Consider the following 44,170-nt stretch of genomic DNA (forward strand, 5'->3'; position numbering starts at 1 on the left):
GAGCTCCACATAATCCTCCTTGCGGTGTTCCCACAATAGAATCCTCGTATTCATCATCAATCATGATTCCGCTAACAAGGTATTTTCTGACGATAGAGATTACATCTCCATCCTTAATGGTTCTACCTATGATAGTCATAAGCTTGTCTTGATTTACTGTGTCAAAGAACTTTTCCAAGTCGATGTCTACAATCCAATCATTTCCGTCATTCATCATATCTAATGCCGTTAGGATTGCTTGCTGTGCACATCTGTTTGGTCTAAATCCATAACTATGGTCATGGAATTGTTCCTCATAGATTGGTGTTAATACCTGTGCTATAGCTTGTTGTATAAATCTGTCCGTTACTGTTGGTACTCCCAGGTTTCTGACACCACCATCCGGCTTGGGAATCTCCACTCTCCGTACTGGCTGAGGTTTATATTTTCTTGACCTCAACTGTTCCTTGATGTTTTCGCCGTTCTTTTCAAGATGTTCTTTCAGTTCTGTGTACTTCATTCCGTCCACTCCCTCTGCACCTTTGTTTCGTACGACTTGCAGATATGCTCTGTTGAGGTTATCGCTAGATAGTATCTGCTCCATTAGACTACTTGTGTCCATGCGTTCTTTCCTTTCCGTCTCGCTTGATTTGACCACCCTTTTCCCGATTGGTTACGGCAGATGTTGTCATCTCTGCAATACGAGCCATACTCATACTTATTGATTGTTCGCCCCTTTGCTCCATTTCCATTACAGAAACTTCTTCACTACTATGGGCTCTGCTGACTTCTCACAGTTCGTTGTTACTAGGCTAATGGAACCTCTGTGAGACCTCCACGCTTAAGGTGCACGCTCTTTCTCTCCATATATCCGCCACATTTACTCTGCTGTTACAAAAGTGATAGTTATCAGACTTCGTTGCTTTTAGCCAACTTATCTCTCACAGCCTAGCCTTATATGTGATTTCTGTCCGTCGGACCAGAGATTTGCTTACAGCTTCCTTCAGATTCCACCTCACGATGAACACCCTTGCTGTTCGGCTATACACTTCCCACTATCTGGGCGTGTTCGGGACTTGCACCCGTTAGAGCGCGCCCATGGCGCGCAAACTAAAAAGGGGCTTACAACCTGCAAGCCCCTTTTCCGAAAACCGCCTCTGTTCCGGCAATCGGTATTCCTTATTTTTTCAGCTTTGCTGATTTGCAGCGTCCCATGCAATTACTGCTTCTCTACAACTTCCCCCTGTTTTTTGTAGATGCTTCCTGCCCCTACATAGCCGCGCACCATGGAAAGAGGATAAATATTAGTGTCTCTTCCTACAACGGTTCCCGGATTCAGAACACTTCCACAGCCCACTTCCACATAGTCTCCGAGCATGGCACCGAATTTTTTCAGTCCGGTTTCCATCTTTCCTTCTGGTGTATTTACCGTGGCAAGCGTCTTATCTGATTTCACATTGGACGTAATCGATCCCGCTCCCATATGGGACTTATATCCAAGAATCGAGTCCCCCACATAATTGTAATGGGGTACCTGAACCTTGTTAAACAAAATGACGTTTTTCAATTCTGTAGAGTTGCCCACTACAGCGCCCTCTCCTACCAGGGCATTCCCTCTGATAAAAGCACAGTGCCGGATTTCCGCATCTTTTCCAATGATAGTCGGTCCGTTGATACATGCCGTCGACGCCACTTTGGCAGATCTGGCAATCCAAATATTTTCTCCTGCCTTTTCATACTCGTCCTCTGGCAGAGTGTTTCCCAGATTCACGATAAACTCCCCGATCTTCGGCAGGACCTCCCAAGGGTAGGTAATCCCTTCAAAGATTGCGCCTGCAATCGTCTCATTGAGATCAAAAAGCTCCGTTACTGTCAGTTCTTTCATACTGCTCCTCCTTTTCCTTATGACTTTTTAGATGTTTGATATGTTGTTTTATAATAAGGGGACACCTTATCGTAGCAGGCCTTCAGTTGGTACTGATTGTTCAGTCCGATAACACCGTTTGTCCTGCCGGCGATAAACTGTTCCAGTTTTTGCATGTACTCTTCCGAAGTAATCTCCCCGTTTGCCACTAACGTAAGCCCCTTCTCCCAGCTCGCCGTCAGCTCCGGGTTTAACAGAGAGCGGATCGAATGATTCACCGCATCATAGATCAGCTCCCCCATCAAAGTCGGGGTGATTACCTGAGTCTTTTTATTCAATGTCAGATACTTGATGTGAATCAGTTTTTTCAAAATCTCTGCCCGCGTGGCGCTGGTCCCGATCCCACTTCCCTTAATCTGTGCCCGGAGTTCCTCGTCCTCGATGAGCTGTCCGGCATTTTCCATGGCAAGAATCATGGATCCGGAGTTATACCGCTTTGGCGGCGACGTCTCCCCCTCCCGAATCTCAAAGTCCTCCGCCAAAACCAAATCGCCCTTTTTCAGCTTCTGAAGCCGATCAAAAAGCTCAGAGTCGGGAACGCTCTCCTCTTCTTCGTCTGTTTTTCCCTTTTTCGTACCGGGAATCCCTGTTACCTTGTAAAAACCTTCCTCCGCCAGAATCTTAAAATTGGAGAAGAAATGTTCTCTTCCCACTTCCAACTCAAGCATCATTTTCTGGTAAACCGCCGGCGGATAAAAAATGGAAAGAAACCGCCGCACAATCAGGTCGTACACCTGCCTTGCTGTACCGGATACTGCCTGCAGGGCTAAAAGTCCCTGTCCCGTAGGAATGATGGCGTAGTGATCTGTGATCTGACTGTCATTGACATAGCGGGTTTTTTCCAGCCCCTTGTGGGTCCTCTCTTTAGCAATGTAACCAAGAAGCGCCGCCGTAGGCTCATATTTGGAAAGTCCGTTTAAATTTTTATGGATCTCCTTTGCCACGGCTGTGGAAAGCACCCTTGCGTCAGTACGAGGATAAGTAACCAGTTTCTTTTCGTACAGATCCTGAACAATCCGCAAGGTCTCATCCGGACTGATCTTAAATCTCCTGGAGCACTCATTTTGCAGCTCCGCCAGATTAAAAAGCAGAGGCGGATTTTTCTTTTCTTTCTTTTTCTCAACAGAAACAAGCTTTGCTGTCCCACCACTTCCTTTGAGATCATTCACCAGCTCCTGTGCCGCTTCCCTCGTTTTGAATCCATTTTCCCGGTAGAGCTTTGGCGAGAATTCATAGCGTGACCCCTTCACTGCCTTCCATTCACCCTCAAACCTTGTCTGGTCCGCGGCAAACTTTCCGATCACCCGGTAAAATGGCGTTTTTACAAACTCCCGGATTTCCCGTTCCCGTCTGACTACCATTCCAAGAACGCAGGTCATCACCCGTCCCGCCGACAGCACCACATAATTTTTATGCAGAAATCCAGCGATGGTGTTTCCATATTTCAGTGTCAGAATACGGGAAAAATTAATTCCCATCAGATAATCTTCCTTGGCTCGCAGATAAGCGGAATCGGAAAGATGGTCATACGCCGAGAGATCCTTGGCCTCCCGGATTCCTCTTAAGATCTCCTCCTCCGTCTGAGAGTCGATCCAGACCCGCTTCCTCTTCTTACCTTTTACATGAGCCATCTGTTCGACCAGACGGTAAATATACTCTCCTTCCCGTCCGGAATCAGTACACACATAGATGGTATCCACATCTTTCCGATTCAAAAGTCCGCTTACGATATCAAACTGTTTCTTCACATTGGGAATGACCTCATAGAGAAACGTCTCCGGCAGAAAAGGCAGCGTACTTAGACTCCACTTCTTATATTTCGGATCATAGACCTCCGGATAACTCATCGTCACCAGATGACCCACACACCAGGTCACAACGCTCTCGTCGGATTCCAGCCATCCCTCTCGTCGCTTCATGTTCTGTTTTAATGCTTTTGCAAATTCCTGCGCCACACTCGGCTTCTCTGCTATGTAGAGCGATTTCCCCATTGCCTTGTTCTCCTTCTTTTATCTGCGAAAGATGCCAAAGAGGACCTCCCGAATCGAGCGTTTCGCCGGCTTTTTAACCGCCGCGGCCTGAACTGCCTCCTGCATAAACACCTCCTGGGCGTCCACAAACGGCTCCCCCTGCCCCATTTTTAAATACGTTCCGGCAGCATCCAGAACCCTTGCTTTTACATTATCCTCCAGCATCACCTGTAACATGTGGTTCAGTCTTGCCCGGAGGTCCTCATCATAGACCGGGCATACCACCTCCACACGCTTTTCTGTATTTCTCGTCATCATATCGGCTGAACCGATATACAACTTCTGGGCGCTTCCCCTTCCGAATGAAAAAATTCTCGGATGCTCCAGAAACCGTCCCACAATACTTGTCACACGCACGTGATCCGTATACCCTTCCACACCAGGACGGATACAACAGATGCCGCGTACAAGCAAATCTACCTCCACACCCGCACGGCTGGCCCTTGAAATCTGTTCAATAAAATCTACATCCGTAACGGAATTCATTTTCATAATGATCCGCCCGTTTTCCCCTTTCCTGGTCTCCTCCTCAATCAGTTCCAGCACCTTTTTCTTGAGTGAATACGGAGAGACAAGCAAATGACGGTAACTACCGCCAAGATTTCCCATGCACATGTTCTGGAAAAATGTGGCCCCATCCTGTCCGATTTCCCGATCCGCCGTCATCAAACAAACGTCGGTATACATGGCAGCCGTTTTTTCATTGTAATTTCCCGTCCCAATCTGGGTAATATACTGATACCCGTTTCTGGTCTTACAGGTAATCAGGCATATCTTCGAGTGAACCTTGTAGTTTTCGAATCCATAAATCACCCGGCATCCGGCATCCTCCAGACGCTCCGACCAGTCAATATTATTTTGCTCGTCAAACCGGGCGCGAAGTTCGATCAGAACCGTGACTTCCTTGCCGTTTTCCGCAGCCGCACACAGATATTCTACAAGTCTTGCTTTCTTTGACAAACGATAAATCGTAATTTTGATCGTCACCACGGAAGGATCCGTACTCGCTTCTTTTAAGAGCTTTAAAAACGGCTCCATAGACTCATATGGGTAGGAAAGAAGAATGTCTTTCTTTCGGATCTGGCGGATCATCGATGTCTCTTCATCCACCATAGCGGACTTCTGCGGTACAAACGGCTCATATACCAGCGTCCGTCTCATGTGCTCCGGTACTTTCTCCGCCACAGAGAAAATGTACGATAACTTCATAGGCATCTTTGTACGGAAAATCTGCTTTGGCGTGATGCAAAACCGATCGCAAAAATAACGCTCCATATTTTCTGTCAGGGGATTCGCCGTCTCCAGACGCACCACTGCCATCTTCCTCCGTTTACTCAGCGTCTTTTTCATCAGGTTACGGAAATCCTCATTGATATCAAGAACTTCGTCGTCCGGTGAGACGTCCCCGTTTCTCGTCACACAGATATAATTTTTGTCTGACACTTCATATTTATCAAAAATGATTTCCAGATATTCCATTAGAATCTTCTCCATCCGGATATAACGGATATCATGTCCCGGAAGAAGAAGGATTTCGGAGAGGTAGGTCGGAACCGGGACCAGTCCGAAGAGCTTTTGATTGCCCCGTTTCAGACTCGCAATGACATAGATTTCCTTGTTCAGGAGATGGGGAAACGGATGATTCCGGTCCACAATCTGTGGCGAGAGCACCGGAAGAATCTGTTCTTTGAAGTATTTTTTAACATATTTTTTCTCTGGATCCTGAAGCTCCTTGAAAGAAAGACCACAGATACCGTATGGACTGAGCCGTTTTTTAATCTCCGAGTAGGTCTTATCCCGCTCCTTATAAAGAGGCTCCACCGCCTCGTAAATCCGTTCTAGCTGCTCTTTTGGCGTCATTTTGGAGCGTCTGTCCAATTCCATCTCTTTCAAGGACGCCATGTCGTACAGACTGCCGACCCGAATCATAAAAAACTCATCCAGGTTGCTCGTAAAAATCGCCACAAATTTCATCCGCTCCAACAGGGGCACATCCGGATCTTGTGCCTCCTCCAGTACCCGCTGATTAAATTTCAGCCATGAAAGCTCTCGGTTCTGTGTATACTTGAGAAGTTCCCCGTCCATTTGTGATTCCTCCATTTTCCTTTTCTCCATTTGATCTGTAGTAACAGTTCAGCCATGCACAAAGTCACAAAAATCTGAGTTCACCCTTGTTTGAAAACGAAAATTTATTGTATACTTTGTATATGGCGTTCTGACTGAACTGTTAAGATCTGTAAGCCTGTTGTCCCTACTATTTTACATGGTTCTGTCCAAACGTGCAATCAGGGACGGGTAAAATTTCCCATCCCTGACGTAAATCCTCTTTCTGAGGCCACTATTCTTTTGACTGGATATAATTCTTCGCGACAAGTGTCTCGGCACAGAGAATCGCTCCTCCGGCCGCCCCTCTTACAGTATTATGGGAAAGACCTACAAATTTGAAATCATAAAGACTGTCCTCTCTAAGGCGTCCTACGGAAATTCCCATGCCGTTTTCATAGTCCACATCTAATGTTACCTGAGGACGGTTATCTTCCTCCAAGTACTGAATGAACTGCTTTGGTGCGCTCGGAAGAGAAAGCTCTTGCGGAAGTCCCCGGTAATCTCTCAACTTTTCAATGAGCTGTTCTTTCTTCGGCTTTTTCTTAAAGTTGACAAAAACAGCCGCCGTATGTCCGTCCAGTACCGGGACACGGATACACTGTGTCGTAATCACCGGTGAAGATGCTTTCTCAATCTTTCCGTCACACACCTTACCCCAGATCCGAAGCGGCTCCTGCTCACTCTTCTCCTCCTCGCCGCCGATATAAGGGATAATATTTTCCACCATCTCCGGCCAGTCCTGAAACGTCTTGCCTGCTCCGGAGATCGCCTGATACGTCGTCGCCACAACTTCTGTCGGCTCGAACTCCATCCACGCCGTCAGGACCGGTGCATAACTCTGGATCGAACAATTCGGCTTGACTGCTACAAAACCACGGGTCGTATGAAGTCTCTTCTTCTGCGCTTCAATCACTTCAAAATGCTCCGGATTGACTTCCGGAATCACCATCGGTACGTCCGGTGTCCAGCGGTGAGCACTATTATTTGAAACAACTGGCGTCTCCGTCTTTGCATAGGCATCCTCAATCAAACGGATCTCCTCTTTCGTCATATCAACCGCACTGAATACAAAGTCCACGGTGGAAGCCACTTCTTCTACTTCGTTGACATTATGTATAATCAGCTTTTTCACACCTTCCGGCATCGGTTTTTTCATTTTCCAGCGATCCCCTACCGCCTCCTCGTATGTCTTTCCGGCGGATCGCGGCGATGCTGCCACTGTCACGACCTCAAACCATGGATGATCTTCCAGCAGAGAAATAAATCTCTGTCCCACCATCCCGGTCGCTCCTAAAATTCCAACACGCAATTTCTTTTCCATGCTCTGTCCTCCTACTCACATCCCAGTTCCTTTTTGTATATCGCGATTGCCTCCAGCATGGCGCCTTTTCCCGGCGCTCCTTTCGTCAGACGCTTTTCCACACAGGTCTTCATGCTGATTGCTTCATAAATATCCTCTTCAAACACCGGACTGATCGCCTGATATTCGTCCAGTGTCAGATCATCCAGGGCACATTCTTTCTCAATACAGGTCAATACCAGACGGCCGACAATTCCATGTGCGTCCCGGAACGGTACGCCATGATTCACCAGATAATCTGCCGCATCCGTCGCATTCGTAAAACCGCGCTTTGCGCTTCGCTCCATCACGGATATTTGAAACTTCATCGTCCCCAGCATCCCTGTAAAAAGCGGCAGACACGCATTGACAGTATCCATAGCGTCAAATGCCATCTCCTTGTCCTCCTGCATGTCTTTATTATACGCCAACGGAATTCCTTTCATCGTTGTCAGCATGGACATCAGCGCCCCGTAGACACGCCCGGTCTTTCCTCTGACAAGCTCCGCAATATCCGGATTTTTCTTCTGCGGCATAATACTGCTGCCAGTACTGTACGCATCGTCAATCTCCACAAACTGGTATTCATTGGAATTCCAGATGATAATTTCCTCCGAAAACCGGCTTAAATGCATCATAATCGTGGAAAGTGCGGACAGATATTCAATCACATAATCCCGGTCGGATACAGAATCCATACTGTTGAGCGTTGCTCCTGAAAATCCAAGAAGCTCCGCCGTATAGTCTCGATCCAACGGGTATGTCGTCCCAGCAAGTGCGCCGCTTCCAAGTGGGCACACATTCATTCTTTCATAGATATCAGCCAGACGGCTTCGATCTCTTCGGAACATCTCATAGTACGCACCCATGTGATGTGCCAGTGTGATCGGCTGTGCTTTCTGAAGATGAGTGAATCCTGGCATGATCGTATCCAGGTTTTCCTCCATAATATGCAGAATCACTTTTAGAAGATCCGTCAAAAGCCCCTCCGTCTTCTGGACCTCCTCTCTGACATAAAGCTTCATATCCAGTGCAACCTGGTCGTTTCGACTGCGTCCTGTGTGCAGCTTCTTCCCCGCATCCCCGATTCTGTCAATGAGATTTGCCTCCACAAAGCTGTGTATATCCTCATATTCCTTCGTAATCGGCAAGGAGCCATCCTCCACATCCGCCAGAATTCCAGAAAGTCCCTGGAGAATCCGGTCCCGCTCCTCCTCCGTCAATATCTTTTGCTTGGCGAGCATCTTTACATGCGCCATACTTCCTTCTATATCCTGTCTGTACAGACGCCTGTCAAATCCGATGGAGGCATTAAAATCATATACCATCTGATCGGTCTTTTTTGTGAAGCGTCCTCCCCATAACTGTGCCATCTGTCTTCCCCGTTTCTTTTTGATTTTAATGAATTAAACTATTAAAACATAATTTACCAAATTTTATTCTGTTTGTAAAGCAGTATTTCTGTCTCTTTTTAAAAAACCAGATGGACCTGATTAAATTCCTAACTTTATTATATCAGTCGGATCATCATTGCTTTATGCGATATTCATTGAATAAATTCCCCAAATCAACAACTTAAAAGCTATCGCACCCTTTCTATCTTTTGAATACTAAACCCTACTTTCTCATACAAACTTATCGCCTTTTTATTACACGCTGCAACATGTAAAACTATATCCTCATATCCATTTTGTTTTATGTGATGCATCGCCCAAATCAATAACTCTTTTCCTATTCCTTTTCCCTGAAATGACTGTCTTACAATTAAGTCATCTATTTCATTCCTGTAACATGAGACAGCTCCAATAATCTCACTATTTTCAACATACAAAAAAGTGTTTTCCCCTTTCTCTCTCATTTGAGAAAAATCCGAATAAAAATTTACTGGCTCTATTTTTAAATTTTTTCTCATTTTATAAAAACATTCATTATATATCTGCATATAATCTTTCCAATAATCTTTATGAAATAAAACACATTCGATATTTATCTCCTCGACAGGAGCTTTATTACATATCATTTCATAGGCAATAATTTTTTGCATCACAACCTCCAATCAGAACCTTATGTCCCTGTAGGTGCAGCACCGAACGTATCCGCCCGTAACACTCTATACTTTGCCATTTTTGATTCCCCTTCAGTATGTTTCTCAGTTCATCAAATGTATTTTGAAGCGTTGCAACCCTGCCGTTTGCAACGTCCTCTTTCTTTTCTCGGTACAGCTTGGAAATTTTGGCGTAATAGTTTCGTAAATCCGTAGATGGACGAATACTTTCCTGTAATGACTTAATCATAGCACCTTCTTTGATATAGTCACATCATATTATAATTTACATATGTCATAAATATCTGAGTTTTATATTCTATCTTTTTTAGAAAACACACAGCCACAGTAATCCTGCCGGTAAAGTCCGTATTCTTTGGAAAGCTCTATGGAGCGCTTGTATCCGTTCTTCTTTTTAAAGTCCGAAAACAGATAGGAAACTCCGTACGTTTCCTGCATACTGCCTCCAATCTCATTGAGCTTCTGGGCGTTTTTCATCGGACTGATGGAAAGCGTCGTTGTAAAATAATCCATTCCTCTCTTCTTTGCCTCTGCTGCCGTGCGTTCCAGCCGCATGGCATAACAGTGAAAACACCGTTCTCCTCCTTCCGGCAGGTGCTCCATTCCCTTTGCCATCTCAAAAAATGTATGGGCGTCGTACTCACCCTCTAAAACGGAAACTGGGTATTTCAGCTTTTCATTCATCCGTTCAATGAGACGGCGCTGCTCTTCGGCACGCTTCCGGTATTCTTCCTTATCCGTAATATTCGGGTTAAAATAAAAGACAGTAATCCGGAAAAAATCCGCCAGATACTCCATCACATAACTGCTGCACGGACCACAGCAGCTATGAAGCAAAAGTGTCGGAACCCGCTCCTCTCTCCGGATCGCTTCCAGTGTTTTCTCCAGTTCTTTTTGATAATTGATTTTCTGCTGTCTCATTCGTTCTCCTTCTTCGCCTAAAATCTACTAATAGTTATAATTCACATCTTTTTCTCTGTCAACATACATTATGGTATACATGGAAGGAGGTCAGCAACATGGACACAATACTGAATATCCACCAGATCAGCCATTCCTATCATACCCTGAAAGGAGAAACTCCTGCTCTATGTGATATTTCTTTTTCGGTAAATCAAGGAGAATTCCTCGCCATCGTCGGTCCCTCCGGCTGTGGCAAGTCCACCCTTTTGTCTCTGATTTCCGGCCTCTTAAAACCGGAACAAGGAGAAATTCTTCTTCATGAAAAACCTGTAGAAGAACAGAAGGACAAAATTGGATATATGCTACAGCGCGACGAGCTGCTTGAATGGCGGAACATCTATCGGAATGTGCTGATTGGTCCTGAAATACAGCGGTCTCTCACTCCTGAGGTCCGCAAAAGAGCCCACGAACTCCTGGACGCCTATGGTCTTGGTCAATTTAAGGATTCCCGCCCGTCTGAATTATCCGGGGGAATGCGCCAAAGGGCTGCTCTTGTCCGCACCCTGATTTTAAATCCGGAAGTACTCCTGCTTGACGAACCATTCTCTGCCTTGGATTATCAGACCAGGCTAAATGTCAGCGACGATATTGGCCAGATTATCCGCCGGGAAGGAAAAACCGCCATTTTAGTGACCCATGACCTATCCGAGGCCATCAGTCTCGCAGATCGTATTCTCGTTCTCTCCGGGCGCCCCGCACACTTGAAAAAGACAGTCTATCTGCATTTTGCATATCCAGACGGTACAAAGGATACCCCGTTGCTCCGGAGAAACGCTCCGGAATTCAAAACCTATTTCAATCTGATCTGGAAGGAGCTGAACCAACATGAACATCAAATATCCTGATCTTTCCACTTCCCAGTCCGCCTACCTTGTAACAATCAGGAGGGAACATCAGCTTATTCTGTTTCTGCGGGCCGCTGTCCTTATTCTCTTTCTCGTTCTCTGGGAGTGGACTGCAAACACTGGAATCATTGACTCTTTCATTTTCAGCAGTCCTTCTAAAATCGGCACCTGTTTCTTGACGATGGCGAAAGACGGAACCATCTTTCCTCACATGTCCGCCACGCTGTATGAAACCATCCTAAGCTTTCTTCTGGTGACCGGAATCAGTATTCTGGCCGCCGTTTTTCTCTGGTTCTCCAGGAATCTCTCAGCGGTGCTGGAGCCTTACCTTGTTGTTTTGAACAGTCTCCCAAAATCCGCACTGGCGCCGCTGCTCATTGTTTGGCTGGGCGCCAACCGCACAACCATCATTGTAGCCGGAATGTCTGTGGCGATCTTTGGCAGTATTATGACGCTCTACACCTGTTTTATCGGCACCGATAAAAACAAAATCAAACTGATCTATACCCTTCACGGCACCTCTGTTCATGTCCTCACAAAAGTGGTACTGCCTTCCGCCGTTCCTACAATCATCAGTACCATGAAAGTCAACATTGGTCTCTGCCTTGTAGGTGTTATCATCGGGGAATTTCTGGCCGCCAGGGAAGGGCTCGGCTATCTGATCATCTACTCCAGCCAGGTGTTTAAGATGGATTGGCTTTTGATGTCCATCGTATTGCTTTGTATCATGGCAATGGCGTTGTACGCAGTGATCGGAGTAGTGGAGAAAGTATATCAGAAACACTTTTGAGGTATGTGAAACGATTTTGAAATTTGACGCAAAACAAACATACCCTCATACAGTTCTGAAATAGAAAACTGTGTGAGGGTATGTGTATTCTTATTTCGTCCGAAAAGCTGTCTGTCCGCTGGATGGTCCCGGTTTTCCTTTTTCTACAAGCTGAATCTGAATACCTTCCATCCGTTTGCTCATCCCTTCGGTTCCGGCCTTGGCTCCATTTTTCGTCCAGCCAAGCCATCCATACGTCTGGACATGAGCACGGTAATAAATATCATATTTTTCCGCCATCTTTCCAGTCAATTTAATCTGAACTGCCTCCATACGGCGGTACTGCCCGGTTGTCCCGGCCATTTCTCCATTGCTTTTCCAACCCTGCCATCCGGTAGTCTGAAGATGCGCGCGGTACTGTACTCCGCCTGAATATTTCGGATTTTGAATCTTGATTTTCAAAGCTTCCATCCGTTTATATTGGCCGGTCACTCCTCCGGTTGCACCATTCATTACTTCACCCAGCCAGCAATACGTTTGCATATGCGCCTGGTATACAATATTCTGAGGTTTCTCTTTCTCTTTAAATGAGCCGGATGTGCTTCCTGGCGCCGCCCCACCTTTTTCTACAAGCTGAATCTGAATACCTTCCATCCGTTTACTCAGGCCTTCCGTTCCGGCCTTAGCACCATTTTTTGTCCAGCCAAGCCAACCGTATGTTTGAACATGAGCACGGTAATAGATATCATATTTTTCCGCCATCTTTCCGGTCAATTTGATCTGGATAGCTTCCATTTGACGGCTTTGTCCGGTTGTCCCGGCCATTTCCCCATTGCTTTTCCAACCCTGCCATCCGGTAGTCTGAAGATGCGCGCGGTACTGTATTCCGCCTGAATATTTTTTGTTTTCAAGACTGATTTTTAAAGCTTCCATTCGTTTATATTGACCGGTCACTCCTCCGGTTGCACCATTCATTACTTCATCCAGCCAGCAATATGTCTGCATATGGGCCTGATATACAACATTGGTAGTCTTGGATCTGTCTTTATAGGCGCCAGATGTACTTCCAGGCGCTGCCCCGCCCTTTGCTACAAGACGGATCTGAATTCCCTCAATTCTTTTATTATATCCATTTGTGCCCGCACTTGCTCCATTTTTCGTCCATCCAAGCCAACCGTACGTTTGCGTATGAACACGATAATAAATGTCATACTTTTCAGCCATCTTTCCGGTCAGTTTAATCTGAACCGCTTCCATTTGAAGATTTTTTCCGGTAGTACCGGCAGTAGCACCATTTTTCACCCAGCCCTGCCATCCTGTATTCTGAACATAAGCACGATAAGAAACATCGCCACTATACTGCGGATATTTCAGGTTAATTTGCAATGCCTCCATCCGTTTGGACTGACCTGTGATACCTCCGGTCGCTCCGTTTGCTACTTCACCCAGCCAACAATATGTCTGCATATGGGCTTCATAGCCAATTCCTTTCGTCAATGCTTTTTCCTTATATGCATTTGATAAGGCCCCCGGAGCTGCCGCTCCTTTTGGAAGAATCATAACTTGCAGTGCTTCCATTCTTTTTTCATAACCTGTCGTCCCTGCTGCTGCTCCGTTTTTTGTCCAACCAAGCCAGCCGTACGTCTGAACATGGGCACGATAATAAACATCATAATTTGATGCTTTTGAACCAGTCAGTTGAATTTTGACTGCCTGAACCGCCTTGCTCTCTCCGGTCGTCCCGGACGTTTTTCCACTCGTCACATAAGCTTGCCATCCTTGATCTTCCACAAAAGAAGCGTATCGGATCCCCAGATCTCCATAACCGTTTCCAATCTTAATCTGGAACGCTTCGAGTCGCTTAGATTGTCCTGTTACACCAATCTGATCACCGTTCTGTACGGACGCGGTCCAACCGTCAGCCTGCACATGCCCTGTACTTGAAATGATATTTCTGTCTATAGAAGTACTTGTATTAGAATTTTGCGGATCTCCCATCCAGAAATTTAGATCGACCGCTCCATTGATTCCCGCGACACTTCCTGTAGAAGTACACTGCCAGATATCGTAACTTCCTTCATAAGTACAGGATGTGTTATACTGAGCTACCCATTTAGACCATTTTTCATTCTTAAATACAGAGGAGGTTAGTCTTTCTGTCCACCAATATTTGCTGGCATAAATACCAACTTTGTAGCCTGCTGACGATAACTGATCGCAAAACGTTTTGGCAATGGTACCGATAGTTGTATTGCTCACTCTTCCTGTCGTATTTTCATCTTCCAGATCATAGTAAATTCCATACGCCGGTTTATGCCCCTTTAAAAGCCGCAGCGCATGAGCCGCTTCACTTTTGGCATCTTCTATATTTTCAGAATAAGAATAGAGATACACTCCATATGGAATTCCAAGTCGTTCACATTCTGTCACATTTCTTACCCAGTACCTATCATCATAGGACTGATAATCCCCGCCATAACCACAGCGGATGATTGCAAAGTCAATCCCATCTTTTTTCACTTTTTCCCAGTCAATAACGCCCTGGTGATGGCTGACATCGATTCCTTTCTTCGTCGCCCCTTCAATTACCTGACCGATGCTGTTCATATACTTCCCATTCACTTTCTGCCACGCATATGGATAGGATGCTCTTGAAAGTGCCTGCGGCTCGGAAATCAGTTCTCCGTTCTGATAACGGAAACTGTTCTCCTTTAACTCCTCCGGCTCGGTCTCTTCTTCCGAAGCCTTAGTAATATCTTCGTCTTCTACTGTCTCATTATCATCGGTTTCTCCCTCATTGACAACAGGATCGTCTTTTGTCTCAGTCTCCGGTGTAGTCTTTCCGTCCTTCGGGGTCGATTCCGCCTCCTCTTGTCCGGTCAGCCCCCCTGTTTTGTCCCCGGTTTCCTCAGATAAAAGATCTGTCTCTGAAGCAGGCTCCAAATCATTCCTTGAAACCTTCTCATTCCGAGTTGCAGTCGTTTCCTCTGCCACATTACCTGAAAGCTTGTCCGCTGCATCTCCTGTCAGCGCCGGAGTGATGCAGGCTCCAAGCAACAGGCAAGCGCTGAGTGCAATACCACAAAACCTATGTATCTTTCTTCTCATCTTTATGTCCATTCCTTTCCTTTATACTCTCGGTTCCTTTCACGCCCTATCTTATCATACAGGCCTACTACTGTCAAAATGACTTTTCATCTATCCAGATTTTTCCTTGTCAGACTCTACATCCGGCTTTATTCGTCAAACTCCATTGTAACATAAAATCCCCGGTCTGTTTCTTTAATTTCTTTTATGATGCCTTTTCTGGATTTTAAACGATCCCAGCTTTTGTAAAGCCCACTCATTGCCACAGATGGCTCAATCAGATAACTATATCCTCCAAGTGCCTGAAGTTCTGCTACTTCTGCTTCCTGCCCCTCTTCAATCAATCCGGACCTTTCCATTTTAAATTCCATTTCTCTCATATACTGCCTCCTCTTTTTTCAAAAAAACATTCCAGAAAAATTGTAGTTAAAAACCTGTTTTTTTGTCAATAGGATTTTCCTGTTTTTCCCAGAGTAATTTATACAAATGTTCATATACTATGACTGTAACAAAAAGTTACACAAAACCACACGACGATAAAGGAGGACATTATCATGACAAATCGTTCATCTAATAAAGCAGCCGTACCAGAAGCAAAAGGTGCTTTAGACAAATTCAAATATGAGGTAGCAAGTGAGCTTGGTGTTCCGTTAACAGACGGATACAATGGAGACCTGACTTCCAGACAGAACGGATCTGTCGGCGGTTATATGGTCAAGAAGATGATCGAAGAACAGGAAAGACAGATGGCTGGTAAATAACTCTTTCTGAACAAAAGAATGTGAAACGCCAAAAAGGGCATCCCCGTTTTCATAAAAGGAAATAGGGATGCTCTTTTTCATCGTTATCTTCGTCTTTAATGAAACCGTGTAAACGAAAGCGCTAAAATGATAAAGATTCAGCCATACGACTTAAATTCGCAGTTTATGCTACTTTTTTGCTGCTTACGCAGTTAAATCTTTACCTCATATAAAAAAATGAAAAAAACAGTTGCAAATTTTTTAAAAATGTATATAATAATACTTGTGCCTGTTGGAAAGACATCGTGTAGGGACATCGTACAGCACAAGCCGAAATAGCTCAGTCGGTAGAGCACTTCACTCGTAATGAAGGGGTCGTCAGTTCGAGTCTGATTTTCGGCTTATCAAAAAAGTACCGCAATTTCAAGGGATTCCCAGTATTCCCCGGAGATTGCGGTGTTTTTCTTTTTAAGGATATGGCCGGTATGAAATAGGTATCACCATATCCTTTTTCTATATGGTTTCATTGACTAAAAAAACAACCATAGAAGATTACCATCAGATAAACCGCTTCCTTACAGTACATGAATATGATCCTGGTTTGCTCTTGTAAATACCGGAGATTCCCGTACTTCTTTCATTGTTGCCGCTTCCGCCGCCATCTGCAGGATTTTTGCATCCTGGAAGACATCGCCAAGCCTGAACTCCATAAGTCCGCTCTGACGGATGCCGAAAAGGTCCCCAGGCCCTCTCAGCTTTAGATCCTCGCCCGCAATATAAAATCCATCGTTGGAATGATTGAGAATATCCAGCCGCTTTTTCGTCTCTTTCGTTTTGGATCCTGTCATAAAAATACAGTAGGACTGAAACGCTCCCCTTCCCACGCGCCCCCGGAGCTGATGAAGCTGTGCAAGTCCAAACCGTTCGGCATTTTCCACCATCATCACCGTAGCGTTTGGAACATTAATTCCAACCTCCACAACAGTCGTCGAAACAAGAATCTGAATCTGATTATCCGCAAACCGCTGCATGATCTCATCCTTTTGCTGCTGCTTCATTTTCCCGTGGAGGTATCCAACCGTGATCCCTGTCCCTAGCTTCTCGGAAAGCATGGTAGAGTAATCCATGACGTTTTCCGCCTCCATTGCTTCGCTTTCCTCTACCATCGGGCAGATCACGTAGCATTGTCTGCCCTCTGCCACCTGATTTTTCATAAACCGATATGCAGTCTCCCGATACCCGGTATCCACCACACAGTTTTTAACCGGCAGGCGGTCCTTGGGGAGCTCGTCGATCACAGAAAGATCCAGATCTCCGTAAATAATAATGGCCAGAGTGCGAGGAATCGGCGTTGCGCTCATAACAAGAATATGTGGCATCCTTCCCTTTTTTGCCAGTGCTTCCCGCTGCCGCACTCCGAAACGATGTTGTTCGTCGGTGATAACCAATCCCAGATTGTGATACTGAACCTTATCCTGAATCAATGCATGAGTCCCGATCACCACATCTGCCTCCCCACTCTCAATCCTTGCGTAAGCCTCCCTTCTCTCCTTTGCCTTCATGGAACCTGTCAGCAGCTCTGCCCGGAACCCGACGCCGTATTTCTCAAACATGTCACAGACAGACTGGTAATGCTGTCTTGCAAGCACCTCTGTCGGCGCCATCATCGCTCCCTGATATCCATTATAAGCCGCCTCCAGAAGCGCCAAAACGGCTACGATTGTCTTACCTGAGCCCACATCCCCCTGAATCAGCCTGGACATCGTATCATCGCTCTGTAGATCCTTTCGGATTTCCATCCATACTTTTTTCTGTGCATTGGTCAGCTCATACGGAAGTCTGCCAAGGAAATCATCCACTTCTTTTGCCGGCTTCATCCGACACCAATTGACGCTTGCTTCTTTCTCCTCTTTCATCTGGCGGACCGCCAGAATAAATTCCAGAAATTCCTCAAAGACAAGCCGTTTCCTTGCCTGCATATACATCGTTTTATCCGTTGGGAAATGAATCCCTTTCAGAGCATAATTGTATTCGCAGAGTTCAAAGATCTGACGGATACTTTCCGGCAATGTCTCCTTCTGCAGATGTACATGCTCCATCACTTCCCGCACAGCCTTGCTCACAGTCAGATTCGACAGTCCGGCAGTAAGCGGGTACACCGGCTGCATCGTATGAAGCTTTTCCTGATATTTGCCTGCCGGCTGAAAAATCTCCGGATGCTCCATCACAAGAGAACCCCGCCTGCTTACCACCCGGCCCCTTACGATGATACTGCTCCCGGAGCGCAATGTATTACGCAGAAACGGCATCCGAAACCACAACACTTTCAGCGTTCCGGTCAGATCTTTGACCATGGCGGTCGCTGTCTGAAGTTTCCGGTTGGACGATATCTGGACGTTTCCGTAAACGCAGCCTTCCACAGCGGCTACTGTTCCTTCCTCCAGCTCACTGACCGGTACCGGATCCTCATAGATATCATAGGCCCTCGGATAAAAACGCAGAAGATCTCCCGCCGTATTTACTCCCAATTTCTGAAAGAGCGCTTCCGTCTTTTCTCCAATACCCTTGATCTCTCTAATGCTGGAATCTTCATCCATATTTTATACCTCTTCACATGGGAAAAGGATACCTTTTAAGTATCCCTTTCCTCTCTTTCTCTATTCTACTGACATAACATAGTAGTAAATCGGCTGTCCTCCACAGTGAGCATCCACATCCAGATCTGGATATGTCTCCTCCACGGAAGTCACAAATCTCTCTGCCTCTTCCTCGGAAATATCCTCGCCATAGTAAATACTGATAAGCTCGGATTCTTCTGTCACAAGATTTGCAAGCAGGTCCTTCGCCGTATCGGAAATATCTGTTCCCACAGCGAGAATTCCCTCGTCGCCGATTCCCATGATATCCCCTTCGTGAATCTCCTTGTCCCCGATCTTCGTATCGCGCACTGCATAGGTAACCTGCCCGGTTCTCACCGCCTGAATCGCTTCTGTCATCGCAGCTTCATTTGCAGCCGTATCCTCGTCCGAAGAGAAGCTGATGACTGCCGTAATTCCCTGCGGCACCGTTTTGGTCGGAATGACAACAATCTTCTTATCCTTTGTCAGATCCCTGGCCTGGTTGGCCGCAAGAATAATATTTTTATTATTCGGCAGAATGAAAATCGTCTCCGCATTCACTTCATCAATGGCCTGTAACATATCATCCGTACTTGGATTCATCGTCTGGCCGCCCTCAATAATATAATCCACTCCGATCTCCCGGAAAATCTCATTCATTCCCTCTCCGATAGAAACGGCAATGAAGCCGGTTCGTTTCTTCTCCTGCGGCTTCTGCCGTTTTTCCTGAGCGGCAAGCTTCTCTGCCTCCTGAATGACTCTCTCATGGTGCTCCTCCCGCATGTTGTCGATCTTCATCCTTGTGAGCTGTCCAAAACTCAGCGCTTTCTGAATCGCAAGACCCGGATCATTCGTGTGAACATGAACTTTCACTACCTCGTCGTCCGCCACACAGACAATCGAATCACCGATGGATTCCAGATACGCTTTAAACTCCTGCTCCTCCTGATCGGAGAACTCTCTTCCGGTAAGGATGATAAACTCCGTACAGTAGCCGAACTTAATGTCGGTCTCCTCCATCGGTGCCTTCCCAAAGGATGTCTTTGGCCCCTTGGATGGTTCGATAGAAGAATAATCGATCTCCTTCCCAAGAAACGCATCATACGCACCTCTTAAAATCTCCAGAAGTCCCTGTCCGCCGGAATCCACAACCCCCGCCTCTTTCAGCACCGGAAGCAACTCCGGGGTCTGCTCGAGCACTTGCTGTGCGTGATCCAGAATCTTCGGAAAGATTTCCTCCAGATCTTCTGTCTCAAAGGCAAGCTCTTCTGCTTTCTCGGCAATCCCTCTTGCCACGGTAAGGATCGTCCCTTCTTTTGGCTTCATAACCGCCTTGTAGGCCGTCTCCTTCGCCCGCATGCAGGCTGCCGCAATACCGGCCGCGTCAATCTCCGTCTCTTCCTGAATCGACTTTGTAAATCCTCTCAGAAGCTGGGAAAGAATCACGCCGGAATTTCCTCTGGCGCCGCGGAGGGATCCACTGGAAATCGCCTTGGAGAGCTCCTTCATCCCCGGATGTTCCAGGGCTCTTACTTCCTTTGCTGCCGACATGATCGTCATGGACATATTCGTACCGGTATCTCCGTCCGGGACAGGAAATACATTCAACTCGTTAATGTACTCTTTCTTAGCCTCTATATTCTGTGCGCCTGCCAAAAACATCTTCGCAAGCATGTCTGCATTTATCGTTTTCATAGCCACCTCAAAGTTCCTCCCATATTAATCGATTACCCGTACGCCTTCAATGTAAACATTGATCTTATCAACCGGCATATTGGAAAATTCCTCGACTTTATATTTTACATTACTGATCAGATTGTCCGTAACAGCTGAAATACTGACCCCATATGCAACAATGACATGGAAGTCAAGGTGAATCCTGTTATCTTCCGTGAGCTCCACATGGATGCCGTGGGTCAGGCTGTCTTTTTTCAGCAGTCTCACCAATCCGTCTTTCATATTGACTGCCGCCATTCCGACGATACCGAAACACTCCACAGCAACAGATCCTGCATATTTCGCAATCACTTCCGGTGAAATGGTGATAATTCCCAGTTCTGTACTCATGCTGCCTTTCATACTCTGATACCTCCAATTCCTATCTATCCTTGATTTCCGTTCTTTCCACGAAGTATTCTGTTTTATTATACCTTGTTTACGCATATTTTACAACATATACTCTTCATGTTATCCCTAAAACAATGAAATTTTTCTCATTTCCCGGAAATAAACTCTTGCATTTCCAGAATATATCTGATAATATAGTTAGTGTTGTGAGTTCTCTTATATGAGGACTAGTAAGAGCGTTAGGAGGTGTAATCATGGCGAAATGTGCTATTTGCGAAAAAGGGGCTCATTTTGGAAACAATGTCAGCCACTCTCATAGAAAAACACCAAAAATGTGGAAATCTAATGTAAAATCTGTTCGTGTTAAAACAGAAGGCGGAGCAAAGAGAATGTATGTATGTACATCCTGTTTAAAATCCGGCAAAGTAGAAAGAGCATAAGTTCTGCATACACAAGAACCAGGATCGATCGTCCTGGTTTTTTTGTTTCCTATTTAACAGCAGAATAACACATATCCCAACACCAGAAACACTGCCGTGATAAAGATATCCCAAACCAAACCCGGCAGGAACATCGAAAGAATCAGTCCTGCCGCGATCATAAAACACGCAAATCCTACTACTCTTCTCATACGATATCCCTGCCGTTTTCTTCTTTGTTCTTATATATGCATTTTTTCTTCTCTTTATTCGTCCTGCTTTTTCCCTTCATCCAGAATCTCGTTGACGTCTTCTTCTGTCACCTTCGTCTCTTCTTTGGTGCGGAAACGGTCTACCAGATCTGGAACCATGTCAAGAATCTTTGTGATCGTATCCTGATTTTTAATGTTTACCAGCCTTGTTGTCCCATTCTGGATCACAAGCACCGCGCACGGCGTCATCTTTCCGCCCAGTCCGCCAGCTCCTTTTTCATTTTTCTCTGCGGTAAACGATCCTGCCCCTACGGAAAAAGACACGTCCACAAGCGGGAGGATGATCGTATCTTTTATGTGGATCGCCTCGCCCACCACCGTCTTGGATGAAATCACGTTATCCATTCCGTGAAACAATGCTTCCATCGTTGATTTGAAATTACTCTCTGACATTTATACTTCCTCCTTTTTCTGCCGTTTTAACAGACGCAGCACCTCTTTTGCCGTACTGCGGATATTCTTGTCTGCCGCCAGCCTGACGGCCGCCCCTGCCAAATGATTCATCCGGATATGCCCCCGGATGAACACCCGCCCACGAAGGGTAGTCTTCTCAAAATCAGGCACAATCTGAAGCCACTGTCCAAAGAATGGATAAAACAGAGCAAGACCGGCCAAAATCTTTCCTGTATAATAAGGATCATCAAGTCCATACTCAATCCTTCCCCAGCCGCTTCTCGGAAGCCATGCTTTCAAAAGACGAAATACGGTTTCTTTTCCTTTTCTGAACGCCGCCTGGTGTACTTCATCTTTGATAACCGTCTCCACCCGGTTCTTGATATCGGACAGTGCCTTTATCTTATCACAGATCCTGTGAAATGTATACTTGATTTTCTCGAGAAACCGCTCAAAAACAGTCGCTTTTGCTTCTTTCTTCTTTTCACTTTCTTCCTTTGCCTTACTTTCCTTTTTCCCCGCTTCGCCGGATACAGGACGCTTCACCTCTGGTTTCTCTCTTCGCACCTTGTCCTCTTTTTCCGGATCTTTGTTTTCACTGCGAATCGCTCTTACTTCTTCCGGGCTCTCTTTCTCCTCCCGTTCTAAATCCATCTTGCCGGAAATTTCTTTCTCCGGTTTCGGATTCTCCTGTTCTTCGGTTTCTTGCTTCTCTTCTTTATCCTGCCCGATCTTCTTCCATGCAATTCTCACCTGCCGCCAAAACTTCTGGTTTTCATAGACGGTGTGAAAGGTGATCAGCCGAAAGAAATACCGGATGGAAACGCTTACCCGGATCTCTTCCGGAGTATGAATATCTCCCTCGGCACTTAGTTCGTACCGCACAGGCACAAACAGCAGAATCAATATTCCAAGCAAAAGCAGCCCCAAAACCAGTAGAAGCAATATGCCTGCTATCTTTAGAATCCATAGTAAAATATGTACAATGATCATTCTAACTTCCCTGCCGCTTCCAAATATACTGCCTGACATCTGCATCCCCGGTCTCCCGGAACACTTGATCGATAAGCTCCCTGACAAGCTCCAGTGCCTGTAGATATCCTTTGGCCAGACCTACCACAAATACATCTTTTTCCCTGTACCACGTTTGATTCAGCATCCCGCTATGGTATATTTCCAGTTGATTTCTCTCATTTTCCGGCAGGGCGATCAGATAGACCCTGAACTGGAATTCTTTCTTTTCCAGATGCTCGATGATCTCCTCTTCCCTGCCTTTTAGCTCTTCACTGACATACAGTTCTTTCCAATACCTCATTTTCAGAACCTCTATTTTGCATAATACGCCTTAAAAATCTCCTCGGCAATGTCTGTCGCTACGTCTCCGGTACTGTCTGAATTCTCAATGACAACTGCCAATGCTACATCCGGATTCTCTACATTAGAAAATCCGATAAACCAGGAGTGCGTTTTCTCTTTATCATCACTGTATTCACTCGTTCCGGTCTTTCCGGCAATAGAAACACCAAGAGAATGTAAGGAACGGGCTGTACCGTACTCTACAACACCCTCCATATATTCGGTAAGCTGTGCCGCCTCTTCGGAAGTCATCAGTTCCTTATAAGATTCCGGCACGTATTTCTCTACTGTCTCTCCCTGGGCACTCGTAATCTGATCAACCAGATAAGGCTTCATCAAAATCCCATTATTTGCGATCGAGGAAGTCAGCATTGCCATATAATATGGACTGACCTGCAATTTTCCCTGTCCGAATGCCGTCATGGCAATGGCTGCATCTCCGTCATCCTTCTTAAGATTGAACTTACTCTCATTATAAATAAGCGGGCAAGGCAATTCCGTGTCAAACAAAAGATCCTCTGCTGTCTTTCGGAACTCATCCACATCCAAACTGAGACCTATGTTGGAAAAAGAAGTATTACAGGAGTATGCCAGGGATTCTGCCAGATCCACTGTTCCATGTACCTCATTTCCATAGCAGTGAATCTCATTTTTCCCGGCTGTGATCTCTCCGGTACAACGATACGTGTAGTTTTTGTAATCCGGATTCTGGCGCATATATGCCAACGTTGTCAGTACCTTGAAAGTAGATCCCGGTGCATACTGGCCCTGCGTGGCACGGTTCACCAAAATCCCCTCTGTATTCTGGTTCAGGCTCTCCCAGTCTTCCACAATCGTGTTCGGATTATAGGATGGCTTAGAAACCATCGCCAGAATCTTTCCCGTGCTCGGCTCGATTACCACCGCCGCACCTCTGTTGGATCCTAAAGCATCATACGCCGCCTGCTGAATATTCGTATCCAGCGTGGTAGTAATATTATTTCCTTCACTTTTTCGGCCTCTGAGCTCATTCAGCAATTTCGTCTGCAGCGGAACATCCGAAGTCTGAAGCTGGAAGTTCTGTGCAGATTCCAGGCCCGATTTTCCTTTATCTGCGTACCCGACCACATGGGCGTACAACTGCTCATACGGGTATTCCCTTGTCTGAGTACCGTCCTCATTTTCCCTGGACTTTGCAAGAACGTTTCCATCCTTATCCAAAATCGAGCCACGCAGCACCTGAATTTCATAAAGACTCATTCTCGGATTCCTGGAATCATTGATGATATCCCTGCCCTTTACCACATTGAAATAAGAGAAATATCCGATCATCCCTACGAATAACAGTACGAAAAAGTAAGTCACAAAGACATACTGTCGGTTGGCTTTCTTCTTTCTCTTGTCCCGGCGGCGTTCTTCCTGCTTCTCCTTTTTCTTTTGTGCTTTTCCCGGCTTGTGCGGAACCGGTCTACGGTCTTGGTACACGCTGTGATCCCCGGCTCTTAGGCTTTCTTCTTCGATCTCCCGACGAAGCTCCCGCTGAAGACCTTGTTCCATTTGATCGAGGTCCTCCGGCCTGCTGCGCCTGTCGTCTTCTCTTTGCCCGTAATTGTCTCTCTTTCTGTCGCTCAATATCTTCTTCCTCATCTTCTCTTAATATATACAGCCCCTGGATGATCGCAAACATGATCATCGTACTTAAAAGGGAACTTCCTCCATAGCTCACAAGCGGAAGCGTTACACCCGTGGATGGGATGAACTTAATGACGCCTCCGATCGCGAGAAACACCTGGAAAATATAACAGGTTCCAAGTCCCAGCGCTACCAGCTTGTAGAAGCTGTCTCTGATCTGCATTGCAATATTCAGAAACATGATGTAACAACTGACACAGATCAAAATGATGCAGATCGCAAAGACAGCTCCCAGCTCTTCTGCTATAGCAGAAAAGATAAAGTCCGTCGTGACCACCGGGATCTTATCCGGAAGTCCCTGGCAAAGTCCAAGTCCGAACCAGCCTCCGGTACCGATCGCAAACAGCGACTGCGCCACCTGATATCCCCCATTGCTGTAAACAGCAAACGGATCTTTCCAGACCGTTACTCTCGTTCTCACATGAGAAAACAGAAAATACGCGGCTACCGAAGCAAGACTCCCTGCCCCTAAGCCTGCCGCAATATAGACCGGCTGTCTCGTAGCCACATACAACATCACAAGGTACACGACAAAGACAATCAGCGCCGCCCCCAGATCCTTGGAGGCAACAAGAATCAAAACGTGCAGAGCAGCAATCGCAGTCGTGATGACAACATTGCGAAAATCCCTGATTCTATAGAGGCTGGCCGCCACAAAAAATACAAAAATAATCTTCACAAGCTCAGATGGCTGAATACTGATTCCCCCAACCTCAAATCCAAGCATGGCACCGTATGACACACGCCCGACGATAATAACCGCCACAAGCGCCACCACTCCGGCCACCGCATAGAAAATCTTTAACCGGGAGAGAAACCGTGCCTTACGGATAATGACCGGTACGAACAATGATAATACCGCCGATACCGCTACAATCAACGCCTGCTTGACGGCGTTACTGTAAGATAACCTTGTCAGCATGATAAACCCGACTGCCAAAAGCATACACATATTGTTGACAACAAGTCTTGATACTTTCGGATACAAAAAACCATAAAGCAGGATAATCGATCCCAAAAGCGCCACCTGTATCACATAAAATACTAGAATCCTGGCCTCCTTCATCCGTAAAAACAACGTCAGAAACGCTAGAAAATGGATCATAAAGATCCAGATGCTCTGCCTTCGTAAGATCCACATCTTCGTGTAGGCATCGTGATAACCGAACACACTGAAACACTCAAACGTGTAGATTACCATCATCAGCAGAATCAGATATTTTGAAATTTCCATTATGATATTAAACAACTTGTCACCTACTTTATTCCCCTTTTATAGTGTCCTCTTGTAAAATCAGCAAATACCTCTGCTGCCGTAAGAGTTTTCTGTCCCCTCCAGAATGCATCTGCGTAAATCCGGATCACCCTTTTTGTCTCTTCTGTATCCTCTATCGTAAAATGAAGCCGGATCTCGTGAATTCCCATCTCTTCGATCTCCCCTATCTGTTCCAACAAAACAAGCGGCGCCGTATTATAGATAATATTATAACATGTATCACAATAATTTTTTACATAAAATGTCTTCTGATAGCGGTCTTTGAGTCTCGTGATGCTCTCTTTACCATCACAGCGTCCGATGGACTTTTTTACACACCCCGCACTGATCATCATCGGTGCGTAGCCATATACCACCATCTCCGATGCCGGGGTACATATCTCACGAATCTCCTGACTATTTAACTCTAATGATATTGTTGTACCATTTATCCCCGCCTTTTTCAAGAATTCTACTGCTTTTTTGTTCAATGTATACAAATGATGGTCCGCACGAACCGTGTTTTTCCAGCCTTTTTTTTGCAAATATGCCAAAGACTCCACGTTTCTTACAAGAGCCCCCTTCCACGGAACCTCACAAATTGCCTTCCATCTGCTGTCAAGCAGGCGCTTCGCCCGCTCGCGGAAAATGTGCGGCAAAACAATGTACCACGGAATCTTACTCTCTTCATAGAGCCTTTGGATCTCTTCTCTTTCCTCCTGATTGGAACACATAGCAGCCGCCAGATGGCTTTCTACATAAATTCGCCTCACATCTTCGGATCGTGCGGCCACCCGGAGCTGGTTTTTCGTCTCCACCAGTACAGAAAGCACGTTTTTTTGTCCCTCCCTGGAGATCAAAGACTCACCTTGAATCTCTTCCTGTTCTACCATCGGTACCCTCTTGCACGACCGTTTATACTGTTTCAGAATTTCTTCCTCAAGACGCTCGGCAGCCGTTCTCCGCAGCTCATTGACTACCTGCATTGGAATAAAAATACCGTCCTCCATCTCCATCTCCAGAGACTCGATCTGAAACGGCGTATTCCCCATCTTCCGAAGCTGTCTTTCCACTCTTGCCCGGTCTACCGCCTGCTTCTTTGCAGCTTGCGGAGAACTTCCTTCTACACGTACCGAAAATGAACCGCTTTTCAATATCAGTTTGGATGGCTCGTCCATACAGAACATTGCTTTTGCCTGAACCGGACGTCGGACCTCGGCCGTCCGGATCCGCTCCTGAATCTCTTGGATCAATCGTTCATTCCGTACTCTTGCCAGAATCGTGCGTGGCCGGACTGTAGTTCCTTTTGCCACAAGGAGCTGAAACTGCCCGCCCTTTTTTACATCCTGTCCAAGGGTGACATTTTCCTTTGGAGAGATTTCCAGCACGTCCCCTTTCTGGAGCGGTACAAGTGCCTTTGCAAGAAGGCTTCGGCCTTTCTGACGCTCCACGCAGGCAGAGTGGATCCCGGCATGGTTCGACCTGTCCGGCGTCAGCATCTCCGGCCCGTTCTGTACATGATAATATCCCCGGCAGCTACCGCCCCGGTTGTAAAGATCCATCAGGCGCTGCTTATCCTCCTCAGATACCTGGTATCCGGCTCTTCCCTTTTTCAGATAAAGATCCGTATACTTCCGATACACCCGTACCGTCTCTGAAACGTATTCCGGCTTCTTCATCCTGCCCTCGATCTTAAAGGAATCTACCCCTGCCTCGATGAGATCCGGAAGATCCTCCAATGCCATGATATCTTTGAGACTCAGGATACAGGAAGGCTTTTTTTGCCCTTCTGCCTGATATTTCAGACGGCACGGCTGAGCACACTGTCCCCGGTTCCCACTACGTCCTCCCAGCATACTGCTAAAAAGACACTGCCCGGAATAGGAGTAACAAAGCGCCCCTTGGACAAAACACTCTATTTCCAGTCCCGTTTCCTCTTTCATCTTTCTAATTTCCGCAAGGGAAAGCTCTCTGGCCGGAACAACCCGCTCCACGCCATATTGCTTTAAAAATCCGGCTCCTAATGCTCCCGCCACGGACATTTGCGTGCTTGCATGGATTGCAAGATCCGGAAACTGCTCCCGTATAAATGCAAGCGCCCCCAGATCCTGGACGAGAACCGCATCCAATCCATTTTCATAAAACGGCTTTAGAAACGAATACAGCCTTTCTTTCATCTCACGTTCCTTAATCAGAGTATTGACTGTCAGATACAGCTTTCTCCCGTACAGATGTGCCTCCCGGATGGCCCGGATCATCGTTTCCTCATCAAAATTGCCCGCATATGCCCTGGCTCCGAACAGATTACCGCCCGCGTACACCGCATCGGCTCCGGACCGGATCGCCGCCTCAAACGCCTCGTATGTCCCCGCCGGCGCCAGAATCTCCACTTCTCTTCTCTTTTTTCTATTCTCCATGACTCTTGATTCCTGCCTTACTTTGAAAAAAGGCTGTCCTTCGACAGCCCTAATTCTTTCGGTGATTTTTCATTTCCGTTTCCAACTGCACAATCTTCATCTGCAGTTCCTGGTTTTCCTCTTTCATCTTCTCCATTGCCCTGTCCGCATTTTCCAGCTTAATCTGTGCGGAGATCAATTCGTGCTTTAAGTCATACATCTCTTTATCTTTCGACTCCATATCAATTTCAAGAGACGTGCCCTGCTCTTTTGCTTTGAAATAATCGTCCGCAATGTTCAGTGCGAGAAGGATGCTTTTCGTGTCGCTGCTCTGCTTTTTATAGCTCTCGTTCTCACTACATTCTGCTATCTTGTGATTCAGATAGTTGGATACTTTCTGGAGATACTCCTCGCTCTCAAAACCACTCAGCGTAAATACCTTGCCATCAATGATAACTTCGGTATAATTTCTTGATGCTGCCATAGCCAGTGCCTCCTCCTTCTAAAACGAAGTCTCTGATAATTATTATAAACGATCCCGTCAGAAAAACCAACCTTTTTCTACGAGATTCGTAACGATTCCATCGCTGTCCTGCCGTACGGCCTGAATCGTTATTTTAACTGTCCCTAGAAAGTGAAAATCCCAGATGCTGGTAGGCAAACGAAGTAGCCACCCTTCCTTTTGGTGTTCTCTGCAAAAAACCGTTTTTTAAAAGGAAAGGCTCATAGACGTCCTCCAGCGTTCCGGAATCTTCCCCGATAGCCGCTGCCAACGTCTCAAGCCCCACCGGGCCGCCGCCAAACTTCTCGATCATCGTCATCAGAATCGTCCGGTCCGCATAATCCAGTCCGAAACGGTCCACCTCCAAAAGATCCAGGGCATAGACCGCCACCTCTTCTGTAATCACCCCGTCGTATTTCACCTGGGCAAAATCCCGCACCCGCTTCAAAAGACGGTTCGCAAGTCTGGGCGTCCCTCTGGAACGTCTTGCGATCTCCATCGCCCCTTTCGGATCAATCTCCACACCGAGCATCTGTGCCGAGCGCTGTACAATCGTTCGCAGCTCCTCCGTCGTATAAAATTCCAGCCGGTTCACCACACCAAAACGGTCTCGCAGAGGCGCGGTCAGCATCCCGGCTCTGGTCGTCGCTCCCACCAGCGTAAACTTCGGCAAATCCAGGCGGATCGACCTGGCTCCAGCTCCCTTGCCAATGACGATATCGATAGCATAGTCCTCCATCGCCGGGTAGAGCACTTCCTCCACCTGGCGGTTCAGCCTGTGGATCTCATCCACAAACAGGACGTCCCGTTCCTGTAAATTGTTCAGAATTGCCGCCATCTCCCCCGGCTTTTCGATGGCCGGACCGGACGTCACCTTCATATTAACTCCCAGCTCATTGGCGATAATACCCGCAAGAGTCGTCTTTCCAAGTCCCGGAGGCCCGTAAAAGAGCACATGGTCAAGCGCCTCTCCCCTGGCCTTAGCCGCCTCGATATAAATTTTCAGCGTCTCCTTCGCCTTTGTCTGTCCGATATAATCCTCCAGATACTGCGGACGCAGACTTCCCTCAATCTTCTGGTCTTCCTCCAAAGTTTCTGTTGTAATAATTCGTTTCTTCATTGTCTCATTGCCTTCCACAATCTCGTTTTCTGACCATATGGCCGAATCGTTACCATGTTCCGGTGACGATCTTTAAAGCCGTACCGCTAAAACAGCGACATCTGGCGGAGTGCCTTTTTAAGCACCTCCTCCACCGTACTGTCTCCGTCGATTTCGACGCTTCTGACTGCCTGGAATGCCTCAGTACTTCCATATCCAAGTGCCACCAAAGCTTCCACTGCTTCTCCCTGAATCTCTCCGGTTCCCGCCGACTTCTGCAAAAGCGTCTTTCCCTCCGGCTCATTTCCACCAGCCTCGGTAAGCTCCAGTTTGTCTTTCAGCTCCAGAATCAGCTTTTCTGCCGTCTTTTTCCCTATCCCCTGAGCTTTGGAAATAGCCTTTACATCTCCTGCCAACACAGCAAACCGAAGGTCATTGGGTGTCATCTGATTCAGGATATTCAGCCCGCCTTTCGGTCCGATCCCGCTGACACCGATAATCAGGCGAAAGACCTCCAGTCCGTCTCTGGTCAGAAACCCAAAAAGCTGCATTACATCCTCTTTCACATGTAGATATGTATTTATCTTCACTTCCTGACCCGTGGACGGAAGTCTTGCTATATCACTGCCGGACATAAAAATCCCATAGCCGACTCCCCCAACGTCAATTACCACCTGGTCTTCTCTCACATCCGCAAGCTCCCCACGAATATATGAAATCATGTCATTTCCTCCATCCTGTTAAAATTGCAGTGACCGGATTCTTTTGAGCATCTCACCGGCCGCTAACCCGATGACAAATCCGGTCAAAAGTCCGGAGATCAGCAGTACAGGCAAATACGAAAAGACACCATATGTCTCCACCATCAACGCCGCCGCCAAAAGCTGCCCTATATTGTGGAATACCCCTCCCGCAATGCTCACGCCCAGAATACTGACGGAACGGATCCGTTTCATCCCCCACATAACCGTCAAACTGAGAATACCTCCTGCCAGACTGTAAAGAATACTCATCAGATTACCAAACAGAAATCCGGTCAGAACAACACGCACTCCAGAAAGCAAGTACACCTCTCCCACAGGCATCCGGTAAAGGGCAATCACAATGACCAGATTGGCAAGCCCAAGCTTCACCCCCGGAATCCCGATCTGAAATGGGATTAGGGTCTCAATATAACTGAAAATCAATGCAAGCGCCACAAAAACTCCAAATGACGCCAGCCTTGCTCCTTTTCTCTCCACGTTTCACCTCATCTACTGTACTACTGCATCCACATCCGTATCCTCCCCTTCTTCGATCGACACCACGATCTTGTAAGGCAGACAGATAATATTCTCTCCGTTTCGCGAAATCGCCTTGTGCCGGACACAAATCTGATCCGGACAGCGGGCTGTTTCCATCCGGGCGCTTCCATCTTCAATGCGAAGTGTATTCGTTCCGCCGTTTATCTCCACGGTTCGGTCTTTATCCAGGCGGTAACGCCCTTCTTCCTCCCCGTCCACATAAATGACAACAGCGCCGCCATCATGCCCGGAGAGGAACGTATATATTCCAAACGCCGATCCTGCCACAAGCAGAATCACAAGAACAAGTATGATATCCCCTTTTTTCATCGGCCCCTCCTTCTTCCGGTCTATTTTAGCACATCCTCCTCGGCACTGCAACCGTACGTTCGACTCCTGCGGCAGACAAACGAAAACGACGGTGCTGCTTTGAAAGACCGCTCCGCCGTTTTACTTTTATCATTTTAATATCCGTAATAATATCCTCCGGATGTCGTTCCGTAAGAAACGCTTCCGATCATGACAACAAGAATCAGGAACACAATCAGAAGTACAACCAGTACTGCCTCAATAATCAGAGCCGCACGGCAGAAATTTCTCCGGTGAAGATTTCCCTGTTTGGCAAAAGCCCAGTAACAATAGAGAATAATGCCCCCACAACATGGAATAAAGGCCGCCAAAAGTGTCAACAGCCAATCGCCCATCGTAAGCGGTGTACTGTCCCACTCTCCCTGTGATCCATGGTCCTGTGCCTGATATGGCGCTCCTTCTCTACGATACTCACCATAAGAATACGAAGTATCCTCCCTTGATCCCCTCTCTCCTGGTTCTGATTCATGGAACGGTGTCTCCGGCGCCACGCTGTTTTCCTTCATCCCATGATCTGTATTCTCAAGTTGATTTTTATTTTCTTCCATGACTTTGACTTCCCCTTTCGCTCGCTTTATTTTATCACGCTTTTTTTATCAACACAATATGTCGCGCCCCGATTTCACAGAATATACATCCTCTCTACCTATTCAGCACTTGAAACGCCTGAGCAATCCGGCTCAGAAGATTCCCCGGATAATAGCTCATCGGCGGTTCTCCCGGAAAGTAACGGATCATCCTGTAGATATAAAACACAAACATTCCTGCCAAAAGAAAGATCAGCCATTTCTTTAAAGATCCCGTCTCTTTGTGCAGAATATATCTCCGGATCACAAAAACTGCCGTCAATAAACCAATTCCATAGATAAACGGATGCAGGTACCATGCCTGCAGAAACTCTCCCCTCAGAATAGAAAAGCCCGCCCTTGAAAGCCCACATCCCGGACAGGGAAATCCCGTAATCATAACAAACGGGCAGGAAGAGTAGAATATATTCCACGCAAGAAAAAAATAGATTCCCAGCACCAAGATGACATACCGGATACTCCAAAGATCCCTCCTGATCATCCTCATACTCTCTTTTATCCATTTCTTTCTGTCCATCATTCTCCTCTTCCTGCCCGCCTTTTCTCATCCTGTCTTCTTAACTGATGATCTTCTTCGGACATTTCTCCGCGCATTTTCCACAGTTCGTACATTTCTCCGGATCAATATGCGCCACATTATTTGTCACAGTTACCGCGTCAAACTCACAGACTCTTTCACACATCTTACATCCGATACAGCCGACAGAACATACGCTCATCACGTCTTTTCCCTTGTCGAGAGAGCTGCACTGTACAAGATGCTTCTGATCATACGGTACAAGTTCAATCAGATGTCTTGGGCACGCCGCCACACATTTTCCACAAGCTTTACATGCATCCTTGTCAACCACCGCAATCCCATCCTGGATATGAATCGCGTCAAACGGACATGCCGCCACGCAGCTTCCCTCTCCGAGACATCCGAATGTACATGCCTTCGGTCCTCCGTTCTGCATCATATTCACCATGACACAGTCCTTCGTACCTGTATATTTATAGTTTTCTTTTGCCTTTTCACATGTACCCGCACATTTTACAAATGCGGTCATGTGAACAGTCTCACCGGCTTCCTGTCCCATGATTGCTCCTACCTTTGCGGCAACCGGAGCTCCTCCTACCGGACAGGCGTTGACCGGAGCTTCTCCCTTCACAATCGCCGCCGCAAGACCCGAGCAGCCCGCATATCCACAGCCTCCACAGTTGTTGCCCGGAAGCACGCCTGTGATAGCCTCTTCTCTCTCATCTACTTCCACTGCGAACTGCTTTTGCGATACTCCAAGGAAGACACCGATAAACAAACCTACACCACCGACAATCGCGGCGGCAACGAGTATACCTGTCATATTCCATTTCCTCCCTTAAATCAAACCTGAAAATCCAAAAAACGCAATGGACATCAGCGCCGCTGTAAGCAGAACAATCGGTGTTCCCCGGAAAGATTCCGGCACATCATTGTGCTCTGTCTTTTCCCGGATTCCCGCCATAATAACGATGGCGATCGTAAAGCCAACCGCTGTCGCAAAGCCGTTCACCACGCTGCTCAGAATATTGTACTCATACTGCACATTATTCAACGCCACACCAAGTACGGCACAGTTTGTCGTAATCAACGGAAGATACACGCCGAGGGCCTGGTACAGTCCCTGCATCGTCTTCTTTAAGAACATCTCTACAAACTGCACCAGGGCAGCAATCACGAGAATGAACACGATCGTCTGCAAATATTCGACATGAAACGGCTGCAAAATAAATTCATAAATCAAACTCGTGCAAAAAGAAGCGATTGTGATGACAAAAATAACCGCTCCACCCATACCGGCCGCTGTCTCAATCTTCTTAGATACTCCAAGGAACGGGCAGATTCCAAGGAACTGGCTCAGCACGACATTATTGACAAGCGCAGAGCCAACGGCAATGATAAATAATTCTTTCATCTGTTCCCCCTCCTATTCCTTGTCCTGTCCGGATGAAAGGGAAGAAGCACATCCACCGCAGGAAGCACATCCGCCTTCCGCACAGCCACCTTGAGGCTTTACGACTTTCTTGCCCTTTTTTTCCATGTGATTCATAATCTTGTTTCTCGCCGCCACCAGCATGGACAACACGATAAACGCACCCGGCGCCAAAATAAAGATCGTAATCGGCTCGTAAGAAGACGGCATGATCTGAATACCAAACACTTGCCCAGCTCCAAGCAGCTCTCTTACGATACCAATACAGGTAAGTCCAAAGGTAAATCCAAGTCCCATTCCAAGTCCGTCAAACAAAGACGGAAGGATCGGATTCTTAGAAGCGTAACTCTCCGCACGCCCAAGGATGATACAGTTTACAACAATCAGCGGAATGTAAAGCCCAAGCGAATCATAAAGGCTCGGTACAAACCCTTGTAGAAGAAACTGAACAATCGTTACGAAAGAAGCAACCACTACAATAAATGCCGGAATTCGAACCGAATCCGGAATGATTTTCCGAAGCGCGGAAATCATAATATTGGATAAAACAAGCACCACCGTTGTGGAAAGTCCCATCCCGATTCCGTTGATGGCGGATGTCGTGACCGCAAGCGTCGGACACATGCCAAGCATCATAACAAACGTCGGATTCTCTTTGATAATTCCATTATATAAGCGTTCCACACATCTATTCATCTGCACTGCCTCCTAATACATTCTGAAAATATCCAAGAGACGAGTTCACAGCTCCTGTCACGGCCCTGCTTGTGATAGTAGCGCCGCTGATCGCATCGATCTCTTCGCCCTCTCCTCCATCTTTAGAGACGTAAAAGTGATCTGTCTGTTTGCCGGAATACTGCTCGTAAAAATCCGGTTCCGCCGCCTTCATACCAAGACCTGCGGTCTCACTGATGGAAAGGATCGCAATCCCGCTGACAGTTCCATCGCTTTGAATACCGACAGACACCTGGATATCCCCTCCGTATCCGTTCGGGTCAGTGGATGTGATAACATATCCAATCGTTTCGCCGCCCTGTATTGCTTCTACTGCCTCATCAATGACAGCGCCGTCGTCCACACCTGCTGACGCCACCGCATCCGCAGCTTCCTGGGCATCCACTTTTAACACTTCAAAAGCATCCGCATCTTCAAATACCTGCTGATACGCCTCCTGCTTCGCCTCTTCCTGTGCCTTTGCGATCGGCTCCTTTGTAATCTGATAGACGCCGCCTAACGCCACGCCGGAAACCAGTGTGATGATTGTCAGAATCACCGTATTTTTCAAAATCTTGTTCATTATTTCTCTCCTCCTTTACCAAATGGTTTTGGAAGAGTAACCTTCTCAATCAGCGGAACGAGAATGTTGCCGATAATAATCGCGTAGGATACTCCTTCCGCGGATCCCCCATAAAGGCGGAACAGTCCGGTCAGGACACCAAGAAGGATACCATAAACGATCTGCCCTTTCTTAGTAATCGGGCTTGTGACATAATCAGTCGCCATAAACCAGGCGCCGAGCATAATTCCACCGCCGCACAGATGAGCGGTAATAAAGCTCCAATCAAAACCATGACCACCGAAAATCGTGATAAATACCACAAAGCTTACTAAGTAACTGCCCGGAATTCTAAGATCAATAATTCCCTTTAAAAGCAGGATAATTGCACCGATCATAATTGCGATCACGGAAGTTTCCCCGATCGTTCCCGGAATCTGCCCAATAAACATTTTCATAGTATCTACATTCGCAATCGAACCATCCGCGCGCATCGTAGCCAGAGGAGTCGCCCCAGCCACACCATCGTATGTAAAAGAGGTCATTCTCCCGGTAAAGGAAATCAAAAGAAAGCATCTTGCCGCAAGGGCCGGGTTCATAAAATTCTGTCCCAGACCTCCAAAAAGCTGTTTTACGATCAGAATTGCGAACACTGCTCCCAAAACGCCCATCCACCATGGGGCAGAAGGCGGAAGATTGAGCGCCAGCAAAAGCCCCGTCACTGCGGCACTCATATCCTGAATCGTCACCTTTTTATGCATCAGTTTTTCGTAAACAAACTCCGTCAGCACAGCCGCTGCCACTGTCACGATCACCAAAATCCACGCATTTTGATCCCGGAAATTCCAAATTCCAAAAAGCGTCGCAGGCAGAAGCGCAATCACAACCCACAGCATGATATTTCCTGTGGAGTCCTTGGCCCGGATATGCGGAGATGCCGAAATATTAAACTGCTCGTTCACTTTGTCCACCTCTCACTTTCTACTTTTTCTTCCTGTTTGCAAGAACGGTTTTTCTCATGGAACTGATCGCCTGCTTAAGCTGCCGCTTCGCCGGACAGACATAACTACAGGAACCACACTCCATACATTCTACACCGAACTCTTTCTCAAATGCCGCCTCATCATGGCGCTCTGCGTAATCCGCAAGCCTGGACGGAATCAGGCGGCTTGGGCATGCCTCAATGCACCGGCCGCAGTTAATACATGCGGATGGTTCGTACTTTGCCACCTCGTCTTTTGTCATACACAGAATCGAGGAAGAAGTCTTTGTAACAGGGACATCCAGTGTAAACATGGCAAATCCCATCATCGGACCGCCGGAAACAATCTTCTCCGGAGTACCCTGAAATCCTCCCGCCATATTGACCAGCTCCTGCTGGTTCATGCCAAGCGGAACTTTGAAATTCCCCGGATTCGTGATTCCATCTCCGCTGACCGTTACCACACGGTCGATGCACGGTCTGCCGTTGACAACCGCATCGTAAATGTGGATGATCGTCTCCACATTGTCCACTACGCACCCAACATCGGCTGGAAGCATGGAAGAATTGATCGCTCTTTTCGTCACCGCATAGATTAACTGGCGCTCACCGCCCTGCGGATATTTGGTCATCAGCTTGGCTACTTCCATACGCGGCTCACCGCTCGTCAGTTTTTCCAGCTTCTCAATACAATCAGGCTTATTATCTTCCACCGCAAAGATCCCCTTCGCATTGTCAAAGAGCTTCAGAATGACACGCATACCTTCTACAAGATCCTCCGGGTTTTCCATCATTCTGCGATAATCCGCCGTAATATAAGGCTCACACTCCGCACAGTTTGCGATGACATATTCAATCTTTTCCGGTTCCTTCGGTGAAAGTTTCACTCTCGTTGGGAATCCTGCTCCGCCCATTCCGACAATCCCTGCCTCAGCGATTAAATTCAGAATCTCTTCCTTAGAAAGCATCTCCAATGGTCTGGTAGAAAGTCGCTCAGCCTCTGTATAGGCCCCATCATTCTCCACGATAATGGATGAAACCTTTCCCCCGGTCGGTGTAAAATACGGAGCAATCGCTTTTACCTTTCCGGAAACCGAGGAATACACCGGAGCAGAGACAAACCCTCCGGCCTCCGCAATTTTTTGTCCTTTCAGAACCTGATCTCCGACCTTGACAATCGGAGCCGCCGGCGCACCAATATGCTGAGAAAGCGGAAAGACCAGATCTCCTTCAGGCAGGACTTCGACAATCGCCTTATCCTTTGCCAGACTTTTTCCATCATTCGGATGAATACCACCCTTGAAAGTTAAAAGTCCCATCTTTTTTTCCTCCTCGTTCATTTTTTAACATATACTTAAACATGAAAAAATAGAGACTAAAGCGAATAGCCTCTATTTTTACAATGCAACATCTATACGCTCATCAAAACCGGCAAATATTACTCTGCCGCCGGAGTTTCCTCTTTCGTCTCCTCAGCAGCCGGCTCTAACGCTTTCATGCTCAGACTGATTTTCTTTTCTTCTTCGTTTAAGTCCACGATCTTTGCTGTGATTTCCTGTCCGACTTTCAGTACATCCGCCGGCTTCTCAACATGAGCTCTGGAAATCTGTGATACATGAAGGAGTGCGTCAACGCCAGGTACCAGCTCTACAAAAGCACCAAAATCTGTCATTCTGGCCACCTTACCTGTTACAATATTACCAACTGCGTAGTCCTCAGCCGCATGGAGCCAAGGATTTGTCTCCGGGAATTTCAAAGATAACGCAATCTTTGTATCATGCACATCTTTAACCAGTACTTTTACTGTATCTCCTACATGGAACAGCTTTTTCGGATTGTCGACACGTCCCCAGGACATCTCGGAAATATGAAGCAGACCATCTACTCCGCCAAGATCGACGAACGCACCGAAATCTGTAATATTTTTCACAATACCTTCCACAGTGTCTCCTGCATGAAGATTTGCAAAAAGCTCTTTCTGTTTCTCTGCTTTCTCAGCTACCAGTAGCTGTCTTCTGTCGCCAATGATACGGTTTCTTCTCGGATTGAACTCACTGATTACGAACTCAATCTCCTGTCCCTGATACTTGCTCAGGTCTTTCTCATATGTATCTGACACAAGACTTGCCGGAATGAACACTCTCGCCTCTTCTACAACAACGCTCAGTCCACCACCAAGAATCTGAGTAACCGGAGCCTTTAATACTTCTTTATTTTCGTAAGCTTCACGAAGTCTCTCATTTCCTTTTTCTGCGGCAAGTCTCTTGTAAGTAAGTAATACCTGTCCTTCTCCATCATTTACTTTTAAAACTTTCGCTGTCAAGGAATCTCCTACAGTTACCATGGTAGTCAGGTCTGCATTCGGCTCATTTGTATATTCACTTCTGGAAATAATTCCATCTGCCTTATATCCGATGTTCAGGATAATCTCATCCGGCTTTACATCGATGACTGTACCTTCTACAACCTCTCCATTGTGTATTGTTTTAAAAGATTCCTCTAACATTTGTTCAAAAGTTAAGTCTGACATTATTTTGAACCTCCTCAATTATATTATTGGGCGTGGATGCCCCTGCTGTAATACCTACTGCTTCCACGGACTTTAACTTTAATTGATTCATATTCAAATCGTCAAGAGTCTGTATGTAGTACGTATTTTCACATGCCTTCTTACATATTTCAAACAATTTCTGGGTATTGGAACTGTGTTTATCACCGATCACAATCATTGCGTCCACTTCGTTTGCAATATGCTCAGCCTCTGTTTGACGCTCTTTTGTGGCATTGCAGATTGTATTTAAAACACTTATATCATACCTCGTTTTCAAAAGAATTTCAACTAAATATTTGAATTTATTGTAATTAAATGTCGTCTGCGAGACAATACAGATTTTATTATCTGACTCATCATCTAATTCTGTATTCCCCAGGCAAAATTCCCTTGCATCTTTCTCATTTTCGATCACACAAGCCCGCTTTCCGGCCCATCCACGGATGCCGATCACCTCCGGATGATTCGGATCCCCGATGATAATAATGTACTTTCCTGCCTCGCTCTCCCGCTTTACAATGTTATGTATTTTCTTCACAAACGGGCAGGTCATATCGATATATTCCAAACCCTTTTCCCGGATCGTCTCGTAGATATGTTCTCCGACTCCATGAGAACGGATAATCACAATACCGTCTTCCAGGGTTTTCAGTTCCTCCTCTGTCCTGAGTACTTTCACTCCTCTTTTTTTCAGGTCCTTCACCACTTCTTCATTGTGAATGACCGGACCAAATGTATAAATATCCGGCACCTGCTCTTCCCCGGCGTCCAGGCGTTCCTCTCTCTTTTGTGCCTGCTCGTAAACCATATCTACGGCACGCTTCACCCCAAAACAGAATCCCGCGCTTTTTGCAAGCTTTATTTCCATTTTTGTTTCCTCATTTCTGATGTTTTTATTCCCTATTTCTACCTATAATAATAGCTGCAAGCGCTGAGGCAAACAGAATCCCCGTCAGCGCTCCCGCTGAATCAATCATTACGTCAGTCACCATGCATGCACGCCCTGGTACAAACAACTGATGAATCTCATCTGTTGCCGCATACATTGTACTGATCCCCCAGGCCGTCAAAATCATACGCTTTCTATTCCATTTTTTCTGATACTTGCATCTTACCAGAACCAGGATTCCGAGGACCGCATATTCTGTCGCATGTGCCGCTTTCCGAACCGGATAATTGATGGTCTCCGCAAACGCTTCCTGTTCCTCCTTTGTCCACTCGCCAAAATCTTTCATAAAAATCTGACCGATCATCCGGCCCACAAAAAGACTTTCCTTAGAAGATTCATCCGCAGGCTTTGCTGAAAACATAAAGATCACGACCATCCAGATCAGCACCATCGCTGTCCAAATTCTCTTTTTCTTCTCCACAGCCTCTTCCCCTTTATACGTTTCTCCGTGTATTATAACGGAAAAAGCAAGAGCACGTCAAGAGACTCTCAAAAAAGCCAGTGATCTGGACTTCAGAAAAATTCTCCATCAGTTCCGCAAACAGAAAGTGGTCCAACAGGATCATTTGTGTTTTTACTAACTGTCTTTGATAACCACTTCCTTGTGTGTTGATTCACTGTATGTTCTTACTTGGAATAATTCCCCGAATGGGGTGATCTTTCGGCAGACATCGCGGATCATGTCCGATAATGGATTGTAAGTATACGTCTGTCTTTTGCATATGTCAATAAAGAATGATAAAAGAAAGTTTTAAAAGCTCTGATAGTCTCAAAAAGAAATGTCCGAACTATTTGTCAAACTTTTTATAGATGAAGCGTGTTCCTATTGGAACACGCCCCACCCCTAAAATAAACTATTGATTTGCGTTTTCAGCCGCTGCTTTCTGCGCCATCTTGTCTGAGAGTTCGTCTTCAAACTCGTTTTCACGTCTTTTCTGTCTGATGACGTGTACTACAAAGACTGCGATGATTGCAATCAGTACAATCAGTGCCGGAATATCCCAGAAGCAGAAGCCTAACTTTGTGTGAACAAATTCATACATACTGTTTGCCTCCTTTTTGCAAGTACCTGTTTCCCTACACAGTTTCATCAAAATCTGCCAATTCTCTTCTCAGTTCAAAAATTCTTTCCTGACGTTTTTTCCGATCATGGGTGTAAATCAGTTCCACGATCAACGCCAATAAGAGAAGAATGAAATGGAGGATACAGCACTTATGGTCATCGTCTTTTTCGAGATCCATGTTTCCAAGCGGTGTGCTGTCTTCATCGATGGTTTCTGTTCCAGCATCACGTTCTACTTCATTTAAGTCGTAATCGTCTGTTGCCGTCTGTGGATCATCAACGACAACACCATCTGCGTAAACCCGCGCGGCCGGTGCAGCCGTCTGTGGCGTCACTGGAAGCGTCGGCGTCACAGTGGTTCCCGGATTTGCAGGTGTGACAGGAAGTGTCGGCGTTGTCGGTGTTGATGGTCTTGCAGGTGTCGTTGGAGTCGTTGGATTTGTTGGTTCAACTGGCTCTTCGCCACCATCCCCCGGAATAACCGGAATTGCAGAAAAGCTTGCTGTAAACGTCATGTCTCCAGTGACTTCATATTCTGCTGTCGGCGTTCCTGGACTCCATGTCAGAGAATTCTGCGCATAACCGACATTTGCTCTTGCCGTCGCGATCTGATCTTCTGTCAGGTAACCGGTTCCATCTTCTGCAGGCTGTCCGTTTCTCATAAGAGTAACAACTGCCGCGCTTCTGTCAACCGTACCATTCACTGCTTCAAATGTTACAACTGCCTGATATCTATCCGGTACATTGTCCGGTGTATCCGGGTTTTCAGGATCTGTTCCGATCTCATCTGCGTAATATACGAAAGTGATCGTTACATCACTGTCTTCTATTGTCACTTCCTGAGATGCCGGAGATACTGTATAACCTTCTACCGTTTCTGCAGTGATTTCTCTTTCTGTTCCAACCGGCTGATTTTCAATCGTATAGTCATCCGGCAATTCTGCCTCTCCTTCTTCACCATCCGCGAACTGATGCACTACGTTGATATCATAGACATCTGCTACTTCTGCCGGTACATCCGGTGTAACAGGGTCTTCGCCATCGCCTTTTCCTTCATCATCCGCAATTGCAGCATTGGTAATCGTGCTGCCACGGTCCTCTTTGAGAACCGTATACTCACAATGAATGATCGCGCTTTCGCCTGGTGCAAGAGAATCCAATGTCACATTTGCCCCATCGATTTCCCCGTCTGCTCCTTCTACGCCTGTGATCACAATGTCTCCGGCTGCCTGAAGCAGATCCGTTACACGAACATCATTCTGTGTTACGTTACCATTGTTAGCAACTGTAATTTCGTATTCGATGACGTCACCGATCTCATACTCGTCTTTTTCCTCAACAATGCTCTTGTCGACTGTAAGACTTGGATTTTCCGGATTGGTTTCATCTTCTGTTTCACCTGGAGTAATGACAGGCTCTTCCGGGCCTTCGGCTGTTGCGGTTGCCTCGTTGACAACGCTGCCGTTATGGATATCTTCTTCTGTCACGACATACTCTGCTTCAAATGTTTCGCTTGCGCCTGGTGCAAGTGTTTCAATGATCCACTCATCACCTGTCAGCTCATCTGTTACAATGACATTGTTCAAAGTTACATTTCCATCGTTGGCTGCAATGATCTCATACGTAATGGTATCACCAAGATCATAAGCACCGTCGTCTCCCGGATCGCTTGTTGTAGCCTTATGGATGGTCAGATGCGAATCTGCCGAATCCGTTGGAACGGTCTCTTCACCTTCCTGATCAACCGGATCTTCATCCGGATCAGTTCCCTCTGCTGTCGCTACGTTTGTAATAGATCCTGCCAGAATATCTTCTTCCGTTACAGTATAAGTAGCATGATATTCCTCACTCTCACCCGGAGTAAGACTGTCTAACTGCCACTCATCGCCTGTCAGTTCATCCTTCACAGTAATATCATTCACCGTAACATTTCCGTTGTTTGTAACCTTAATGACGTAATGAATTTCGTCACCAAGATTGTAAACGCCGTCTTCATCCGGCTGTGCCGTCTTTTCTACGAACAGACTTGGTTTTTCTGTCTCGGTAGGCTCTTCTTCTTCACCTGGATTTACCGGTACATCCGGTTTATCCGGATCCGGACTTGTTCCCTCTGCTGTCGCAGTGTTCACAACGCTTCCTGCAAGAATATCCGCTTCGGTTACTGTGTAAGAAGTATCAAATTCTTCGGATGCGCCTGGTGCAAGAGAAGCGATCTCCCACTCATCACCTGTCAGTTCATCCACTACTTTGACATTCGTCAAGGTCAGATTACCGTCATTTGTTGCAGTAATTTTATAGGTAATTGTCTCACCTAACGCATAGCTGCTTCCATTTGCCGGTTCACTCGTCGTTACTTTGTCGATGGTCAGGTGGCCTTTCGGTTCCTCGATCTCATCTACCTGATCGTCATCCTCGAATGGTGTATCTTCCTCACCACTGAAGGATGCAGTTACAGTATTAACAAATTCGCCTGCAAGAACGTCAGCTTCTGTGATGGTATAAGTTGCAGTTGTTTCAACGGTTTCACCCGGCTGTACCTCAGCAAATACTGTGTCTTTCAGGGTAACACCCGCAATTTCGTTTAGAGTAATGGTCTTCACTTCATCGTAGATGTTCGTTGCTGTCACCGTAAACGTAACAACATCGCCAGCTTTGTAGACGCCGCCTTCCGGTGTACCATGTGTCTTCTTCACAACATCCTCCGGATTAATCGGCTCTTCTTCGGAACCATCAGTAACGGTAAGTGTACCAACACGTTCTGTCACTGTGTAGTTATCTGACTTAGCAGAATACTCGTTGCCTTCTCCTGCCCAAGTCATAACATAGGAGTTCTCAGAAGTTCCAACTAATGTCTGGGAACCTGTTATTTCAAATCCATAGGTTTCGCCTTCTACGATTCCCTCTACCTCACCAGGTGCAGTAAGTGCAGAAGCATCATAGGTCTTTGATGCAGATTCTGTTGTGATAGTAACTGGTTTCTGTGTAACTGTTGCCTGCACGGTTGTTGTGATCGGGTCGTAGTTCGCTACGGTTACACGGATCTGTACCGCTGTACTGTCCGCTACGTCCGTTACCTGCGGCGTCTTGCCCCAGTCAGCCTCATCACTGAGCCGGTACTCTACCGTCATGTCTTCTGCCGCGATCTCTTCCCCATTCACTCCTGTGACTTTCACGCTGGTTACCGCATCGTGCGCTGCTCCGTCATACACTCCATTGTAACCTGTTGTCTCTGCTTCCGCAAACTTCAGGTCTTCTGCGTTCGT

At 46.5% G+C, this 44,170-nt stretch carries 42 protein-coding genes and 1 tRNA gene; 5 read left to right on the plus strand and 38 right to left on the minus strand.

Going from position 1 to position 44,170, the window contains the following annotated elements:
• The 8 genes from AOA56_RS14490 to AOA56_RS14530 form a co-directional block, all read right to left on the minus strand.
• Positions 1-601, minus strand: a 601-nt coding sequence (locus AOA56_RS14490; protein ID WP_242843469.1) for a reverse transcriptase domain-containing protein, incomplete at its 3' end; no start/stop codon positions are given.
• A 597-nt stretch (positions 602-1,198) separates the two neighbouring features.
• Positions 1,199-1,864: an LbetaH domain-containing protein gene (locus AOA56_RS14495; protein WP_053769966.1), complete on the minus strand. Its 666-nt coding sequence runs from the start codon at positions 1,862-1,864 to the stop codon at positions 1,199-1,201.
• A 17-nt stretch (positions 1,865-1,881) separates the two neighbouring features.
• Positions 1,882-3,894 (minus strand): DNA topoisomerase, encoded by a 2,013-nt coding sequence (locus tag AOA56_RS14500; RefSeq protein WP_053769967.1) that lies wholly within the window; start codon positions 3,892-3,894, stop codon positions 1,882-1,884.
• An 18-nt stretch (positions 3,895-3,912) separates the two neighbouring features.
• A complete protein-coding gene (ppk1, locus tag AOA56_RS14505; protein WP_053769968.1) occupies positions 3,913-6,018 on the minus strand; it encodes a polyphosphate kinase 1 in 2,106 nt (701 codons plus the stop codon).
• A 253-nt stretch (positions 6,019-6,271) separates the two neighbouring features.
• Positions 6,272-7,360 carry an aspartate-semialdehyde dehydrogenase gene (asd, locus tag AOA56_RS14510; RefSeq protein ID WP_024732368.1) on the minus strand — a complete coding sequence of 363 codons (1,089 nt, stop codon included), beginning with the start codon at positions 7,358-7,360 and terminating at the stop codon, positions 6,272-6,274.
• Positions 7,361-7,371: 11 nt separating this feature from the next.
• Entirely contained in the window at positions 7,372-8,751 is a 1,380-nt protein-coding gene (argH, locus tag AOA56_RS14515; protein WP_048621638.1) for an argininosuccinate lyase, read from the minus strand.
• A gap of 209 nt (positions 8,752-8,960) precedes the next feature.
• A complete protein-coding gene (locus AOA56_RS14520; protein WP_053769969.1) occupies positions 8,961-9,422 on the minus strand; it encodes a GNAT family N-acetyltransferase in 462 nt (153 codons plus the stop codon).
• Between the two features lie 312 nt (positions 9,423-9,734).
• Positions 9,735-10,364: an epoxyqueuosine reductase QueH gene (locus AOA56_RS14530; protein ID WP_048621635.1), complete on the minus strand. Its 630-nt coding sequence runs from the start codon at positions 10,362-10,364 to the stop codon at positions 9,735-9,737.
• Positions 10,365-10,462: 98 nt separating this feature from the next.
• Here AOA56_RS14530 and AOA56_RS14535 point away from each other — a divergent pair, with 98 nt between their 5' ends.
• Both AOA56_RS14535 and AOA56_RS14540 read left to right on the plus strand, forming a co-directional pair.
• Positions 10,463-11,251 (plus strand): ABC transporter ATP-binding protein, encoded by a 789-nt coding sequence (locus AOA56_RS14535; RefSeq protein ID WP_024732365.1) that lies wholly within the window; start codon positions 10,463-10,465, stop codon positions 11,249-11,251.
• Positions 11,232-12,041, plus strand: coding sequence for an ABC transporter permease (locus AOA56_RS14540; RefSeq protein WP_024732364.1), 810 nt, complete (start codon positions 11,232-11,234; stop codon positions 12,039-12,041). The genes AOA56_RS14535 and AOA56_RS14540 overlap by 20 nt, the downstream gene beginning before the upstream one ends.
• Before the next feature lie 90 nt (positions 12,042-12,131).
• On the opposite strand, the gene AOA56_RS14545 is transcribed toward AOA56_RS14540, so the two are convergent.
• Entirely contained in the window at positions 12,132-15,128 is a 2,997-nt protein-coding gene (locus AOA56_RS14545) for a GH25 family lysozyme (protein ID WP_162224710.1), read from the minus strand.
• A 128-nt stretch (positions 15,129-15,256) separates the two neighbouring features.
• Entirely contained in the window at positions 15,257-15,487 is a 231-nt protein-coding gene (locus tag AOA56_RS14550) for a hypothetical protein (protein ID WP_053769971.1), read from the minus strand.
• 174 nt (positions 15,488-15,661) lie between these two features.
• Here AOA56_RS14550 and AOA56_RS14555 point away from each other — a divergent pair, with 174 nt between their 5' ends.
• Together AOA56_RS14555 and AOA56_RS14560 are read left to right on the plus strand one after the other, a co-directional pair.
• Positions 15,662-15,868 carry an alpha/beta-type small acid-soluble spore protein gene (locus tag AOA56_RS14555; protein WP_024732362.1) on the plus strand — a complete coding sequence of 69 codons (207 nt, stop codon included), beginning with the start codon at positions 15,662-15,664 and terminating at the stop codon, positions 15,866-15,868.
• A 308-nt stretch (positions 15,869-16,176) separates the two neighbouring features.
• A tRNA-Thr gene (locus AOA56_RS14560) sits at positions 16,177-16,249 on the plus strand.
• 173 nt (positions 16,250-16,422) lie between these two features.
• On the opposite strand, the gene recG is transcribed toward AOA56_RS14560, so the two are convergent.
• The 3 genes from recG to AOA56_RS14575 are packed head-to-tail and all read right to left on the minus strand — an operon-like array spanning position 16,423 to position 20,544.
• Positions 16,423-18,444 (minus strand): ATP-dependent DNA helicase RecG, encoded by a 2,022-nt coding sequence (gene recG, locus AOA56_RS14565; protein WP_053769972.1) that lies wholly within the window; start codon positions 18,442-18,444, stop codon positions 16,423-16,425.
• 60 nt (positions 18,445-18,504) lie between these two features.
• Positions 18,505-20,166, minus strand: coding sequence for a DAK2 domain-containing protein (locus AOA56_RS14570; RefSeq protein WP_053769973.1), 1,662 nt, complete (start codon positions 20,164-20,166; stop codon positions 18,505-18,507).
• Positions 20,167-20,184: 18 nt separating this feature from the next.
• Positions 20,185-20,544: an Asp23/Gls24 family envelope stress response protein gene (locus tag AOA56_RS14575; RefSeq protein WP_024732359.1), complete on the minus strand. Its 360-nt coding sequence runs from the start codon at positions 20,542-20,544 to the stop codon at positions 20,185-20,187.
• Positions 20,545-20,786: 242 nt separating this feature from the next.
• On the opposite strand from AOA56_RS14575, the gene rpmB reads away from it, so the two are divergent.
• A complete protein-coding gene (gene rpmB, locus AOA56_RS14580) occupies positions 20,787-20,972 on the plus strand; it encodes a 50S ribosomal protein L28 (protein ID WP_024732358.1) in 186 nt (61 codons plus the stop codon).
• A gap of 53 nt (positions 20,973-21,025) precedes the next feature.
• Here the strand turns inward: rpmB and AOA56_RS15960 are convergent, their stop codons facing one another.
• From AOA56_RS15960 to AOA56_RS14700, 25 genes are all read right to left on the minus strand, one after another.
• A complete protein-coding gene (locus tag AOA56_RS15960; protein WP_155200403.1) occupies positions 21,026-21,163 on the minus strand; it encodes a hypothetical protein in 138 nt (45 codons plus the stop codon).
• Positions 21,164-21,217: 54 nt separating this feature from the next.
• The gene (locus AOA56_RS14585) at positions 21,218-21,616 is read right to left on the minus strand and encodes a GerW family sporulation protein (RefSeq protein WP_024732357.1); all 399 of its coding nucleotides are present in this window, start codon (positions 21,614-21,616) and stop codon (positions 21,218-21,220) included.
• A complete protein-coding gene (locus AOA56_RS14590; RefSeq protein ID WP_053769974.1) occupies positions 21,617-22,609 on the minus strand; it encodes a DUF2953 domain-containing protein in 993 nt (330 codons plus the stop codon).
• 1 nt (position 22,610) lies between these two features.
• A complete protein-coding gene (locus AOA56_RS14595) occupies positions 22,611-22,931 on the minus strand; it encodes a hypothetical protein (protein WP_048621628.1) in 321 nt (106 codons plus the stop codon).
• Positions 22,932-22,942: 11 nt separating this feature from the next.
• Complete coding sequence (locus tag AOA56_RS14600; protein WP_242843470.1) at positions 22,943-24,508, minus strand: peptidoglycan D,D-transpeptidase FtsI family protein; 1,566 nt, start codon at positions 24,506-24,508, stop codon at positions 22,943-22,945.
• On the minus strand, positions 24,420-25,892 hold the full coding sequence (locus AOA56_RS14605) for an FtsW/RodA/SpoVE family cell cycle protein (protein WP_024732353.1): 1,473 nt from the start codon (positions 25,890-25,892) through the stop codon (positions 24,420-24,422). The genes AOA56_RS14600 and AOA56_RS14605 overlap by 89 nt, the downstream gene beginning before the upstream one ends.
• Positions 25,893-25,900: 8 nt before the next feature.
• Positions 25,901-28,315 (minus strand): U32 family peptidase, encoded by a 2,415-nt coding sequence (locus AOA56_RS14610; RefSeq protein ID WP_053769975.1) that lies wholly within the window; start codon positions 28,313-28,315, stop codon positions 25,901-25,903.
• 49 nt (positions 28,316-28,364) lie between these two features.
• Positions 28,365-28,778, minus strand: a complete 414-nt coding sequence (locus tag AOA56_RS14615) for a cell division protein ZapA (RefSeq protein WP_024732351.1) — start codon at positions 28,776-28,778, stop codon at positions 28,365-28,367.
• A gap of 133 nt (positions 28,779-28,911) precedes the next feature.
• Positions 28,912-29,916: a Holliday junction branch migration DNA helicase RuvB gene (ruvB, locus tag AOA56_RS14620; protein WP_024732350.1), complete on the minus strand. Its 1,005-nt coding sequence runs from the start codon at positions 29,914-29,916 to the stop codon at positions 28,912-28,914.
• A gap of 86 nt (positions 29,917-30,002) precedes the next feature.
• Entirely contained in the window at positions 30,003-30,617 is a 615-nt protein-coding gene (ruvA, locus tag AOA56_RS14625; protein WP_024732349.1) for a Holliday junction branch migration protein RuvA, read from the minus strand.
• An 18-nt stretch (positions 30,618-30,635) separates the two neighbouring features.
• Complete coding sequence (locus AOA56_RS14630; protein ID WP_024732348.1) at positions 30,636-31,136, minus strand: Gx transporter family protein; 501 nt, start codon at positions 31,134-31,136, stop codon at positions 30,636-30,638.
• Positions 31,137-31,148: 12 nt separating this feature from the next.
• Positions 31,149-31,508, minus strand: a complete 360-nt coding sequence (locus AOA56_RS14635) for a NusG domain II-containing protein (protein WP_024732347.1) — start codon at positions 31,506-31,508, stop codon at positions 31,149-31,151.
• A 134-nt stretch (positions 31,509-31,642) separates the two neighbouring features.
• Positions 31,643-32,095, minus strand: coding sequence for a hypothetical protein (locus tag AOA56_RS14640; protein WP_024732346.1), 453 nt, complete (start codon positions 32,093-32,095; stop codon positions 31,643-31,645).
• A gap of 94 nt (positions 32,096-32,189) precedes the next feature.
• The gene (locus tag AOA56_RS14645; RefSeq protein WP_048621625.1) at positions 32,190-32,654 is read right to left on the minus strand and encodes a DUF2752 domain-containing protein; all 465 of its coding nucleotides are present in this window, start codon (positions 32,652-32,654) and stop codon (positions 32,190-32,192) included.
• Between the two features lie 37 nt (positions 32,655-32,691).
• Positions 32,692-33,477 (minus strand): RnfABCDGE type electron transport complex subunit B, encoded by a 786-nt coding sequence (locus AOA56_RS14650; protein ID WP_024732344.1) that lies wholly within the window; start codon positions 33,475-33,477, stop codon positions 32,692-32,694.
• Between the two features lie 15 nt (positions 33,478-33,492).
• Complete coding sequence (gene rsxA / locus AOA56_RS14655) at positions 33,493-34,068, minus strand: electron transport complex subunit RsxA (protein ID WP_024732343.1); 576 nt, start codon at positions 34,066-34,068, stop codon at positions 33,493-33,495.
• 12 nt (positions 34,069-34,080) lie between these two features.
• On the minus strand, positions 34,081-34,782 hold the full coding sequence (gene rsxE, locus AOA56_RS14660; protein ID WP_024732342.1) for an electron transport complex subunit RsxE: 702 nt from the start codon (positions 34,780-34,782) through the stop codon (positions 34,081-34,083).
• Positions 34,775-35,383 carry an RnfABCDGE type electron transport complex subunit G gene (locus tag AOA56_RS14665; protein WP_024732341.1) on the minus strand — a complete coding sequence of 203 codons (609 nt, stop codon included), beginning with the start codon at positions 35,381-35,383 and terminating at the stop codon, positions 34,775-34,777. Before AOA56_RS14665 ends, rsxE begins: the two co-directional genes overlap by 8 nt.
• On the minus strand, positions 35,383-36,324 hold the full coding sequence (locus AOA56_RS14670; RefSeq protein WP_024732340.1) for an RnfABCDGE type electron transport complex subunit D: 942 nt from the start codon (positions 36,322-36,324) through the stop codon (positions 35,383-35,385). The genes AOA56_RS14665 and AOA56_RS14670 overlap by 1 nt, the downstream gene beginning before the upstream one ends.
• Positions 36,325-36,343: 19 nt before the next feature.
• Positions 36,344-37,663, minus strand: coding sequence for an electron transport complex subunit RsxC (gene rsxC / locus AOA56_RS14675; protein WP_053769976.1), 1,320 nt, complete (start codon positions 37,661-37,663; stop codon positions 36,344-36,346).
• Positions 37,664-37,782: 119 nt separating this feature from the next.
• Positions 37,783-38,874 (minus strand): 30S ribosomal protein S1, encoded by a 1,092-nt coding sequence (gene rpsA, locus AOA56_RS14680; RefSeq protein WP_024732338.1) that lies wholly within the window; start codon positions 38,872-38,874, stop codon positions 37,783-37,785.
• Positions 38,855-39,763 (minus strand): 4-hydroxy-3-methylbut-2-enyl diphosphate reductase, encoded by a 909-nt coding sequence (ispH, locus tag AOA56_RS14685; RefSeq protein ID WP_024732337.1) that lies wholly within the window; start codon positions 39,761-39,763, stop codon positions 38,855-38,857. Before ispH ends, rpsA begins: the two co-directional genes overlap by 20 nt.
• Positions 39,764-39,788: 25 nt before the next feature.
• Complete coding sequence (locus AOA56_RS14690) at positions 39,789-40,265, minus strand: VanZ family protein (protein ID WP_082350045.1); 477 nt, start codon at positions 40,263-40,265, stop codon at positions 39,789-39,791.
• 433 nt (positions 40,266-40,698) lie between these two features.
• Positions 40,699-40,887, minus strand: coding sequence for a hypothetical protein (locus AOA56_RS14695; RefSeq protein ID WP_024732335.1), 189 nt, complete (start codon positions 40,885-40,887; stop codon positions 40,699-40,701).
• Positions 40,888-40,921: 34 nt separating this feature from the next.
• Positions 40,922-44,170, minus strand: a 3,249-nt coding sequence (locus AOA56_RS14700; protein ID WP_156316944.1) for a DUF7507 domain-containing protein, incomplete at its 5' end; no start/stop codon positions are given.

The sequence above is a fragment of the Sellimonas intestinalis genome, from assembly GCF_001280875.1.
GTDB classification, from domain to species: domain Bacteria; phylum Bacillota; class Clostridia; order Lachnospirales; family Lachnospiraceae; genus Sellimonas; species Sellimonas intestinalis.

What these genes read in the sequence shown, in the direction of transcription:
- AOA56_RS14495 (WP_053769966.1), bottom strand. Translation starts at nt 1,864, where the DNA reads ATGAAAGAACTGACAGTAACGGAGCTTTTTGATCTCAATGAGACGATT.
- AOA56_RS14500 (WP_053769967.1), bottom strand. Translation starts at nt 3,894, where the DNA reads ATGGGGAAATCGCTCTACATAGCAGAGAAGCCGAGTGTGGCGCAGGAA.
- ppk1 (WP_053769968.1), bottom strand. Translation starts at nt 6,018, where the DNA reads ATGGACGGGGAACTTCTCAAGTATACACAGAACCGAGAGCTTTCATGG.
- asd (WP_024732368.1), bottom strand. Translation starts at nt 7,360, where the DNA reads ATGGAAAAGAAATTGCGTGTTGGAATTTTAGGAGCGACCGGGATGGTG.
- argH (WP_048621638.1), bottom strand. Translation starts at nt 8,751, where the DNA reads ATGGCACAGTTATGGGGAGGACGCTTCACAAAAAAGACCGATCAGATG.
- AOA56_RS14520 (WP_053769969.1), bottom strand. Translation starts at nt 9,422, where the DNA reads ATGCAAAAAATTATTGCCTATGAAATGATATGTAATAAAGCTCCTGTC.
- AOA56_RS14530 (WP_048621635.1), bottom strand. Translation starts at nt 10,364, where the DNA reads ATGAGACAGCAGAAAATCAATTATCAAAAAGAACTGGAGAAAACACTG.
- AOA56_RS14535 (WP_024732365.1), top strand. Translation starts at nt 10,463, where the DNA reads ATGGACACAATACTGAATATCCACCAGATCAGCCATTCCTATCATACC.
- AOA56_RS14540 (WP_024732364.1), top strand. Translation starts at nt 11,232, where the DNA reads ATGAACATCAAATATCCTGATCTTTCCACTTCCCAGTCCGCCTACCTT.
- AOA56_RS14545 (WP_162224710.1), bottom strand. Translation starts at nt 15,128, where the DNA reads ATGAGAAGAAAGATACATAGGTTTTGTGGTATTGCACTCAGCGCTTGC.
- AOA56_RS14550 (WP_053769971.1), bottom strand. Translation starts at nt 15,487, where the DNA reads ATGAGAGAAATGGAATTTAAAATGGAAAGGTCCGGATTGATTGAAGAG.
- AOA56_RS14555 (WP_024732362.1), top strand. Translation starts at nt 15,662, where the DNA reads ATGACAAATCGTTCATCTAATAAAGCAGCCGTACCAGAAGCAAAAGGT.
- recG (WP_053769972.1), bottom strand. Translation starts at nt 18,444, where the DNA reads ATGGATGAAGATTCCAGCATTAGAGAGATCAAGGGTATTGGAGAAAAG.
- AOA56_RS14575 (WP_024732359.1), bottom strand. Translation starts at nt 20,544, where the DNA reads ATGAAAGGCAGCATGAGTACAGAACTGGGAATTATCACCATTTCACCG.
- rpmB (WP_024732358.1), top strand. Translation starts at nt 20,787, where the DNA reads ATGGCGAAATGTGCTATTTGCGAAAAAGGGGCTCATTTTGGAAACAAT.
- AOA56_RS15960 (WP_155200403.1), bottom strand. Translation starts at nt 21,163, where the DNA reads ATGAGAAGAGTAGTAGGATTTGCGTGTTTTATGATCGCGGCAGGACTG.
- AOA56_RS14585 (WP_024732357.1), bottom strand. Translation starts at nt 21,616, where the DNA reads ATGTCAGAGAGTAATTTCAAATCAACGATGGAAGCATTGTTTCACGGA.
- AOA56_RS14590 (WP_053769974.1), bottom strand. Translation starts at nt 22,609, where the DNA reads ATGATCATTGTACATATTTTACTATGGATTCTAAAGATAGCAGGCATA.
- AOA56_RS14595 (WP_048621628.1), bottom strand. Translation starts at nt 22,931, where the DNA reads ATGAGGTATTGGAAAGAACTGTATGTCAGTGAAGAGCTAAAAGGCAGG.
- AOA56_RS14600 (WP_242843470.1), bottom strand. Translation starts at nt 24,508, where the DNA reads ATGGAACAAGGTCTTCAGCGGGAGCTTCGTCGGGAGATCGAAGAAGAA.
- AOA56_RS14610 (WP_053769975.1), bottom strand. Translation starts at nt 28,315, where the DNA reads ATGGAGAATAGAAAAAAGAGAAGAGAAGTGGAGATTCTGGCGCCGGCG.
- AOA56_RS14615 (WP_024732351.1), bottom strand. Translation starts at nt 28,778, where the DNA reads ATGGCAGCATCAAGAAATTATACCGAAGTTATCATTGATGGCAAGGTA.
- ruvB (WP_024732350.1), bottom strand. Translation starts at nt 29,916, where the DNA reads ATGAAGAAACGAATTATTACAACAGAAACTTTGGAGGAAGACCAGAAG.
- ruvA (WP_024732349.1), bottom strand. Translation starts at nt 30,617, where the DNA reads ATGATTTCATATATTCGTGGGGAGCTTGCGGATGTGAGAGAAGACCAG.
- AOA56_RS14635 (WP_024732347.1), bottom strand. Translation starts at nt 31,508, where the DNA reads ATGAAAAAAGGGGATATCATACTTGTTCTTGTGATTCTGCTTGTGGCA.
- AOA56_RS14640 (WP_024732346.1), bottom strand. Translation starts at nt 32,095, where the DNA reads ATGGAAGAAAATAAAAATCAACTTGAGAATACAGATCATGGGATGAAG.
- AOA56_RS14645 (WP_048621625.1), bottom strand. Translation starts at nt 32,654, where the DNA reads ATGATGGACAGAAAGAAATGGATAAAAGAGAGTATGAGGATGATCAGG.
- AOA56_RS14650 (WP_024732344.1), bottom strand. Translation starts at nt 33,477, where the DNA reads ATGACAGGTATACTCGTTGCCGCCGCGATTGTCGGTGGTGTAGGTTTG.
- rsxA (WP_024732343.1), bottom strand. Translation starts at nt 34,068, where the DNA reads ATGAAAGAATTATTTATCATTGCCGTTGGCTCTGCGCTTGTCAATAAT.
- rsxE (WP_024732342.1), bottom strand. Translation starts at nt 34,782, where the DNA reads ATGAATAGATGTGTGGAACGCTTATATAATGGAATTATCAAAGAGAAT.
- AOA56_RS14665 (WP_024732341.1), bottom strand. Translation starts at nt 35,383, where the DNA reads ATGAACAAGATTTTGAAAAATACGGTGATTCTGACAATCATCACACTG.
- rsxC (WP_053769976.1), bottom strand. Translation starts at nt 37,663, where the DNA reads ATGGGACTTTTAACTTTCAAGGGTGGTATTCATCCGAATGATGGAAAA.
- rpsA (WP_024732338.1), bottom strand. Translation starts at nt 38,874, where the DNA reads ATGTCAGACTTAACTTTTGAACAAATGTTAGAGGAATCTTTTAAAACA.
- ispH (WP_024732337.1), bottom strand. Translation starts at nt 39,763, where the DNA reads ATGGAAATAAAGCTTGCAAAAAGCGCGGGATTCTGTTTTGGGGTGAAG.
- AOA56_RS14695 (WP_024732335.1), bottom strand. Translation starts at nt 40,887, where the DNA reads ATGTATGAATTTGTTCACACAAAGTTAGGCTTCTGCTTCTGGGATATT.